We start from the raw sequence: 57,671 nt of genomic DNA, 5'->3' as shown, positions 1-57,671 counted from the left end.
CCAGAAGGGCGTAATCCTCGATGCGGGAGGCCATGGCACGCTCTCGAACGATTGGGGGGTGCCTTTGGGCAACGGCCGGTGACCGCTCCGGTTCCCTCTGGTCAAGACCCGACGCCGACGAAGGTCGATCATCCGGTTTGACGATTCTGGCAGGCGGACCCGCGTGGTAGCGTTTTCGCCCGCCGCCCCGTCACCGCAGGACGATGCATCGAGGCCACCATGGAATCCGGACGCGCCAAGTCCCGGCGGCATGCCCCCCGCCCTGCCCGCCTCGCGGCGGCGGTCCTCCTTCTTGCCGGCCTTCCGCTGACGGCGGCGGGAGTGGAACCTCCCACCGTCTCCCTGCGGCCCGGCGCCGACATCCAGGCGGCGGTGGACCGCCATCCCCCTGGCACGCGCTTCCGGCTGGAAGCCGGTGTCCACCGCCTGCACTCCATCGTGCCGAAGGACCGCAACCTGTTCGAGGGCGCCCCCGGCGCGGTGCTGAGCGGAGCGCGACGGCTCACCGCCTTCGTCCGACGCGGCCCCGTCTGGGTGGCCCGCGGGCAGACGCAGGAGGGCCGGGTCAACGCAGCGGAGTTCTGCCGCTCCGGCTTTCCCCGCTGCGCCCGCCCGGAGGATCTGTTCATCGACGACGCGCCGATGCTCCATGTCGGCAGCCGGTCCGCCGTCGGTCCAGGGCGCTGGTTCTTCGACTACGACGCCGACGAAATCGTGATCGGCGACGATCCCACCGGTCGGACCGTGGAAACCAGCGTCATCCCCCGCGCCTTCGGCGGCACGGCGTCGGGCGTCGTCATCCAGGCGCTGACCATCGAGAAATACGCCGCCCCCATCCAGGCCGCCGCCGTGGACGCGGAGTTCGGCCCTGGCTGGACCGTCCGGAACACCGTCCTGCGCCTGAACCATGGCGTCGGCGTCAACGCCGGCAACGGCAGCCGCATCCTCGACAACCGCATCCTCGACAACGGCCACGCCGGCTTTTCCGGGTCGGGGACGGATTTCCTGATCGCCGGCAACGAGATCGCCCGCAACGGCTACGCCGGCGTCGATTTCCATTGGGAGGGCGGCGGCGGCAAGGTCACCGAATCCGGAGGCGGCGGGATCATCCGCGGCAACTGCGTCCACGACAATGTGGGCGCCGGGATCTGGGCCGACATCGACGTGCACCGGCTGGTGATCGAGGACAATCTGGTCTTCGGCAACGCCGACAACGGCATCACCTACGAGATCAGCTACGACGGGGTGATCCGCAACAACCGGGTCGCCGACAACGGGCAGCGCGGCCAGGGCTGGTTCTGGGGCGCCCAGATCCTGATTTCCAGCGCCCAGGGCGTGAAGGTCTACGGCAACGACGTCGATGTGCCGGGCGGCTACGGCAACGCGGTGACGGTGGTGTCCCAGGACCGCGCGCCCTACACCCCCGCCGTCGGCAACGAGATCTTCGACAACCGCATCGTCATCCGCAACGCCAACGCGCGCGTCGGCGCCGTCACCGACGTCGACGCCGACAACGCGGTGGTCGCCGCCGGCAACCGGCTTTACGGCAACCGCTATCATCTGGCGGATCCGGGAGAGCGCGTCTGGTTCTGGAACGACGCGGAGGCCGACTGGAACGCCATCCGCGCCCAGGGACAGGAGACGGGAAGCGTCGTCCACCTCGGCATTCCCCAGAAGATGGCGCTGACCTGCCCCTCCGTGGTCCACACCGATACAACGCGATGAAACACCCTCCGTCCATTCCTCCCTGAGAATAGAGATCGCTTGTCCCGACAAGCAAAGGTTTCAAGATTACTGTTACAGCTTTGAAAAAATTACTAATTTGGGGGTACTTTGCGGATATCTGCGCACAGTATTACGTTCTTGTTTGCGATTGACGGTCAAAATTGGTTGCTATGTTATAGGCCCCAAGCGGTCGCACAGACCTCTTGCAGCATCGCCTTCCCGCTTGATCCGGTTCATTTGATCGAATAGGGCCAAAGTCTTCGCTCCGGTGATATCGGCGGCGACGTTGGCGGCGATCCCGGGCGGTTCCACGGGTGGGCGTGTCCATGGCGTGTGGCTGAGGGAGATTTTGTATGTTGCCGTGCAAAGACGGAGAGCGCCTGCCCAACGCCTTCCGCCACGCCCCATCGGCCACATCCTTCACGTCCAATCACATCCTGGCGGCCACTCGCTTGACCGCCGCCCCGATGAACGACCCCGGTTCGTTCGGGTCCTATTACCGGATGTCCGGGGGGGCGCGGCCCTTGGGGGAGGGTCAGATCGTCACGGCCATCCTGCACGACGAAACGCCGCTGACGCGGGAAAGCCTGTCCACCAGCCTGAACCTGTGCGGACGGGGGGTTCGGGTTTTGACGGCGGCATCCCTGGCCGACCTGGAAAGCGTGGTGCGACGGGACGATTCACCGGACGTCGCGCTGGCCAATTTCAGCGGGCGGCTCGCCTCCGATCCGGATTTCCGGCCGAGGCTGGCCGAGCTTCTGGATGTGCTGGACGGCATCCCGCTGATCATGCTGTCGGATTCCGACGAGACGGCGACCGCGCTGGAGGCCATCCGCCAGGGCGCGCACGGCTACATCTCCACGACCGTCGGCCTGGCCATGGCGCTGGAGGCGATCCGGCTGGTCGCCGCGGGCGGTATCTTCGTTCCGGCAACCATCCTGCACCGGTTGATCCTGGGCCAGGGCACGGTGACGGATCCGGCGCTGCACGCGGCGTTATCCGTCCCGGTGCCCGTGGTCAACGGCAAGCCACACCTGGCCCAACTGACCCCGCGCCAGCTCGCCGTCCTGGAATGCCTTCAGGAGGGCAAGCCGAACAAGGTCATCGCCCACGAGTTGGGCATGCGGGAAAGCACTGTCAAAGTGCATGTGCGGAACATCCTGCGGCGGCTCGGCGCCACCAACCGGACGGAAGCGGTGTGCCGCGTCATGCGTGAGGAGAATTGAGCGCAACGCGCAGGAACGGTGCGGGTGGGTCCCGCACCGTTCCGTCACGGCACTGATCGATCAGGGCTGGTTCGTCTCCAGCACCGCGCCACGGGACAGATGGGCGTGCGCCATGAAGGCGGCTTCCGTCCGGTTGGTGGCACCCAGCTTCTTCAGCACATTGCGCACATGGGCCTTGGCGGTGTTCTCGCACATGCCCAGCATGTAGGCGATGAGCTTGTTCGACTTGCCCTCGCGCATGCAGGTCAGCACGGCCATTTCCCGCGGAGTCAGTCCGCCGATCCGGTCGGTCACCGGCACGGCGGCGCCCGGCGGCGGGGTCTGCGGAACCGCAACGCCGCCCGGCGCCGGCGCGATCAGCGATTGCAGCGACGTGGCCGGCACGAACGTGCCGCCGGCGGCGACCAGCCGGATCGCCTCCAGCATGACCCCCAGCCCGAGGCTGGGCACGATGTAGCCGCGCACGCCGAGGCGCAGGCTCTCCAGGATCATCCCGCCATCGTCGCGGTCCGAGATGATCACCAGGGGCACCGGCAGACAGGCCGATACGGCGTCACGGATGGCCGCGCACAGCACGTCGTTCAGCCCCATCTGCGCACCGATGTTGCACAACACGACCTCCGTCCGCCCGTCCCGCGCCAGGATACCGGCGGCGTCCTTCAGCGAGGCCACCGACCGCACGGTCATGTCCTGGCACAGCGTGCCGAGGCCGAGCGAAAAGCAATCCCGAGTCAGGCTGTTCGGGTCCACCAGGACCACGTCGATCCCTGGGGCGATCCCTGAGGCGATCCCTGGGGCGATCCTTACTTTCTGCTTGATTTCCGTCGTCATCCGCTCCCCCTTTCGATCAAACACCAAGTCTTCTCACCTTGTCAGACCATGGCGGCGAGCCTTTGCCCGCCACCGCCGGTGAGAGAATTTTCAATTTTCGGGTGAGTGCGTCCGCTCGCGGATACTCGGAAGGATTTCACTTTCTTCATTTTCAGCGCCTTTCCCTGCCGACCACATGGATTGTTTGTGTTGGAAGATCATCAGGAATGCTTGCGCGGTTTGCATTTGATGTTTTCAACGTTACCAGAACAGCGCGCCCGGTAAATACGCACTTCGATGCAAGGTTGTAGCGGGTCGGCGTTTTGTTCCGTACCCATTCCGGCGCCCATCGGACCGTGTTTGGCCGACGCCGTACGCCTTTGTGAGGATGGACGCGGCCCTGAACGCCTGTTCCGCCTCATCCCACAGCCGGCACGGGCAAAGCCGCCGCGCACCGCCTTCTGCTTTGCGACCGAAAGAACAGCCCCAAATGGCACAAGTCAGGGATCGGTACGCCCTGACCAATGGTAAGACGACAAGGCCAAGACATTGCGCTTCCGGATGGCGATGACCGAGACCTCTCCGGAAGACACGGAACTCCAGCGGAAACACATCAAATAGGGGGTAAAGGCAAAGTCCGACATGGTTACTTCCACGCAGGATTGACGTTGACGGCCACATGTGTGCAGCGCAGCATCAGACTGGGAAAACGGGTCGGGAGACATCCTTCATGGCATCGAGCGGGAAGCCGGTTCCATCGCCCCGCGCCGCCGCACGCGGCCCGGAAGCGGTGAACGGGCGCCGGGGCATCGCAGCCCTTCTTCTGGATGAAACCCCGCTGACCCGCGAATGCCTGTCCGCCGGCCTCAGCCTGCGCGACCCGTCCCTGACCATGCGGACCGCGGCGTCGCTGGACGAGGCGAAGGCGATGCTCGCCGGAGGTCCCCCTCCCGCCGTCGTGCTGTGCAACGTCGTCAGCCTGACCCCGCCAAACGGCAGCGTCCTGGCGACGTTGCGCGACCTCGCCGGAGCCTTTGGCGGCACGCCGCTGGTCATCCTGTCCGACGGGGAGGAGGACCTGCCGCTGGAAGCCAGCCGGCTGGGCGTGCGAGGATGCCTGCCGACCAGCGTCGGCCTCGCCGTCGCCCAGGAGGCGGTCCGTCTGGTGGCTGGCGGCGGCACCTTCTTCCCCTCTCCCTTCCTCCACCGCCTGCTGCCGCGCCGCGAGGCCATGGAGGACGACCCGCCCATGACATCCGGCGGAGCGGCGCTGACCGCGCGTCAGCGTGGCGTGCTGCAACGGCTTCGCGAAGGGAAATCGAACCGCGTCATCGCGCAGGAGTTGGGAATCAGCGAGAACACGGCGAAGGTCCATGTCCGCGGCATCCTGCGGGCGCTGGGCGCCTCCAACCGCGCCGAGGCCGTGCGCAAGGCCTGGCAATCGGCCGAACCGGCCGGTCCGCAAGCGCTCAGCCGGGATCGGAGCCTGGAAAGGGGCCGGGATCGGGACTGACCGTACCGCCGCCGTGGATGAGCCGCAAGGCGGCGATCACCTCGGCCAGCGGCATCCGGCCGCTCAACACCCCGCGCAGGCCGAGGCGCGCCGCGGCGGCGGTCACCGCCGGACCGGGCCGGTCGGCCAGGACGGCGACGGGAGGATGGGGGCCGCCGCCCGACAGCGCGTCCAGAAGCTGGGCGATGCCGCCTTTCGCCGGGTCGGCGCGCCCAATGCTCACAAGAACCACATCGGTTCCGCGCAGAGCGGCGGGAAGGTCCGCCAGCGCCGTGGCGCTGCGCCGGTGGTTGACCGCCACGTCCGGCGCAAAAGCGTTGATGGCGGCGGCGAGGCTTTCGCCGAACAGCGAACGGTCGTCGATCAGCAGAACCGTGATCGGCGCCCGCCCGCCGGTCCGTCCGTCCGGATGGGGAGAACGGGCACCGCCCCGTGCGCCGGGGGGCACACGGGGCATGAGGTCTCGTCGGTTGCCGGCCAGCGCGTCCAAGCCAATCATGGCTGCGTCTTTCGGAATCGGGAGATCCCAGCCGGCCCCCACACCGGGCCATCACCGCCAAGCAGTCGCCGGGGCGGGGACGGCCCGTTCAGGACGCCGGTGCGTGACCGGGGTCCGCGGGCGTCGCGCCCGCGTCAGTCAGCCAAGTCTGAGGCGGCCGCCGCAAGCTGACCGGAGAAGGGCAGGACGCAGGAGTCCGCCGCGAAGCCATTGCTGAGGAGCATGGCCTCCGCCGCCTTGCGCCGCTTCGCCGCGTCGGGCCGCACGTCACGCCGTCCGACGGAGCAATAGTGGAATCCCGCCGCCGCCATGGCCGCCGGAGCGTAGACGTTGCGCAGATCGACCATCACCGGGCGGCGCATCAGGCTGCGGACGCGGCCCAGATCCAGCGCGCGGAACTCGTTCCATTCCGTCAGGATGGCGACGCAGTCGGCCTCCGCGAGCGGGGCGTAGGCGTCGTCATGCCAGACCACGCCGGGCAGCAGATGGCGCCCCTCGTCCATGCCGGCGGGGTCGTAGACATGGACCGTGGCGCCTGCCTCCTGAAGCAGCGGGATGATCTCCAGGCTCGCCGCCTCGCGCATGTCGTTGGTGTCGGGCTTGAAGGTGATGCCCAGCACGGCGATCCGCTTGCCCGCCGCTTCCGGCCCGCAGGCCTGAAGGATCCGCCCGGCCATCAGCCGCTTGCGCGCCCGGTTCACGTCCACCACCGTTTCGATCAGCCGGACCGGCGCGCCATGCTGCCGCCCGGTGCGCACCAGCGCCTCGGTGTCCTTGGGGAAGCAGGAGCCGCCGAAGCCCGGCCCGGCGTTCAGGAACGGGCGCCCGATGCGTCCGTCCATCCCCATGCCCTCCGCCACGTCCTGCACGTCGGCCCCCACCCGTTCGCACAGGTCGGCGACCTCGTTGATGAAGGTGATCTTGAAGGCCAGAAAGGCGTTCGCCGAGTATTTCGTCAGCTCAGCCGTCTCGATGCCGGTGCGCACGAAGGGCGTCCCGGCGCGGATCAGCGGCTGGTAGAGGGCGTCCATCACCGCCTGCGCCCGCTCGGAGTCGGCGCCGATCACCACGCGGTCGGGTTGCATGAAATCGCCGATGGCCGAGCCTTCGCGCAGGAATTCCGGGTTGGACACCACGTCGAACTCGGCGCGCGGGTTGATGTCGCGGACCAGCGCGGCGATCTGGCGCCCGGTGCCGACCGGTACCGTCGATTTTGTCACGATGACCGTGTAGCGGGACATGGTCCGCGCGATCTCCGCCGCCGCGGCGTGGACGTAGGTCAGGTCGGCCCCGCCGTCGCCGGGACGGGAGGGGGTGCCGACCGCGATCAGCACCACGTCGGCCCCCTCCATGGCGACCGCGAGGTCGGAGGTGAAGGACAGACGGTCCGCCGCCATGTTGCGCGCCACAAGGACGTCGAGGCCGGGCTCGTAGATGGGAATTTCGCCGCCCCTCAGGCGCCGAATTTTCGTTTCGTCCTTGTCCACACAGCACACGTCGATGCCGAATTCGGCAAAGCAGGCGCCGGACACGAGACCGACATAGCCGGTCCCCACAACAGCGATCCGCATCATTCCACTCCTGTTGCTTGATGGCGTTGCCGAAGCCATCCCTGGCCGGCTCGAAAGTTGGCCGGCTCGAAAAATGACCTTCAGGCCACGGCGCGCTCCGCCATGCCGTTCGCTTGCCCGCTCTCACGCAGAGCCCAGCGCACGGTTTCCGCCAGCCCCTGCTCCAGCCGCGTGCGCGGCGTCCAGCCGAGCACCGACCCGGCGTAGGTCACGTCCGCCTGCACGCTGCGCTGCTCGCCCGGACGTTCGGGGTGGTAGAGCACGGGATGGTCCGCCCGCGTCCGACCGAGCGCCCCCAGCGCGAGGTCGGCCAGTTCGCTGATGCTCGTCTGCCGCCCGCTGCCGAGGTTAAAGATCTTCCCGTGGCTGGCCGGGTTGTCGAGCGCGCCGACCCAGGCATCCACCACGTCGTCGATGAAGACGAAGTCGCGGGTCTGCTTGCCGTCGCCGTAAATGCGGATCGGCTCGCCGCGGATGATGTTGCCCAGGAAGATACCCAGCACCCCCTGATAGGGGTTGTCCACCGCCTGCCGCGGTCCGTAGACGTTGTACATGCGGAAGGAGGTGACGGCCAGACCGCCCGGCAGGTCGGGCCGCGCCGCCGTCAGATGGACGTAGCGCTCACCCGCGTACTTCGTCACCCCGTAGTAGGACACCGGGGAGCAGGGCGTGTCCTCCGGCGTCGGCACCACCGCGGCGTTGCCGTAGGCGCTCATCGAGCTGGCGTAGAGCAGGCGCTTCACCCCGCGCTCCACGCATTGCTGAAGGACATTCACCGTCCCTTCCACGTTGGTGCGCAGGTCGCCGACCGGGTTGCTGAAGGCGCGGATGATCGACACCTGCCCGGCGATGTGGATCACCGCGTCGGGCACCTCCTCGAACGCCGTGTCGAGATCGGCGGGGTTGGTGACGTCGCCGCGGATGTAGCGCACCTCCGCCGGCACGTTGGAGCGCAGCCCGGTGGATTCGTTGTCGATCACCGTCACCCGGTGGCCGAGCGACACGAGGCGGTGCGTGATGTGGGAGCCGATGAATCCGGCCCCGCCCGTTACAAGAACGTCCATTGGTTCCTCCACCGCACGGGAATGGGATTACGCGCTGAGGGCGATGCGGCCCGGTTCCAACTGGCTCTGGTCCGTGGGCAGGCCGTTCTGCGCGAGGTAGTGTTCCGCCCAGTCCCACAGGCGGCGGATGCCGGTGTCGCGGTCCACCTGCGGGCGCCAGCCGAGGACCTGCTCCGCCTTGCGGATGTCGCTGACGTAGCAGGGCTGGTCGCCGGGCCGCCAGTCGGAGAAGTCGGCCTCCACCGCCGCGCCGCGCAGGGTGGACAGCATCTCCCCGAACTCGCGCCAGACCGAGATGGTGTTCTCCGGCCCGCCGCCGATATTGAAGACCTGCCCGCGGCTGACCTCGATCTTCTCGGTGGCGAGGCGGAAGGCGCGCACGAGATCCTCGACGAACAGCACGTCGCGCACCTGCATGCCGTCGCCGTAGATGTGGATGGGCCGCCCGCTCAGCGCCGAGATGATGAAATGCGCGACCCAGCCCTGGTCCTCGTTGCCGAACTGGCGCGGGCCGTAGATGCAGCTCATCCGGAAGACGACGGTCGGCAGGTCGTAGATGCGGGCGTAGTCGCGCACATACTGGTCCGCCGCCCCCTTGGAGCAGCCGTAGGGCGAATGGAAGTCCAGCGGTTCCGCCTCCGAAACGCCGAGCGGGCGGTCGACGAAGCGGTAACGGCTGCCGGCCCGCTCCACCGCCACATGCTCCAACCCGCCATAGACCTTGTTGGTCGAGGTGAAGACCACCTTCGGCGGGTTCTTCATGCGGCGGGCCGCCTCCAGCACGTTGAAGGTGCCGAGCGCGTTGATGTCGAAGTCGGTGCGCGGATCGTCCAGCGACGAGGTCACCGCGACCTGTCCGGCGAGGTGATAAACCTCCTCCGCACCGGCCATGCAGGACTTGACGGCGGCGAAGTCGCGCACGTCGGCCTTCATGAAGGTCAGGCGGGAGCCGGCGTTGAGGGTTTGCAGCCACGCCGCGTTCCGCTCGCTGCCCGGCCGCAGCAGGGCGTCCAGGACGACGACGTCACGCCCGTCCTCCAGCAGGTTCTTGACCAGATTGCAGCCGACGAAGCCGGCCCCGCCGGTCACGAGCGTCTTGCCTTCCATAGATTTCTTCTCCATTGCTGCGGCTTTTTCCGGATGGGCAGGGGTTCAGGCGGCCTTGAGGACGGCGGCACCCGTCGGGCGGCGGATCACCGCGTCGTAGAGCCGGTGGGTGTCGGCGGCGGCGGCGGCCCAGTCGAAGCGCTGGGCGGCGCGCAGGCGGCCGTGGCGGCCCATCCGCGCCCGCCGCTCGGGATCGGCCGCCAGTTGCTCGACGGCGGCGCGCAGGGCCAGCGGGTCGCCCGGCTCGACGATCACCGCGCAGCCGTCGTCGACCTGATGCGGGATGCCGCCGACCCGGCTCGCCACCACCGGGACGCCGAAGGCCATCGCCTCCAGGATCACGTTGGGGAAGGTGTCGGCCAGGGTCGGGAAGACGAACAGGTCGGAGCGGCGGAACATGGCGGCGACCTCCGCCTCGGCCAGATTGCCGGTGAGATGGATGGTCTGGCCCGGCCCGCAACGGCGCTGGTACGCCTCGTAATCGACGAAATCCCGCTTCTCGCCGCCCACGATCAGCCGGAACGGCATCGACAGTCCCACGAAGGCGTCGAGCAGCACGCCCAGCCCCTTGTTGGCCGTGTGGTTGGCCAGGAAGAAGGCGGTGACGGGGCCGCCGTCCTCCCCCCGCTCCGGGATGCCGAATTTTCGGTGGATGTCCTGGTCCGCCGGGGTCGGCGCGCCCCAGTCGTTCGGGCGATCGACCCCGTAGGGAATGACGGCGATCTCGTCCCCCGTGAAGCCGAAGCCGCGGACGATCGGCAGATCGACCGGCGAGATCGCGCAGATCGCCGCGGCGTTGCGGACGACGTAGCGGACGGGGCGGTCGATCAGCAGGTCCCAGGCCAGCCGCCGCGCCGCGTCCATGCGCCGGAAGGCCGCCGGGTTGCCGATCTCCACGAAGCCGTGGGTGGACACCACATAGGGCACGCCCTTCGCCACGCAGGCGCGGGCCACCCGCATCATCTCCAGCGCCGGAATCGGGTTGTGGATGTGCACCAGATCGTAGGAGCCGTGGCGGATCAGCGCCGGGATGCTCGACTGGTAGAACAGGGTCTTCGCGCGGTTGGGCAGAATGGAATCGAGTCCGGCGAAGGGGCTCGAGGTGCGGACGTCGATCCGTTCGCCCGGCTTGGTGAGGTCCATGGGGACCCGGCTCGCCATGCCCATGTTCGCGATGTCAATGCGGTCGTGCGCCTGCAGCGCGACGCTCAGCTTCTCCGCCGCCTTGCTGGCGCCGCTGACCGCCAGATGCGGCGGCACGACGATCGCCGACAGGATCTTCAGGCTCATCGCAGGAATCCTCGACTGTCATGGAAGCGCAGACCGCATCGGTCGCGGTTCAAGGCGCTGCCCCCAGGTCGTTCAGGAAAATCCGCCGATGCAAGGCCGTTTCATTTTAAAAACGGCACAGAGGAAGGCAGCATCGGGCGGAGTTTCATTTTTAATAACGGCGCTTCTCTTTGGCAACCACCAAACAACCATCGCCGTCTAGCCAAATCGAAGCTCTCCTTTCGGACGCCGCGCCTGGCCACTGCGGACCAGCGGCATCTGCACCGCTTGGCAAGCCAGCAGGAACAGGAAGGCCGGATTCAGCATGACGTAGCGCCGCCACAGCCGCCGCGGTTCGGTGGACAGCCGGAACAGCCATTCCAGGCCGGCATTCTGCATCCACATCGGCGCCTGCGGTTGTTTCCCGGCGATGAAGTCGAAAGCGGCCCCGACCGCGATCAGCGGCATCGACAGCGCCGCCTTGTGCTCGTAGACCCAGGTCTCCTGGCGTGGGCAGCCGAGCCCGACGAAGACGATGCGGGCGCCGGACTCCAGGATCTCGCGGTCCACCGCCGCGCGCTCCTCGGCGCTCAGGGTGCGGAAGGCGGACGGGCGGGCGCCGGCGATGATCAGGCCGGGGAAGCGCTCCGTCAGCGCGGTGACCAGCGTGTCGAGCAGCCCCGCCGTGGCGCCGTAGAGGTAGATGGGAAGCCCCCTCGCCACCGCCGCCGCGCAGGTGCGCAGCATCAGGTTCGGGCCATAGACGCGGTCCGGCAGGGCGGCGCCGTGCAGCCGGTTCAGCGCCCAGCGCACCGGCTGGCCGTCCGGCGTCACGAGGTCGATGGCGTTCAGGCGGTAGCGGTGCTCGGGGTCAAGCGCCCCGGTCATCACCCCATGAACGGCGAGCGCGCTGACCGCGAAGGGCTTTTGCTGCTCCGCCGCGTCGATGATGGCGCGCACGCCGGCCTCGTAATCGACGGCGTTGACGTAGACGCCGAGCACTTCCTTTTTCCCATGGTCGATCATGCCACGGCCTCCACGCGCCAGCGGCGCCGATTGCTGTCGTGAATGTCGGTGAGGATGTTGCGCACGTCGTGCCGGATGTCCCAGGACGGGTAATGGGAGCGGAACCGGTCGAGCGAGCTGACCCACCAGATGTGGTCGCCGATGCGGTTGGCCTCCTTGAAGGCCAGGTTCATCGGGCGCCCGGTGATCTCCTCGCACAGCGCCACCGCCTCCAGGATGGAGCAGTTGCTCGCCCGTCCGCCGCCGATGTTGTAGACCTCGGCGCTGCGCGGCGCGTCGTAGAATGCCTGGAAGGCGGCGATCAGGTCGTTGCTGTGGATGTTGTCGCGGACCTGCTTGCCCTTGTAGCCGATCACGTCGTAGCGGGTGCCGGTGACGGCGCAGCGCATCAGATAGGCCAGGAAGCCGTGAAGCTGCGTCGGCGAATGGTTCGGCCCGGTCAGGCAGCCGCCGCGGAAGCACACCGTCTTCATGCCGAAATAGCGGCCATACTCCTGGACCAGCACGTCGGCGGCCACCTTGGAAGCGCCGAACAGGCTGTGCAGGGTGGCGTCGATCGACATGTCCTCGGCGATGCCGCCGGCGTAGCGGTGCGCCGGGTCGATCTCGTAGCGCGTCTCGGTCTCGACCAGCGGCAGGCGGTTCGGCGTGTCGCCGTAGACCTTGTTGGTCGAGGTGAAGATGAACACCGCGTCCGGGCAGTGCCGCCGCGCCGCCTCCAGCAGGTTCAGCGTGCCGTTGGCGTTCACCGAGAAATCCGTCTGCGGATCGCGCGCCGCCCAGTCGTGGGAGGGCTGGGCCGCCGTGTGGATGATCAGGGAGATGGCCGAGCCGTGCCGCTCGAACAGCGCGTCGATGGCCGCGGCGTCGCGGATGTCGATGGCGTGGTGGCGGTAGCGCTGGCGCAGCGTCTGTTCCAGGGTCTGGCGCTGCCACGCGGTCGAGGCCTCGTCGCCGAAGAAGGTGCGCCGCATGTCGTTGTCGATGCCGACGACGTCCATTCCCAGCGCACCGAAATGCAGGCAACTCTCCGACCCGATCAATCCGCAGGAACCGGTGACAAGGGCGACGGACATGACGTCTAACTCCTTCACTGTTGTTCGTTGCTCTTTCGGTGTCTTCGCCGGTCAATAGGCGTTGCGGTCCCAGAAAAGGAGGAGGGCGGTGCGCACCATGATCTCGGCGTCCAGCCCCAGGGACCAGTTGTCGACGTAGTAGAGGTCGTGCTCGACGCGGCGGGCGGCGGTGTGGAGGTTGTCGATCTCGCCGCGCAGCCCGTTCACCTGCGCCCAGCCGGTGATTCCGGGACGGACGCGGTGGCGGCAGGCGTAGTTCTCCACCGCCTCGTGGTACAGCACGTCCCCGGCCTTCATGGCGACGGGATGGGGCCGCGGCCCGACGATGGACATGTCGCCGCGCAGGACGTTGAAGAGCTGCGGAAGCTCGTCGATGCTCGTGCGGCGCAGAAAGCGCCCGACGCGCGTCACCCGCGGATCGTTGCGCACGGTCCGCTGCGCGCCCGACTGGTCGCCGCGGTCGGTGTGCATCGTGCGGAACTTCCAGATTTCGAATTCCTCGTTGTTGAAGCCGAAGCGCTTCTGGCGGAACAGCACCGGGCCGGGGCTTTCCAGCTTGATGGCCGCCGCGGCCAGCAGCAGAAGCGGCGCGAGCGCGGCCAGCGCCGCGCCGCCGATCAGCAGGTCCTCCGACCGCTTCAGCACGCCGCGCCAGCCGGCCAGCGGGTGATGGATGACGCCCAGCAGCGGAACGCCCGCCGTCGCATCGACCGACAGGCCCGCGGTGCGGGCGATCAGCCGGTGCGGCAGCAGACGGACGTCCACCGCGAGGACGCGCAGCCGCTCCAGGATATCGGTGATCTCGGCCTCGGCGCTCCAGGGCAGGGCCACCACCACGAGGTCGATGCGGTTCTTGCGCACCTGTTCGACCAGCCCGGCCACGCTTCCCAGCACCGGCACCCCGGCCAACCGGGCGGTGGCCAGGGGCGGAGCGTTCACGGAGGACGGCCGGTCCGCCGCGGTGGACACCGCGCCGACCACTTGGTAAGCCGCCCCTTCCGTGCGCTGGAGACGGTCCAGCCATTCGAGAGCCAGATCGTTGGTGCCGACCAGCAGCGTCCGCTGCCGCAAACCGCCGGCCAGATTCCAGTCGCGCGCCAGCCGGAGGAACAGGCTGCGCAGCGCGGTCAGCCCGAACAGGCCGAGCCCGTACCACAGCCACAGCGTCCCCGCCGCCGCCGTGTCCAGCCGCCGCAGGTCCCCCGTCACGCCGAGCATGAGGACGAGCACCAGGAAGGCCGCCGTCCAGGCCCCGAACAGCGGCCCGGCGTGCGACCCGATGGTCCGCCGCACCGCTTTTGGACGCAGGTTGCGGTAACAGCCCGCGCTGTAGAAACACATCAGCGACAGCACGGCCAGCGGGCCGACCGCGGCGTTGAAAACGCCCGCGAAACCATGAACGGCGTCTGTGAACAGGGCCGGGTCGGCGGGAGCGGCCCGCAACAAACGGGCGGCGATGCCCTCCGCCGCCAGCCCCGTCCCGACGACCACCAGCGCGTCCGCGGCCACCAGCCCGCACAGCAGGGCGGGGGCGGAGGCCGCCGCGGCGACCGGCGACGCGGACTCCGGGCGCGGGCCTTGGAAGGCCATCCCAACGCGCGCGCCGTAGTCCGGCTTCGCCGAGCTGTCTCGTGAAGGGAGTTCGAACATCCGCCGTTCCCTGTTGGCCCATTCCCTGCCGCCGCACCCCAGCGATGCGGCGGCGCTGCCGGCTGCGTCGCCGCGCTCAGAAATAGGTCTTGGCGAAATAGGCGATGGTGCGCTCCAGCCCCTCTTCGAGCGGCACGTGCGGCATCCATTTCAGGTAGGCGTGGGCCTTGGTGATGTCCGGCTTGCGCTGTCGCGGGTCATCCTGGGGCAACGGGTGCCGCTCGACCCGGGAGCGCGATCCGGTCATCCGGATGACGGTCTCCGCCAGCTCCAGAATGGTGAACTCGCCGGGGTTGCCGAGGTTGATCGGGCCGGTCACCGTCCCGTCCGTCTCCATCAGCCGGTGCAGCCCCTCGACCAGATCGTCGACGTAGCAGAAGGACCGCGTCTGCGACCCGTCGCCGTAGATCGTGATCGGATCGCCCTTGAGCGCCTGGACGATGAAGTTCGACACCACGCGCCCGTCGTTCGGATTCATGCGCGGCCCGTAGGTGTTGAAGATGCGCGCGACCTTGATCGGGACCTTGTGCTGCCGGTTGTAGTCGAAGAACAGCGTCTCGGCGCAGCGCTTGCCCTCGTCGTAGCAGGCGCGCGGACCGATGGGATTCACGTTGCCCCAATAGTCCTCACGCTGCGGATGGACGAAGGGATCGCCGTAGACCTCGCTGGTCGAGGCCTGGAGGATCGTCGCCTTCACCCGCTTGGCCAGCCCCAGCATGTTGATGGCGCCGTGCACCGACGTCTTGGTCGTCTGCACCGGATCGAACTGGTAATGCACCGGCGAGGCCGGGCAGGCGAGGTTGTAGATCTCGTCCACCTCGACGTAGAGGGGGAAGGTGATGTCGTGGCGCACCGCCTCGAACTTCGGGTTGTCCAGCAGATGCGCAATGTTCGAACGCGCGCCCGTGAAATAGTTGTCGACGCACAGGACCTCTTTCCCGGCGGCCAGAAGACGCTCGCACAGGTGGGATCCGATGAACCCGGCGCCACCTGTCACAAGAACGCGCTCAGTCGTGGACGTCATTGAGCCTCTCCATGGAGTTTGACCGGGGGATTCGACCGGGATGCGGCAGATCGCGGAGACGTCGCGCCAAACCGCTTCCGTGATTATTTTAAAATTCGCCGACGATCCACAGCACATCGCCATGCGATACGGACCATCGCTCGGCCCTTTAGGCGGGAATGCATGGTCATGTCTGGAATTGTGCGTCGTTTCGAAGCCTGAACCGGCCCCGCTGCACCCGGCAAACTGTGACCGGCGCGGAGTTGACCGTCAAACACGCGGACGGGGTATCGGATATGATTATTTATGACGGTCGCTGGCGTAAGCACAGAGACGGATGGGCCTTCTTTTTTTCAATTGTTGCGCGGCGCCATTCACGGTACTCGAAGTCTGTCCGGCAACGGTTTCAGCAGCGGAACATCACTGTCCATTTGGCGCGTCCATTCGGCCCCGGTCTTTAAAAGACACCCGAATTCTCGGTTATCTCCAAGGAAAACAAGAAGGCCGCAACGCGTCCTTCTGCAGCCACCCGCCACGCCGATCCCGGGCCGGACCGCCAGCCAGCAAGACGAAAGGGGCGATGACGTGAATTCTTCGATCGGCAAAGGCGGAACGCTTCCAGGCCACGAAGCGCACACCAGCGTCCTTCCGGACAGTCTTCTGCAATCGGCCGCCGGGGACTCCTCCGACGTCCGCGGCCGCCAGGAGGCGACCGTCTTCGCCACGCTGGCCGTGCTGTGGCGGCGCAAGCTGCTGCTGCTCGCCGTCATTCTGCTGGGGACGGGGACCATCACCTACGTCATGCAGTCGCTGAAGCCGATGTACCGCGCCACCGCGATGGTGCAGCTCGATTCCCGGCGGGTCGAGCTGGCGGAGTTCAAGTCGGTGGTGTCCAACCTGACGCCCGAGGCGCCGGCGGTGCGCAGCGAGGTCTCCATCGTCGGCTCGCGCGCCCTGGCGGAGCGGGTGGTGGAAAAGCTGGGCCTGCTCACCGACCCCGAATTCAACCCGACGCTCAAGGCGCCGGACGGCGCGGACGATCACTGGCTGAAACGGGTCACCAAGGCCGGTGTCGGCGCGCTGCCGCCGGAAGGCAACGACGTGCTGCGCCGGGTCGTGCAGCAGGCGACCGCCCTGTTCCGCGCCGATGAAAGCCCCATCGCCCGCGACCCGGATCAGGCCCGCCTGCTGACCATCGACACGCTGCTGCGCCGGATCGAGGCGCGCAACGACGACCGCTCCTTCACCATCATCATCGAGGCGTCGTCGGTCGATCCCGCCAAGGCCGCCGCCATCGCCAACGCCTTCGGCCAAGCCTATCTGGACTACCGGACGGAAATGAACCGCGGCATGACCGAGCGGGTCAACCAGTGGCTCGGCGGGCGGCTCATCGAGGCGCGCGAGGCGGTGCGCGGCGCCGAAGAGGCCATCCGCAGCTTCCGCAAGGAGAACAGCCTGCTGGAGCTGCCGCCCGACGGGCGCAACATGGTCCAGCAGCAGATGAACGAAATCGCCACCCAGCTGACCGCCGCGCAGGCGCAGAAGGCGGCGGCCGAGGCGCGCGTGCGCCAGGCCCGCGACCAGACCGCCGCCAACAACGCCGCGGCGATCCCGGAGGTGCTGGCCTCCCCGCTGATCCAGAAGCTGCGCGAGGCGGAGGCGATGCTGGAGCGCCGGCTGGCCGAACTCCAGCAGGTCTATGGCGACAAGCACCAGGACATCGTTAACCTCCGCCGCGGCATCGGCGAGCTGAAGGCGCGCATCCGCGACGAGGTCGGCAAGATCCAGAAGGGCCTGGACGCCGACCTGGAGGTCGCGCGCATCCGCGAGGCCACCTTGTTGAAGAGCATCGCCGACCTGCAGGAGCAGCAGAAGGGCATCGAGGCGACCGGCATCCAGCTCCGCGACCTGGAACGCTCCGCCGACGCGCACCGCACGCTCTATCGCAGCCTCGCCGAACGCTACGAGCAGACGATGGCGCTGAAAAATTCCGGCGCGTTGGATGCGCATCTCAGCGCTCCGGCCCTGCCGCCGATCCGCCCGGCCTTCCCGCAGCTGCGCATGTCGCTGGGCGTTGGGCTGGTCGGTTCCACGGCGCTGGCGGTGGCGCTGGTGCTGCTGCTGGAGCGGCTCAGCTCCGGCCTGCGCACGCCGACCCAGGTGGAGCGGGCGACCGGCGTGCCCTGCCTCGGCATGGTCCCGTCGCTTCCCCGCAACGAGGCGGCCTGGAACCTGCCCCTCCACCCCGACAGCCGCCGCGCCCGCGAGATCGGCGCCTTCCGCGAAGCGATCCAGACGGTGCGCACCATGGCCTGCATGCCGCGCAAGCGGGGAACGCCGCCCAAGGTGCTGCTCGTCACCTCCTCCATCCCGAAGGAAGGAAAGTCGGTGCTGGCGGCCAATCTGGCGCGGTCGCTGGCCGGTCTGGGGCTGAACACGCTGCTGATCGACGCGGACTTCCGCCGCCCCTCCATCGCGACGCTGCTGGGCTACCAGCCGCGGGGCAGCGTCGCCGACCTGCTGGACGGTCGCGTCGGCATCGACGACCTGATCCACCAGGAGTCCGCCAACCTCAGCGTTCTGGGAAACACCATCGGCACCCCCGACGCGCACGACCGCATCAGCTCCCAGGCGATGAGCGACCTGATCGCATGGGCGCGCCACAATTACGATGTGGTGGTGATCGACTCAGCCCCGGTGATGCTGTTCTCCGACGCGCTGGCCCTGTCCTTCCTGGCCGACAGCGTGATCTACGTCGTCCGCTGGCAGCACACCCCGCTGGACACCGTGATGGCCGGTTTCAACAAGCTGAAGTCGGTCGACAGCGCGGTCGGCGGCGTCGTGCTGTCGCGGGTCGTCGCGTCCAAGCACGTCAAGTACGGCCACAAGGACGACGCCTACTACTACGCCCTGCACGCGCCCGCGCGGCATTGACGGCGCCGACGGACGGCGCCCACGCGAAGGCAATCCCAAAAGTGAGGATTCCATGACCAACGCCGAGTTCCCGCGGCTTGCCATCATCGGCTGCGGCAGCATCGTGAGCCATCACCTGTTGCCGGCGCTGCTCCGCCTGGGCTGGCGGCCGAGCGTGCTCATCGATCCCTCGCCGGAGCGGCTGGAGGCGGTGCAGACCATGCTCGGCCGCAACCGCGCCCCCATCGCCGTGGCCGACTGGCGGGAGGCGGCGGACCGGTTCGACGCGGCGCTGGTGGCGGCCCCGCCGATGCTCCACGCGCCGGTCGGCCACAGCCTGCTGGAGGCCGGGAAGCACGTCTTCATGGAAAAGCCGCTGGCCGTCACGCTGGCCGACGCCGAACGCATGGTGCGGACGGCGGAGGAGCGTCGATTGGCACTCGCGGTCGGGCTGATGCGCCGCTACGTCAATGGCGTCCGCTGGCTGAAGGCGCTGGTGGACTCCGGCCAACTCGGCCGCGTCCTGCGCTTCGAGGCGCGGGAAGGCTTCGTCTACAACTGGGGCATCAGTTCGCCGGCCATGCTGCGCCGCGACGGGGCCGGCGGCGGCGTTCTGCTCGACACCGGGTCGCACACGCTGGATTTGCTGCTGTGGTGGTTCGGGGAGGCGGCGGAGGTCGACTACAGCGACGACAGCCACGGCGGGCTGGAGTCCGATTGCCGGCTGTCCCTGACCATGGCGTCCGGCGCCACCGGAACGCTGGAGCTGAGCCGCACCCGCGCCCTGCGCAACACCATCCGCGTCTACGGCACCAAGGGCAGCGTCGAAGTCCATCTCTACGAGAACCAGATCGCCTCGGACGTGCCGCAGATCCTCGACTTCGTCCATGACGGCTTCTCGGCCAACCACATCCCGCCGCAGATCTTCGGCGACCTGTTCCAGGCGGAGCTGAAGGATTTCGCAGCGGCCATCCGCGAAGGGCGCCCGGCCGCCGTCGGCGGGCGCGAGGCCCTGCCCTCCACCGAATTGATCGAGCGCTGCTACGCCAGCCGGAAGCCGCTGACCCTGCCCTGGGTGGAAGGAAACGCAGCGGCGTCGCCCCGCACCGCCGGCCCTGTCGCAGACGGCCCCACCGTGGTGGTGACCGGCGCTGCCGGCTTCATCGGCGGGCGGCTGGTCGAGAGGCTGTGCCTCGAGCATGGCGCCAAGGTCCGCTGCATCGTCCGCGACATCGCGCAGGCGGTGCGTCTGGCCCGTTTCCCGGTGGAGATCATCCGCGCCGACCTGCTGGATCGCGAGGCCATCGGCAAGGCGGTGGCCGGCGCCGACTGGGTCTTCCACTGCGCCTACGACGTGCGGTCGCGCCGCCAGAACATCGACGGGATGAACGCGCTGATCGACGCCAGCCTCGCCAACGGGGTGGAGAGCTTCGTCCATCTCAGCACCTTCTCGGTCTACGAGCCGCTGCCCGACGGCCCGCTGTCGGAGGAGACGCGCGACGGCGACCGGGCCTGGAGCTACGTCCAGAACAAGCTCGATCTGGAAAAAATGGTGCTCGACGCGGCGCGCACGCGCGGCCTGCCGGGGGTGGTGCTTCAGCCCTCCATCGTCTACGGCCCCTTCTGCAAGCCCTGGACGAACGCCCCCGCCGAGATGCTGCTGAGCGGCACGGTGGTGCTGCCGCAGGAAGGCGGGCTGTGCAACGCCGTCTACATCGACGATCTGGTGGACGCGATGATCGCGGCGACCCGCAGCCCGCAGGCCATCGGGGAGCGCTTCGTGATCTCCGGCCCCGACGCCCCGCCCTGGGCCGCCGTCTTCGGGCGCTTCCAGGAGGCGCTGGGCGTGGACAGCCTGCGCTTCCTGCCCGCCGAGGCCATCCGCAAGGAAATGAAGAGCCTGCGGCGCGACATCGCCATGGTGCTTCAGGACCCGAAGAAGATCATCCAGATCATCGTGCGCTGGCGTCCCGCCCGCCGGGTGCTCCAGGGCGGGTTCGACAGCCTGCCGCCGCGGCTGCGCCATCTCGTGATGGTCCATTACTTCCTGAAGAAGAAGGCGAGCCGCAACCAGCTCTGGCTGCCCGACGCGCAGAAGCTGGCGCTCTATCAGGCCAAGGCGCTCATCGACCTGACCAAGGCGCGCCGCCTGCTCGGCTACGAGCCGCGCTTCACCTTCGAGGACGGCATGGCGCTGACCGCGGACTATCTGCGCTGGGCCTACCGCGACGTGCCGCGCACCGCTCCCGTTGCCGCGCGGCCCGTCAACGATGACCGGCAACCTGCTTCCCTCCCCACCGAGACGACGCGGGTCGGCAGCGCATGACGATGATCCCGGCGTCACTCGTCCGCAGCTTCTGGACCCTCGCCGACCAGGGCGTGGTCAGCCTGGGCATGTTCGCCATCAACATCCAGCTCGCCCGGACCTTTTCGTCGGAGGAATATGGGACCTTCGTCTTCTTCCTCTCGGTGCTGCTGGCGCTCCAGGTCGTCAACGTCAGCCTGATCCAGTACCCGCTGTCGGTGGAAGGCGCGGTGCTGGACCCCGCCGAACGCCGGACGCTGGCGGGCCGCGCCGTCATCATGACCGCCGGATCGATCCTGCCGCTGTCCGGCATCGTGGCGCTGGTCGGGTATGGGCTTGGCATGCCGGAACTGGTCGGCCCCGCCGTGCTCTACTTCATCGTCTGGCAGGTGCAGGAGATCGGGCGGCGCGGGCTGATGTCCGGGCTGAAGCATGACAAGGCCCTGTGGGGCGACAGCGTCACCTATCTTGGCCAGATCGCCGTGCTGAACCTGATGGCGCTGGGCGGCCATCTGTCGCTGGAGCGGGTGTTCATCGCCATGACCGGTCCGGCGCTGGCCGGGGCGGTGGTCCATTTCGCGATCCTGCGCCCGCGCTTTGGCGGCCTGTCGGACCTGCCGACGGTCCTCCGCCGCTTCTGGTCGATCGGGCATTGGGCGCTCGCCAACAACCTGTTCCTGATGCTGCGGGTGCAGAGCCTCGTCTGGCTGATGGCGGCGATGGACGGCATGGCGTCGACCGCGGCGTTCCAGGCCGTGGTCAATCTGGTGAACATCGCCAACCCGATCATCATCGGTATGGGCAACCTCGTCCCCCAGATCGCCGCGCGCGGCCGCAGCACCCTGTCCGCAGGCGTCGGCGGGCTCCATCCGGACGAGCAGGCCTGGCTGGCGATCCGCGGCTACGTCGTCATCGGGGCGGCGCCGCTGCTGGTGTATTACAGCCTGGGTCTGCTGATCCCGCACCAGATGCTGAACGTCGTCTACGGCGCCATGTCGCCCTACGCCGACCAGGACTGGCCGCTGCGCCTGCTCTCCATCGGGGCGCTGGCCGGCTATCTGGCGGAAATGGTTTGCTCCTACTTCTACGGCGTGCAGCGCAGCCAGTTCGCGCTGGTGGTGAACGTCACCGGGACGCTGGCGGTGTTCGCGGTGGTCGGCCCGCTGGCGGCGATGTACGGCGTCGCCGGGGTGTGCATGGCCCTGCTGTTCTCCAGCCTGCTGCGCGTCGGCGCCGCCCACTACTACCTCTCCAAGACGAGGACCGCCCATGTCGCCCGCTGACGGCAGCGCCGCATTCCCCGTCGAGGAGTCCCGGCTGCGCCCGCTCGACCTCCGGCACGTCGTGATCCAGCCGGCCATCGCCCACCCCTCCTCGGCGAACGGGCTGCACAATGTGGTGCGCAGCCTGATCGCGGAGCAGCGCGCCATGGGCGATGACGCGCGGCTGTGCCTGTTCTCCGACGACCCGGACGCCCTGACCGGCATCCCGGCGGACTGCCCGGCGCAGCGCTTCCCCCTCGGCGGGCTGCGGCTGTCCGGGCGGTCGCTGACCATCGCGGACGCGACTCTCGACCGCATGCTGGAGGGCGCCGGGCCGGACACGGTGGTGCACATCCATGGCGCGGTGAAGCCGCTGTTCGCGGCGCTCTCCCGCGGGCTGCACCGGCGCGGCGTCGCCTATGGCGTGACGCTGCACGGCCAGTGCTCCCATGTCTACGACATCACGGGCCGGGTGCGCCGCCGCCTGCCCGCCGCGTGGCTGCGCCTCTTCGACGGCCCGGCCTTCGCCCGCGCCCGCTTCGTCCATGCCATCACGGAGGAGGAGGCCGCCATCGTCCGTCGCGTGGCCCCCACCGCCGCCGTCCGCCTGCTGCCCAACACCGCCTGGTCGGCGCGGCGCGGCGGCCTTCCCGCCGCCGTTCCGCGCGCCGCGCCGGACGGCAATCGGCTGACCTTCGGCTATTGCGCACGCTACGAGATCGACCACAAGGGCGTGGACCTGCTGATCGACGGCTTCGCCGCCTACCGCCGCGCCGGCGGGCACGGGGTGCTGGAACTGGCGGGGTCCGGCCCCGCCCGCGCCGATCTGGAACGGCGGGCGAATGCCCACGGCCTCGACACCCTCATCCGCATCCACGGCCCGGTCTTCGGGGCGGAGAAGGCGGCGATGATGGCGGGCTGGCATTACTTCGCACTGACCTCGCGCTACGACGTGATGCCGACCGGCTGCCTAGAGGCCGCCCTGTCCGGCCTGCCGCTGATCGTGACGCGGGAGACCGGCCTCGTCCCCTATGTGGAGGGCCACGGCGCCGGCTTCGGCGTGTCGGCCCTGACGGCGGAGGCGGTGGCCGACGCGCTGGCGCGGGCCGAGCGGACCGGACCCGGCGCCTGGCAGAGCATGGCGGCCAACGCCCACCGCATGGTGGTGGCGATCGGCGATTGGGGTCGGATCGCCGCCCGGCTGCGCGCCGCCGCCTATGGACGCCCGTCATGAGCGCCGTCCTCTCCACCCCCAAGCGCAGCCGGACCCGCGCCGCGGATCACTACCTGACCTTCCTGATGGTCGTTCTGCTGGGCTATTCCCTGGCCGGGCGCGGCTTCGCCTACATCGGGGCGCCGCCGCTGTTCATCGGCGAGGTGCTGCTGCTCTCCGGCCTGCTGGTCATGCTGCGCACCGGCGGAGTCTTCGCCACCGTGTCCAGCCTGCCGGGAACGCTGCTGGCGATCCTGATCGTCTGGGTGCTGGCGAGGACGCTGCCCTACTTCGGCACCTACAGCTTCGACGCGCTGCGCGACAGCGTGATCGTGATGTACGGGCTGCTCGCCTTCGTCGTCATCGCCCTGCTGTACGACGAGCCGGAACGACTGCGCCGCCTCGTGCTGGCCTATAGCGGCTTCGCGGTGTTCTTCGTCACGGTCATGCCGGTCGTCTACCCGCTGTTCCAGCTTCTGCACGCGCAGATCCCCACCTGGCCGCGCTACGGAGTCCCCTTCATCAGCCTGCGCCCCGGCGAGGTCGGCGTGCATTTCGCCGGCGTCGCCCTGTTCGTGCTGCTGGGCTTCCGCCGCCTGAACCCGCTGCAACTGGCGATGCTGGTGTTCGGCATGGCCCTGGTCGCCGCCCACAGCCGCGGCGGGATGCTCGCCATCGTCGTGCCGCTGGCCATCGCGCTGGCCCTGGTGCCGCGCAGCCGGCAGCTCGCCCCGCTGCTGGGCATCGCCGCGGTCACCGTCATCGTGGCGCTGGTGCTGAACCTGGAGATCGAGGTCTCGTCGCGGAAGCTGTCGGTCGACCAGCTCGTCACCAACGTGATGAGCATCATGGGGACCACCGACACCGCCACGCTCGACGGCACCAAGCAATGGCGCATCATGTGGTGGGATAAGATCATCGGCTACACCGTGCAGGGCGACCATTTCTGGGACGGTAAGGGCTTCGGCATCAATCTGGCCGACGACGACGGCTTCCAGGTGGTCGACGCCGAGGACGGGCAGGTGCTGCGCAGCCCGCACAACGCCCACATGACGATCCTCGCCCGCGCCGGGGTGCCCGGCTTCGTCCTGTGGGCGGCGCTGTTGGGAAGCTGGTCGGTCTTCATGATGCGCGCTTTCCTGCTGGCCCGCCGCAACGGCGACCGCGCCTGGGCGCGGCTGTTCGTCTTCCTCTTCTGCTACTGGCTGTCCATCGTCATCAACGCCTCCTTCGACGTGACGCTGGAGGGGCCGATGCTGGGCATCTGGTTCTGGGTCCTGTTCGGCGTCGGCATCGCCGCCGGCCTGATCCACCGCCACGAACTCGAAAACCGGTCCCCGCTGCCGCATTCATGAGGGAGGATGAACGATGAGCGAACCGTTCGCCGGCGAATCCGCCAATGCCGGAAAGTCGATTCTTCTGGTGGCCTTCGCCTTCGAGCCGGACAGCGGGTCGGAATCCGCCAACGGCTGGAACTGGGGCGAGGGGCTGAAGCGGTCGGGCTGTCGCGTGAAAGTGGTGACGCAGGGGCGCCTGCGCCCGAAGATCCTGGGCAAGATCGCGCGCGGCGAAACCGCCTTCGAACCGGACGACTTCGTGTTCATCGACCGCCCCGACACCATGGCGCACCACGACAGCAAGACGCGGTTCCAGCTCTCCTACATCGCGTGGCAATGGCGCTGCCGGGCGGTGGTGAAGGAACTGGTGCGCCGGCAGCCCTTCGACGTCATCCACAACGTGACCATCGGCGGCATCCGCTTCCCCGCCTTCTGCGGCGGGCTGGCGCCCCTGTCGGTGATCGGCCCGGTCGGCGGCGGCGAGCGGGCACCCTGGCCGCTGATCCGCCCGCTGGGCTGGAGGGCCATCGCGACGGAGCTGGTCCGCAACGCCGCCATCGCCATGACACGCATCGACCCCTTCCTGCGCCTGACCTACCGCCGCTACAACATGATCTACGTGAAGACCCATGAGAGCCGGCACGTCCTTCCCGCCGGCGACCGCCACAAGGCCCGCCAGCATTTCGGCTGCTCCCTCCTGCCCGACCGCTTCGCGCCCCCGAAGGCGGAGATGAAGGCGGAAACCGGCGGCGATTCCGGGGCGCCGCTGAAGCTGCTGTTCTCCGGCCGTTTCCTCTATTGGAAGGGCGGCTACTACGCGCTGACGGCGCTGGCCCGGGCGCTGGAGAAGGGCGCGCGGGCGCGGCTCCAGATGATCGGCAGCGGGCCGCAGTCGGAGGAGTGGAAGAACCTCGCCGACCGGCTGGGCATCGCGGAGCATGTCGATTTCATCGAATGGCTGTCGCAGCCCGACTATCTGGCCACGCTGCGCAGCGCCGACGCGCTGCTGTTCCCCAGCCTTCACGACTCCGCCGCCAACGTCATCATGGAGGCGCTGGCCAACGCGCAGCCGGTGATCTGCCTCGATCTCGGCGGTTCGGGGATCATGATCGATTCCTCCTGCGGCTTCGCCGTTCCCTGCCGTGGGCGCGCGGCGGCGGAGGTGATCGACGGGCTGGCCGACGCCATCGTGACCCTGGACCGCGACCGCCCCCGCCTGCGCGCCATGAGCCGCGCCGCCCACGCGCGCGCCCAGGATTTCGCGAGCTGCCGGATCACGCCGGACATCTACGCACCAGCGACGGCGTAGGAGCAGCGTTCGGACAGGATCAATGCCGAGGCGATTGGCTCCCGCGCACGATGCGGCGCAGCGCCCGGCCGCGCAACATGTGGTCGTGAACGAAGTCCAGTAGGTCCACGACGCCATCCTCGGCGATGCGGAACACGACCGCGTGTCGCGGATCATGGACCCGTTCCGCCGGATCGGGATCATGATCCCGGCTGTGCCAGGCGTGGTACAGGCCGACGGACTGTTTCAAGGTCCGAACCCACTCGACGCCCTCCCGCCGCGGGTCGTCGGCCAAGTCCTGCATCGCCTGGACGAGGAGGGCCGCGTAACGCATGCGGCCGACCGCGTGGAATCGCTCCTCGCTCCAGTCCAGGATCGCGTCGAGGTCTGCTTCCGCCGGTGCGGACAGGCGGAATTTACCCACGGTCAGCCCTTCCGGGCCGCGGCACGCTCCGACGCCCGGCGGTTCAGGTCGGCGAGCAGCGCGCGCCGATCCTCCTCGCCGTCCACCAGCCGATAGTCTCCGCGCTCGATGGCTGTCGTTCCACGTTCGGCAATGGCCTCGATGGCGGCGAGGCTGGCGCGCTCTGCGTCCAAATCGTCCTGATAGCGACGCAGCGCCTCGCGAACGACCTCGCTGGCATTCTGGTGCCGCCCGTCCTCGACCTGCCGGTCGATGAACGCGCTCAACCGCTCCGTCAGGCTGAAATTCCGACCACTCATGCCGTGTCTCCAGGCGTAGTATCAAAGATTGATACCGGCTGGGATCGCCGTCAAGCCCGCAAAGGCCATGCGGTTTCGACATCCGACAAAGGGCGGTCCAGTGTCGGTTGGACCGCCCTTCGCCGTTCCGGCCGCGTTACGCCGCGTGGCTCAGCAGCGACGGGTCGATGTGGTCGAACAGCGGGTCATAGCCGGCCTCGACCGGCATGGCCCCGTACAAGCTGTTCGCCAACGCCGCCGCGTCGGCCGCGGCAACCGGAGCGGCGGCCGCCTGCTGGGCTGCGACGTGGCTCCACACGCTGTCCGTCCCGGCGTCGAGCGCCAGCGCCGTGGCCTCGCCGACCGGGGTGGCCGAGGGGAAGAAGCCCTTGTCGGCGTCGACGACCAGCGTGCCGTTCCACCACAGGCCGGCTTGGCCCTTGACCACGTCCTTGCCGTCCAGCGCGCCCTTGTCGTAGGTGACGATGCCGTCGGTGGGCGCGACCGCCTTGCCGTTGATCGTGATCTTGTTGACGATCAGCGAGCGGTCCTGCCCGTTCACCATGGCGTCGTTGTCGTACTGGATCTGCACCTTGTGCGCCTGATCGGCGGACAGGCTGGTGGTGAAGCTGTAGTCCTTGGCCGAGGTGCCGGCCACGCCCTCCCCGACCTTCTGGCCGTCCACCAGCAGGTTGAAATGGGCGTTCACCCCGCCGGCCGCCGCACCGGAGGCGTTGACGGTGATCGTCGTGGTGCTGGGACCGCTCTGCGGCAGCGTGCCGCCCGCGGGGAACTCCTTGGCGGGGGCGTCGACGACCAGCGTGCCGTTCCACCACAGGCCGGCTTGGCCCTTGACCACGTCCTTGCCGTCCAGCGCACCCTTGTCGTAGCTGACGATCCCGTCGGTCGGGTTGTGGGCGGTGCCGTTGATGGTGATCTTGTTGACGAACAGGTTGCGGTCCTGCCCGTTGACGAAGCCGTCGTTGTCGTACTGGATCTGCACCTTGTGCGGCTGCCCGGCGGTCAACGCGGTGGTGAAGCTGTAGTCCTTCGCCGCCGTGCCGACCGTGGCGTCGCCGATGGCCTTGCCGTCCACCAGCACCTTGAAATGCGCGTTCACCCCGCCCGCTGCGGCGCCGGAGGCGTTGACCTTGATCGTCGTGACGCTGGCCGTCGGCGTCGTCGGGACGGTCGGTGCGGTCGTCGTGGTGTCCACCGCGAAGCCGGCGGAGGCTCCCGCCTTGCCCGCGTTGCCGGCGAGATCGGTGTAGCTGCTGGCCTTCACCGCGACATTAGCATCGGTGATCTTCGTGTTGGTCGAGGGCGTGAAGACGGCGGTGTAGGTGGAGGCGTCCACCGTCTTGAAGCCGCTCAGCGCGCCGCCCTTCACCGTGGTGTCGGCCAGCGCGAAGCCCTTCACCGCCTCGCTGAAGGCGAAGGTGACGAGCGGCGCCTCACCCTTGGTCACGTTGCTGTCGGCGATGCTCACCTTGACGGTGGGCGGCGTGGTGTCGGCCGGGGTGGGGGCCGGCGGTGCGGTGGGTGTGACCGTCGTCCAGCCGGCGGTCGAGGGATAGGCCTGGGACAGGGTCGAATGCTCGTCCTGCGTGGTCGCGTTCATGTAGGCGGACCAGCTGTCGCCTTCCGGAAAGTCGCCCCAGCGCCAGCGGTCGCCGTCCGGCATGTAGTAGGTGTTGTTGTCCCACACGTTGCCACCGTTCAACATGCCGGCTTCGTTGTGGTCGGCCACGCCGCCCGACTGGCCGTTGCCGTCCTTCGAGACGATGATGTTGTCGTGGACCTTGTTGTTGGTCGTGGTCCAGGTCCCGAATTCCCCGGCGCCGCGGTCCTGCTGGATCATCACGATGCCGTTGGCGCCCTTGACCCCGGTGATGTCGATCTTGTTGCCGTAGGCCTCGACGTTCTGCGAGTTCTGGATCTGGATCGACCCGCCCCACAACCATCCCTCGGCCTGCGGCTTGGCGCCGTTGCCGACCATCACGTTGTTGCGGATGACGGCGTCGTAGCTGATCTCGTGGGTGATGCCGCCGCCGCTGTTGTTCACGAGGACGTTGTTCTCGTACAGCGTCCCGACATTGTCGATGTCGGTCCACAGGCCGAAGCCGGTGTTGTCGTGGGAGTAATTGCCGCGGACCACCAGATCGGTGGTGTAGGCGAACTTGGTGCCGCCGCCCTCCCAGAACACGTCGATGCCCGACCAGGCGCCGTTGCGCGCGATCTCGTTGCCTTCGACCAGGATCTTGGTCCCGGCGCCGCCCAGCCCCATCTCGCCGTTGTCGTGGACGTAGTTGCCGATGAACTTGCTGCCGTCCTGCGCCGTGGCGCCGACCGCGTAGTTCAGCCGCAGCTCGTTGTCCTGGATGGTCCAGTTGACGTCGCCCTGGATGGCGCCTTCCTGGGCCGGCGGGGTGTATTTCTCGATGACGAGGTTCTTGACCGTCACGCCGTCCGCGGTGCCGCCGAAGGCACGGGCGGTGGTCCCGGCCTCCACCTTGTGCCCCGCCGGGTTGTCGCCCAGATAGATCTTGTCGGCGTTGTAGTCGAAGTAGAAGGTTCCCGCCTTCAGCTTCGACAGGGCGTCAACGGGGGTCAGCGGCTTGTCGTCGACATAGACGGTTTCCGGATAGCCGGCGCGCATCGCGCCGGGCGTCGCCTCGTCCGTCGCGCGGCGCTCGCCCTGCTGGGTCTGGCCGCCGACCGCCCAGCGCCCGGCGCTGTCCTGGGTGAAGCCGGTCAGCAGCTTCGACCCGTTCAGCACGGCGCCCTCGGCACCGATGAAGGTCTGGTTGTCCTTGGGGGTGATCGACTGGAGACGGTACTCGCCCGGCTGCAACCAGAAGGTCGCGCCAGCGGGAGCGCCATTGACGATGGATTGGATGTTGGCGCCCGGTGCTATGACGATCGCACCAGCGGGGGCCGTCAGCGTCTTCGGTCCGTACAGGTTAGCCATATGTCAATGCTCTCTTAAGATGTTGTCTTCTGGTATGAGTTCTTAGGCGATTTCGCCCTTTGGCATATGCATCTACTACCAATTCGATGACGGCGGGCGGCGGGGCATTTTTGTGAGATTCCCGGGATCCTTTGCGAAGACTCCAGGAAGTCTCTGTTTTGCAAAAAGGAATCTTCCGCTTATCAAAGAGCGGGGAAGAGAATGGGAATTTTTGCTTGCGGCCTCTTGCCGGCGCGCAAACGCAGCGCCGCGTCACCCACTGGATGACGGCGCACACCCCTTAGGGCATCGGAAACGGGACAGCAAAAACGCGGAAGGATCAGTCGCCGCCGAACTGGCGGTCGATCCACTCGCTCACCGCCGCCGGATCGAAACGCAGGTCGAGCGGGATGCCGGCGATGGCGGCGCGGCAATGCTCGATGAAGGCGCGCTCCGCCCGGTTCATCTTGGAGGCGGGATTCCACAGCAGATGGATGTCCACCGGCGCCACCCCCTCCTCCGGCGGCAGGGGCCAGAGCAGCCCGTCGCGCACGTCACGCTCCGCCACATGGCGCGGCAGCGGCCCGATCCCCAGCCCGACGGAGATCATGCGACGCACCTCGTCCAGATTGACCGAGGCGCCGACGATCCGGCTCTCGATCCCCTCCTGCGCGCGGAAGACGGCCAGCGGCGACAGCACCCCACCGATCTGGTCGGAGGTGAAGGAGACGAAGCCCTCGCTGCGCAGATCGCTCAGCGTCAGGCCGGTGCGGCCGAACAGATGGTGCCGCGGCCCGCAATAGAGGCGGTAGATCTGGCGGGCGAACAGCGCGTGCTCGACCAGCGGCGGCGGCTCCCGCATCAGGCAGAGGCCGAGCGAGCCGGTCTTCTGCTGGATCGCCATGTGGACGTCGGCGCTCGCCATCACGTCCAGCCGGAAGGTCACCTGGGGATGGGTGGCGTGGAAGCGCTCCAGCAAGGCGTCGAACAGCAGCGACTGAATTCGGCTGGCCAGCAGGATACGGATGTGGCCGGAAATCTCCTCGCGGATGTCGCGCATCAGGACGGCGAAGCGGGAGATGTTGCCGTAGATCTCCAGCACCTCGGCGTAGATGATCTCGCCCGCCTCGGTCACGCGGAAACGGCCCTGCCCGCGCTCGATCAGGCTGCGGCCGATCTGGTCCTCCAGCCGTTTCAGGGCCTGGGACACCGCCGGCTGGGTCAGCCCGAGACGCTGCGCCGCGCGGGTCAGCCCCTGCTCCTGCACGATCACCATGAAGGTGCGCAGCAGGTTCCAGTCGAGCTGGTGGCCGAGCCGCTCCAGATCGCGCGCCGTCATCGGGGGGAAACCCATCGCCATAAATCCTGCTTATGTCGGCAATGAGGATTATCGATTTGGCGGAGGATGAGAAGCTGAATTGTAATACGCCTGTCGTCAGCGGTCGATCCCCGGCTTCGCCCAACCGGGCAAAATCAGGGTCATAGTCCGAAAGTCGAAATCGCCCCGGTTTCTTCCCGGCGATTTGCCGACCCACACGGACGACTGCGCGGTGGAGTGGTAAGAACGGAGTCGTCATGCCCGCATCCCACGAGGGTGGGCGGAGCATTGCAGCCGTGGACCGGGATGCGATCCTGGGCGCGGTGGCGAAGCTGCGCGAGGACGGAGTGAGCCTGCTGTCCGATCTGGTCCGGAGCCCCAGCCTTCTGGGGCAGGAAGGCCCGGCGCAGGATCTGATGGAACGGATCTTCCGGGATATGGGCCTGGAGGTGGACCGCTTCGCCATCGACGAGGAGGCGCTGAAGGCCCAGCCCGGCTGGTCCCCCTCCCTGATCTCCTATGAAGGGCGCGAGAACGTCGTCGGCGTCCACAAGCCCCGGCGCGCGACCGGCAAGTCGCTGATCCTGAACGGCCACATCGACGTGGTGCCGACCGGTCCGGAAGAGCTGTGGTCCGCCCCGCCCTTCGAGCCGGTGGTCCGCGACGGGCGCCTCTACGGGCGCGGCGCCGGCGACATGAAGGCGGGCATCGCCGCCTACGTCATGGCCTTCAAGGCGCTGCGGAGCCTGGGCGTCCAGCCCGCCGCGCCGGTCTATCTCCAGTCGGTGGTCGAGGAGGAATGCACCGGCAACGGCGCGCTCGCCTGCGTCGCCCGCGGCTACAAGGCCGACGCCGCGGTGATCCCGGAACCCTTCAACCACACGCTCCAGATCGCCCAGGTCGGCGTGATCCGCTGCGAGCTGGAGGTGACCGGCCGTCCCGCCCATGTGCTGGACACCGGCGCCGGGCTGAACGCCATCGAGGCGGCCTTCCGCGTGCTGAAGCATCTGAAGGCGCTGGAATCGGCCTGGAACCACCCCGACGGGCGGCATCCGGCCTATGCGCACCATCACCATCCCTACAACCTGAATGTCGGGCACATCGACGGCGGCGAATGGGCGTCCTCCGTCCCCACCCGCTGCCGGATGGAGCTGCGCTTCGGCTTCCCGCCGGGCCGCGCCGCCGCCGAGGTCAGCGCCGAGATCGAGCGCGCGGTGGCCGAGGCCTGCCGCGGCGACTCCGACCTCAAGGGGATCGACGCCCGCGTCATCTTCCGCGGCTTCCAGGCCGAGGGCTGCACGCTGGACCCCGATCACCCAATGCTGGAGGCGCTGGACGCCGCGCACCGGTCGATCTTCGGGGCTCCGGCCCCGAAGCTGGCCCAGACCTGCACCACCGACGTCCGCAACTTCGTCCTGTACGGCGACACGCCGGCCACCTGCTACGGCCCGGAGGCGGAGCGCATCCACGGCATCGACGAGTCCGTCTCGCTCGACAGCGTGGCGAAGGTCACCGCCGTGCTGGCCCTGTTCATGGCCGACTGGTGCGGCCTGGAATCCATCGATCCATAACGGTCGCGTGAAGAGAACCAAACAATAAGGGGGCTTCAGACATGAGCAATCGTTTGCGTCACTTTCGTCAAACCCTGACCGCCGCGGCGCTGGCCGCAGCATTGGCGGCGCCGCTGGCGCTGACCGTGCCCGGCGTCGCCGCGGCGCAGGAGCGCGGCGGCACGATGAACATCATCGTCCAGCCGGAACCGCCGATCCTGGTGCTGGGCCTCAACCAGCAGGGTCCGACGCAGACGGTCGCCGGCAAGATCTACCAGGGACTGCTGACCTTCAGCTTCGACCTGAAGCCGCAGCCGGAACTGGCGGAGAGCTGGGAGGTTTCGCCCGACGGCAAGGTCTACACCTTCAAGCTGGTGAAGAACGCCAAGTGGCACGACGGCAAGCCCTTCACCGCCCACGACGTGGTCTTCTCCACCTCCAAGTTCCTGATGGAGACCCACCCGCGCGCCCGCGCCACCTTCTCCAAGTGCGAGAAGATCGAGGCGCTGGACGACTACACCGTCCAGTTCACGCTGAAGGAGCCGTTCGGACCGTTCCTTCAGGCTTTCGAGGTGTCGTCGGCCCCGATGATGCCGAAGCACATCTATGAAGGCACCGACTTCAAGGCCAACCCGGCCAACGCCACCCCGATCGGCACCGGCCCCTTCAAGTTCAAGGAGTGGAACAAGGGCTCCTACATCCATCTCGTCCGCAACGACGAGTATTGGAAGGCCGGAAAGCCCTATCTGGACGACATCTATTTCCGCGTGATCCCCGACGCCGCCTCGCGCGCCGTCGCCGTGGAGCAGGGCACCGTCCAGCAGACCCAGTTCAACGACATCGAGACCTTCGACGTCCCGCGCCTGAAGGGTCTGCCCAACGTCGAGATGACGACCAAGGGCTACGAGTTCTTCGCGCCGCTGTCCTGGATCGAGATCAACACGCGCAACAAGCCGCTGGACGACAAGCGCTTCCGGCAGGCGATGATGCACGCCATCGACCGCAAGTTCATCCGCGACAAGATCTGGTTCGGCCTCGGCCGCCCGGCGACCGGCCCGGTGAACTCGGTCACCCGCTTCCACGAGCCGAACGTCCGCAAGTACGACTACGACCCGAAGAAGGCCGAGGCGCTGCTTGAGGAGGCCGGCTACAAGAAGGGCGCCGACGGCACGCGCGCCAAGGTCCGCCTGCTCGTCATGCCCTACGGCGAGACCTGGACCCGTCTCGGCGAGTATGTGAAGCAGGCGATGAAGCGCGTCGGCGTCGACGTGACGCTGGAGACCACCGACGCCGCCGGCTGGGTCAACCGCGTGTCCAACTGGGACTACGACCTGAGCTTCAACTTCGTCTACCAGTACGGCGACCCGGCGCTCGGCGTGTCGCGCACCTACATCTCGGACAACATCCGCAAGGGCGTGATGTTCTCCAACACCATGGGCTACGCCAACCCCGAGGTGGACAAGCTGTTCGCCCAGGCCGCCCAGACCAACAAGGACGAGGAGCGCCAGCAGCTCTACTCCGCCGCCCAGAAGATCCTGGTCGAGGACGTGCCCGTCGCCTGGCTGCTGGAGATGGAGTTCCCGACCTTCGTGGACAAGCGCTTCAAGAACGCCGTCACGACCGCCATCGGCGTGAACGAAAGCTACGACAGCGTCTACATGGTCAAGAAGTAAGAAAAGGGAGCGGTTGCCCCCACCCTTCCCGCGGCTCGCGCCGCGGGCCCCTTCCCTCCCCCGCCTCCGGCAAGGGAGGGAGTCAATCCCCTCCCCTGCGACAGCGGGGGAGGGTTAGGGAGGGGGCAGCACGCACCCGGGAGTGACAACATGCCCCGCATCGCCCTATTCATCTCACAGAGGCTGGTGAAGGCGGTCTTCGTCGTTCTGGCGATCGCCGTGTTCAACTTCTTCCTGGTCCACGCAGCGCCCGGCGACCCCGCCGCGGTGATGGCGGGCGAGGCCGGGGCCGCCGATGCCAAGTTCGTCGAACAGCTCCGCCAGCAGTTCGGCCTCGACCGGCCCCTGTACGAGCAGCTCGGCACCTACATGGCCAAGGTGGTGCAGGCCGACCTCGGCTATTCCTACCGCCAGCAGCGTCCCGTCTTCGACCTGCTGATGGACCGCCTGCCCGTCACCCTGTCGCTGACGCTGACCGCCTTCGTGCTGGCCCTGCTGGGCGGCGTGGCGCTGGGCACGCTGGCGGCGATGCGCGCCGGCACCTGGTCGGACACCGCCATCACCGTGGTCGGCCTGACCGCCTACGCGACCCCGATCTTCTGGATCGGGCTGATGCTGATCCTTCTCTTCTCGGTCAATCTCGGCTGGCTGCCCGCCTTCGGCACGGAAACCATCGGCGCCGGCTACACCGGCTGGGAGGCCTTCGTCGACAAGGCCCGGCACCTCGTGCTGCCGGTGACCACGCTCGGCCTCTTCTACATGGCCGTCTACACCCGGCTGACCCGCGCCTCGATCCTGGAGGTGCGCGACATGGATTTCGTCAAGACGGCGCGAGCCAAGGGCCTGCCGGAATGGCGCATCGTGTCGGTGCACATCCTGCGCAACGCCATCCTGCCCGTCATCACAGTGGCGGGGTTCCAGGCGGGCCACCTGATCGGCGGTTCCATCCTGATCGAGACCGTCTTCGCGCTCCCCGGCATCGGGCGCCTCGCCTTCGAGGCCGTGTTGCAGCGCGACTATCAGGTGCTGCTCGGCATCTTCCTTCTGACCTCGGTGGTGGTGGTGGTGTTCAACCTGCTGACCGACCTGATCTATTCCCTCGTCGATCCGCGCATCGAGGTGGCGCCATGACCGCCGCGGCCATCACGCCTTCCCGCAAGGGCTCGGGCTTTTGGGGCGCCTTCGCCCGCAACAAGGGCGCGGTGATCGGGCTGGCCTTCCTGACCCTGATCATCCTGATGGCGGCCTTCGCCGACGTGCTGTACCCGGACAGCCCATGGGACATGACCGCGATGCCCTTCCAGCCGCCGCTGTCGGAGGACGCGCTGCTCGGCTCCGACACGCTGGGCCGCGACATCGCGGCGGGCATCGCCCACGGGGCGCGGGTGTCGCTGCTGATCGGGCTGACCTCGACCGCTGTCGCCGTGCTGATCGGCGTGTTCCTGGGGGCCGTCTCCGGCTTCTACGGCGGGCGCGTCGACGATCTGGTGATGCGCTTCACCGAGCTGTTCCAGACCATCCCGAACTTCGTTCTGGCCGTCGTGCTGGTGGCGATCTTCACGCCCTCGCTGACCTCCATCGTGCTGGCCATCGCCATCGTCTCCTGGCCGCCGCTGGCGCGGCTGGCGCGCGGTGAGTTCATGAGCCTGCGGAGCCGCGAGTTCGTGCACGCCGCGGTGACCACCGGCCAATCGAACATGACGATCATCTGGCGCCAGATCCTGCCCAACAGCCTGTCCCCGATCATCGTGTCGGCCTCGCTGATGGTGGCGACGGCGATCCTGCTGGAAAGCTCCCTCTCCTTCCTCGGGCTCGGCGATCCGAACCTGATGAGCTGGGGCTACATGGTGGGCGCCGCCCGCACGGTGATCCGTCAGGCCTGGTGGATGAGCTTCTTCCCCGGCATCGCGATCCTTCTGACCGTGCTCGCCCTCAACCTCGTGGGTGAGGGGCTGAACGACGCGCTGAATCCCAAGCTGGCGCGAAAGGGCCGTTCCTGATGACCGAGACGCCTCTCCTCGACGTCCGCAACCTGACCATCGCCCTGCCGCGCGGCGCCGACCGCCCGCACGCGGTCGAGGACCTGACCTTCACGCTGGAGCCCGGGGAAATCCTCTGCGTGGTCGGCGAGTCCGGATCGGGCAAGTCGATGACCGCGCACGCCGTGATGGGCCTGCTGCCCAAGGCGGTGACGGTGTCGTCCGGCGAGATCCGCCACCAGGGCACCAACGTGTTCAGCCTGCCGGAGCGCGACCAGCGCGCGCTTCGCGGCGGCCGCATCGCCATGATCTTCCAGGAGCCGATGACGGCGCTGAACCCGCTGATGCGGGTCGGCGACCAGATCGACGAGGTGCTGCGCTACCACACCACGCTCGACCGCGCCGCCCGCCGGGCCCGCGTCGTTGAGCTTCTCGCCTCGGTCGGCCTGCCGGAGCCGGACCATCTGCGCCGCAGCTACCCGTTCCGCCTGTCGGGCGGCCAGCGCCAGCGCGTGATGATCGCCATGGCGCTGGCGGTCGAGCCGGACATCCTGATCGCCGACGAGCCGACGACCGCGCTCGACGTCACCACCCAGAAGCAGATCCTGGAGCTGATCCAGGACATCCAAGCCAAGCGCCATATGGGCGTGATGTTCATCACCCACGACTTCGGCGTGGTGGCGGAGATCGCCCACCGCGTGGCGGTGATGCAGCGCGGCCGGATCGTCGAGATCGGCACCGCCGAAGAGGTCCTGAACCACCCGCGGCACCCCTACACCCGCCAGCTCATCGCCGCCGTCCCGCACCTGATCGAGCACCGCGAGGACATCACCCACGCCCGCCAGCCGGTGCTGACGGCCGAGAAGGTGTGCAAGACCTTCCACCTCGGCGGCGGCTTCTTCACGCCGGGGCGCAAGGTGGTGGCGGGTGACGACCTGTCGCTGACCATCCACCAGGGCGAGACGGTCGGGCTGGTCGGTGAATCGGGCTCCGGCAAATCGACGCTGGGGCGCTCCATCGTCGGCCTCATCAAGCCGGATTCGGGGAAGATCCTGTTCGAGGGGGTCGATCTTCTGTCGCTGTCGCGCCCGGCCTTCCGGCCCTACCGGCGGCATGTGCAGATGGTTTTCCAGGACCCCTACGCCTCGCTGAACCCGCGCCACACCGTGGGCGACATCATCACCCAGGGGCCGGTGGCCTTCGGCGAGGACCGCCGCAAGGCGCTCGACAAGGCCAAGGCACTGTTGAAGCTCGTCGGGCTCGACGCCTCGGCGGCGGAGCGTTTCCCGCACGAGTTCTCCGGCGGGCAGCGCCAGCGCATCTCCATCGCCCGCGCCCTGGCGCTGGAACCGAAGCTGCTGGTCGCCGACGAGCCGGTGTCGGCGCTCGACGTGTCGGTGCAGGCGCAGGTGCTGGACCTGCTGGAGGATCTGCGGCACCGGCTGAACCTGTCGATGCTGTTCATCACCCACGACCTGCGCATCGCCGCCCAGATCTGCGACACCATCGCGGTCATGCAGAAGGGCCGCATCGTCGAGATCGGCCCGGCGAAGGAGGTGTTCGGCAACCCGCAGCACGCTTACACGCGCACTCTGCTGGACGCCATCCCCGGCAAGGGCTGGACCATCCCGGAGGACGTGATTCCGGTGACGCGGCGGTCGGCCGCCCTGCGCAACAGCGCCTGACGGGGCGGGCATGAAGGTCGCCGTCATCGGGGCCGGGGCGGTCGGCGGGCTGATCGCCGCGCGGCTGACCGCCGCCGGGCTGCCGGCCTCGCTGGTCGCCCGGCGGCGGACGCTCGACACGCTGCGGCGCGACGGGCTGACGGTCGAAGGACCCTCGGGCCGTCCGGTGACGGTGCGGCCCGAGGTAACCGACGACACGCTGGCGCTCGGCCCGCAGGACGTGGTGGTGCTGGCGGTGCCCGCCCCCCTGCTGACCGACGTGCTGGACCTGCTTCTTCCCCTGCTGGGGCCGAAGACGCGGTTGGTGCCGATGGTCGGCGGCGTCCCCTGGTGGTACCCGGCGGACGGGTCTCTCGGAGGCCCCCTGAAGGCGATCGATCCGAAGGGGCTGCTGTCGGACGCCATCCCGGCGGACCGCATCGTCGGCGCCGTCGCCCGCGTGGCGGTGGAGCGGCGGACGCCCGGCTACCTGCGGCATCTGGGCGGGCTGCGGCTGGCCCTCGGCCCGGTGGCGGGACAGGAGGACGTCAAGGATCTGGCGGCCCTGTTCGGAGCGGGCGGCTTCAACGCGCTGGCCGTGCCGGACATCCGGGCGGAGGTGTGGACGGCGCTGCTGGCGCCCTTCGCCTTCGGCCTGCTGGGCCTCGCCACCGGGAAGACGGCGCAGGAGATCGCCCACGACGACGCGCTCCAGCCCAGCTTCGCCGCGGTGGTGGAGGAACTGCTGGCCCTGTCGGCGGCGCTCGGCCATCCGGCGACGGCGAAGGTCGAGGACGTCTGGACCATGGCCCAGCATCCAGGCCGCATCCGTCCGGCGCTGCGCGCCGACGTGGTGGCGGGCCGTCGGGCGGAGATCGAGGCGGTGCTGGATGCGCCGCTGGAATTGGCAAAAAGGGTGGGGCTGAGCCTGCCCACGGCGACCGGGCTGCTGACCGCGGTTCGCGCTGAGACTCAACAATAATTCGAAATTGGGATCGGGATAGCGACCATGTCTGACCTGCGCATCGACGGCGACCGCCTGTGGCGGACCCTGATGGACCTCGCGACGATCGGCGCGACGCCGAAGGGCGGCCTGTGCCGGCTGGCGCTGACCGACCTCGACAAGGAAGGCCGCGACCTCTTCGTGCGCTGGTGCGAGGAGGCCGGCTGCACCGTGACGGTGGACGAGGTGGGCAACATCTTCGCCCGCCGTCCGGGCCGCAACCCCGACCGTCCCGCCGTCTGCATGGGCAGCCATCTGGACACCCAGCCGACCGGCGGCCGCTTCGACGGCATCTACGGCGTGCTGGCCGGGCTGGAGGTCATCCGCAGCTTCAACGACCAGGGCATCGAGACGGACGCCCCCATCGACCTGATCGTCTGGACCAACGAGGAGGGCGCGCGCTTCTCCCCGCCGATGCTCGGGTCCGGCGTGGCGATGGGCGTCTTCACGCTCGACCATGTGCTGGACATCCGCGACACCGACGGCGTCCGCCTGGGCGACGAGCTGGCGCGCATCGGCTACAAGGGCGAGGTCCCGGTCACCGGCCACGCCATGGGCGCCTATTTCGAGGCGCACATCGAGCAGGGCCCGGTGCTGGAGGCCGAGGACGTCGAGATCGGCGTGGTGACCGGCGCGCAGGGCCAGCGCTGGTACGAGGCGACGGTGACCGGCCGTGAATCCCACGCCGGGCCGACGCCCATGCGCCTGCGCCGCGACGCGCTGGCCGGTGCCGCCGTGATGATGGAGGCGGTGGAGGCCATCGCGCTGGAGGTCGGCGGCGACGCCTGCTCGACCATAGGGCGCGTCCAGGTCCACCCGGACTCCCGCAACGTCATTCCCGGCCGCGTCTGGTTCACCATCGACCTGCGCAACCCGGACCCCGACGCTCTGGCCCGCATGGACGCGCTGCTGCGCGAGCGGCTGGCCGCCATCGCGGACAAGCGCGGCCTGACGCTGGAGCTGACCGACTTCTGGGCCTTCCCCACCACGCCCTTCGCGCCGGAGCTGGTCGGCCATGTCCGCCGCTCGGTGGAGCGGCGCGGCCTCAGCCACCGCGACATCGTATCCGGGGCCGGCCATGACGCGGTCTATGTCGCGCGCAAGGTGCCGACGGCGATGATCTTCATCCCCTGCGAGAACGGCCTCAGCCACAACGAGGCGGAGAACATCAAGCCCGAACACGCCGCCTCCGGCTGCGCGGTGCTGGCCGACGCGGTTCTGGCGACCGCCGGGTAACATCCATCTCTCCCTCTCCCGTCCCGGGAGAGGGTGCCCGCGACAGCGGGCGGGTGAGGGTACCGCCGAGAATCAGCGCCTTGATCCTCGGACGACCCTCACCCGGCGCCTTGCGGCGCCACCCTCTCCCCAGAGGGGAGAGGGAATTCATTCATTCCGGGAGCCTTTCCAATGCGCTACGTCTTTGCCGAGGCCCAGTTGCGCCATCGTCCGCCGACCTTCCTGGTGCGCGGCCAGCCGAAGCCCTCGCCGGAGAAGGCGGAACGGGCGGAGGCGCTCGTCGGCTCCCTGCGGGCGCGCGGCGTGACGGTGGAGGAGCCGCCGTCCTACGGCGCCGGCCCGCGCGCGGCGGTCCATTCCGCCGACTATCTGCGCTTCCTGGAAACCGCCTACGCCCGCTGGTCGGCCCTGCCCGACGCGTCGGAGGTCATCGTTCCCAACGTCCACCGCAACACCGACATGGCCGAATACCCCACGGGCATCGTCGGGCAGGCCGGCTGGCACATGGCGGACACCGCCTGCCCCATCGGCGCCGGCACCTGGGAGGCGGTCTGCGGCGGCGCCGACACGGCGGTCCACGCGGCGCTGATGGTGGCGAGCGGTCAGGAGCGCGCGGCCTACGCCCTGTGCCGTCCGCCGGGACACCACGCGTCCCGCGACATGGCCGGGGGCTTCTGCTACATCAACAACGCCGCCGTCGCCGCCCAGGCGATGCTGCCGGTGCTGGCCCAGCGGGGCCGCGCGCCGCGCGTCGCCGTCTTCGACGTGGATGTCCATCACGGCAACGGCACGCAGGCGATCTTCTACGAGCGCGACGACGTGCTGGTCGTGTCGATCCACGGCGACCCCAACAACTTCTACCCCTGGTTCGCCGGCTACGCGCACGAGCGCGGCAAGGGCCGCGGCCTGGGCAGCAACCTGAACATCCCCCTGCCCATGGGCACCGAGGAGTCCACCTTCCTCGACGCGGTGGACGGGGCGCTGACCCACATCGCCGCCTTCGGGCCGGAGGCGCTGGTGCTGTCGCTGGGCTTCGACACCTACGTCGGCGACCCGCTGGCCTTCTTCAAGGTGACGACGCCGGGCTTCGCCACGCTCGGGCGCAAGATCGCCGGCGCCGGCCTGCCGACCGTGGTCGTGCAAGAGGGCGGTTACGATTGCGACGCGCTGGCGGTGAATCTCGCCAGCTTCCTGGACGGTTTCGAGGGCGGACTCACGGAGGCGGCACGATGACCAGCGGAGAAATTTTGGGCGCGGAAATCCCAGGCGCAGAAATCCTGGTCCGGACGCTGGTGGCGAACGGAGTCGACACCTGCTTCGCCAACCCCGGCACGTCGGAGCTGCACGCGCTGGCCGCCTTCGACAGCATGCCCGGCGCGCGCTGCGTGCCCACGCTGTTCGAAGGCGTGGCGACGGGCGCGGCGGACGGCTACGCCCGCATGACCGACCGTCCGGCGGCGACGCTGCTGCATCTCGGGCCGGGGCTGGCGAACGGGCTGGCCAATCTGCACAACGCCCGGCGCGCCTGCGTGCCGATGGTCAACATCGTCGGCGACCACGCGACGTGGCACCGCGGCGTCGACGCGCCGCTGACCTCCGACGTCGAAGGCTTGGCGAAGCCCATGTCGGCCTGGGTGCGCACGGTGCCGGACGCCGCCTCGGTCGCCGCCGACACGGCGGAGGCTATCCGCGCCGCCCTGACCCCGCCCTGCGGCGTGTCCACCCTGATCCTGCCGTCGGACTCCTCCTGGGACGACACAGCGGCGGCGGATCCGACCATCGTCGCGCCGCCGGCCCCCACCGCCCCGGACGCCGACGCCCTGCGCGCCGCCGCCGACGCCCTGCGGAGCGGGGAGCGGGTGGTCGTCCTGCTGAACGGCCGCGCCACGCGGGCGGAGGGGCTTGCCCTGGCCGGTCGGATCGCCGCCGCGACCGGCGCCAAACTCTACGCCCACACCGGCGCCACCCGCATCGAGCGCGGGGCGGGCCGGGTGACGGTGGAGCGCTTCCCCTACCCCATCGACCTTGGCATCGCCGCGCTGGCCGGGGCGAAGCACGTCGTCCTGATCGGCTCGGGCGAGCCGGTCGGCTTCTTCGGCTATCCGGACAAGCCCAGCCGTCTGGCGCCGGAGGATTGCCGCATCCACACCGTCGCCCCGCCGGGCGCGGACGCCCTCGCCGCCCTGCGCTGGCTGGTCGAGGCGGTGGGCGCCGCCGGCACACCGGTTCCGGTGCAGCCGCTCGCCCCGCCCGAACCGGCGACCGGCACGCTGACCGCCGACAGCGTCGGGCAGTCCCTGGCGGCCCTGCTTCCGGAGGGGGCCATCGTGGTGGACGAGGGGATTTCCTCCAGCCCGATGGTCTACGCGGCCTGCGCCGGGGCGCGCCCGCACGACTGGCTGACCATCACCGGCGGGGCCATCGGCATCGGCATGCCGCTGGCGCTCGGTGCCGCCATCGCCTGCCCCGACCGCAAGGTGGTGACGCTCCAGGCGGACGGAAGCGGTATGTACACGCTCCAGGCCCTGTGGAGCCAGGCGCGCGAGCGGGCCGACGTGGTGACCATCATCTTCGCCAACCGCCGCTACGGCATCCTGCAATGGGAGCTGGGCAACCTCGGCTTCCGGGACATGGGGCCGAACGCCCGCAACTGCACGGAGCTGGGCCGCCCGGACCTCGACTGGGTGGCGCTCGCCCGCGGCATGGGGGTGGAGGGCGGACAGGCCAGCGACGCGGAGAGCTTCAACCGCCTGCTGACGACCGCCTTTTCCCGCAAGGGTCCCTTCCTGATCGAAGCGGTGATCTGAACAGGCCCTCTCCCGTCCCGGGAGAGGGAGGGGTCCCATGGCGCAGCCATGGGGAGGGTGAGGGTCCGGCACGAAGACGACACTGATTCTTGGATTGACCCTCACCCGCCCGCTAACGCGGGCACCCTCTCCCGGGACGGGAGAGGGGATCGGGGAGAGGAAGAAACAACAGGGAGGACAGCATGACCATGCCCAAGAAGAGCGCGCGCAAAGTCATCATCACCTGCGCGGTCACCGGTTCCATCCACACGCCCAGCATGTCGCCGCACCTGCCAGTGACGCCGGACCAGATCGCGGCGGAGGCCATCGACGCGGTGGAGGCCGGGGCGGCCATCGTCCACCTGCACGCCCGCGACCCGGAAACCGGCCGCCCGACCCAGGACCCGGATCTGTTCCAACGCTTCCTGCCGCGCATCAAGCAGGCGACGAAGGCCGTGGTGAACATCACCACCGGCGGCAGCGCCGCCATGACGGTGGAGGACCGGCTGCGCCCCGCCGCGCAGTTCCAGCCGGAGGTCGCGTCGCTCAACATGGGCTCGATGAATTTCGGCCTGTTCCCCATGCTGAACCGCTTCAGCGCGTTCCAGCACGATTGGGAGCGCACCTATCTGGAGAACAGCCGCGACCTCGTCTTCAAGAACACCTTCAAGGACATCGAGCACATCCTGAAGACCTGCTCCGGCAACGGGACGCGCTTCGAGTTCGAGTGCTACGACGTTTCCCACCTCTACACGCTGGCCCATTTCCTCGACCGCAAGCTGGTGACGCCGCCGCTGTTCGTGCAGTCGGTGTTCGGCATCCTGGGCGGCATCGGTCCGCATCCGGAGGACGTGATGCACATGAAACGCACCGCCGACCGGCTGTTCGGCGACCAGTATGTGTGGTCGGTGCTGGGCGCCGGGCGCAACCAGATGCCCATCGCCACGCAGTCGCTGGCCCTGGGCGGCAACGTGCGCGTCGGGCTGGAGGACAATCTGTGGGCCGGTCCGGGCCGCCTCGCCACCTCCAACGCCGAGCAGGTCGCCATGGTCCGCAAGCTGATCGAGGGGCTGGCCCTGGAGGTCGCGACGCCGGACGAGGCCCGCGCCATGCTGTCCCTGAAGGGCGGCGACGCGGTGACGTTCTGACCGGGAATAACCCTCTCCCCGGAGGGGAGAGGGGATTTCAAGATACGACCACCCCACACCCGGAATCCCATGCCATGATAAGCCGCGCTCGGGCGCTGGATCTGTCGCTGGTGGGTCTCATCAGCGTCTGCTGGGGCCTGAACTGGCCCGCCGTCAAGATCATCCTCACCCAGATCCAGCCCTGGACGCTGCGCAGCCTGGGCTTCGCCGTGGGAGCGGCGGTGCTGTTCGCCTACGCGCGGTCGCGCGGGGAATCGCTGGCCGTGCCGCGCGGGCAGCGCTGGCCACTGGCCGCCGTCGCGCTGCTCAACATGGCGGGCTTCAACATCTGCTCCGCCTTCGGGCAGATGAACATGGCGACCTCGGGCGCGGCCATCATCGCCTACACCATGCCGGCCTGGGCGACGCTGCTGGCCATTCCGATCCTGGGCGAGCGTCCGGGGCCGCGCCAGTGGATGGGGCTGGCCTGCGGGCTGACGGGCTTGGCCGTTCTGCTCGGCCCCGATCTGCTGCGGCTGGGCGCCCTGCCGCTCGGCCCCGCCTTCATGCTGACCGGCGCGCTGAGCTGGGCGCTGGGCAACGTCCTGATCAAGCGGACGGCCTGGACCATGGGGCCGAACGCCATCACCGGCTGGCAGTTCGCCATTTCCCTGCCGGTGGTGCTGCCATTCGCGTTGGCGCTCGACCCCGCCCCGACGCTGGCGCTGGAGCCCCGCGTGCTGGTCGCGCTGGTCTTCCACATCCTGGTGGCGATGGTCGGCGGCTACCTGCTGTGGTTTGCCATCGTGCGGCGGCTGAGCGTCGCGCAGGCGTCGGTCAGCTCGCTGATCGTGCCGGTGATTGGCGTGACCGGCGCCATCGTCGTTTTGGGGGAGACGCCGCCGCTGCGCACCTACGCCGCGCTGGCGCTGATCCTCTGCGCCGTCCTGCTGGTCGTGATGGTGCGCGACAAGCGGCCCGCGCCCACCCCGGCGCCGGTCACGGCGGAGCCGCGGGGGGCAGGTTCTCCCTGAAGATGACCTCGATGCGCGGCGGTTCCACGCCGTGCATCGCCTCCCGGCCCACGCGCAGATTGGCGAAGACGGCGGCACAGCTCATCAGGGCGCTGCGCGGGTCCTGGGTGATCACCGCCTCCATCGTGCCGTCGATCAGCAGCGCGCGCGTCTCCGGCGTGAAGCCGTGGCCGATGAAGACGACCTCGCGCTCCCGCCGCGCCTCCTTCAGCGCGCGGGCCACGCCCTCCGCCCCGCCGCCGATGGTGTAGATGCCGGCGAGGTCGGGGTGGTGGCTGAGCAGCGTCCGCGTCTGCCGGTAGCTCTTGGCCTCGTCGTCGTGGGCCTCGCGCAGCCCCACCACCTCGATGGCCGGGGCCATCTCCTTCAGGACGTTGAGGAAGCCCAGCTCGCGGTCCTCGTGCGCGCGGTAGCTGAGACTGCCGGCGATCATCGCGACCTTGCCCGCCCGCCCGCCGAGGAAGCGCGCGAACAGGTAGCCCGCCGTCCGCCCCGCCGCCCGGTTGTCGAGCCCGACATAGGCGGCCCGCCGGCAGTTCTGCACGTCGGAAATCAGCGTCACCGTCGGCACGTTGCGCGCCGCCAGTTCGTTCACCGCCTCGCGCACCGCCGGATGCTCCAGCGCCATGAAGGCGACCCCGTCCACCTTGCGCCAGTGCTGGAGCAGGCTGCGCGCCAGCAGGTCGGGGTTGAAGCTCTTGATGAATTCCACATGCGCGCGGATGCCCAGCGGGGCCAGCGCCGCCTCCGACTGGCGGATGAGCTGGCCGAGCCGCGTCAGGTAGCGGTTCGTCCCGTCCGGCAGCAGGAAGGCCAGCCGCAGCGGCTTGGGTCCCAGCGCCGCACCGATGTCCGATTCCGGGATGTAGTCCAGCTCCGCCGCCGCCTTCATCACGCGCTGCACCGTCGCCGGGCGCACGCCGGGGCGGTGGTTCAGCACGCGGTCCACGGTGGCCGTGGAGACGCCGGACAGCCGCGCGATGTCGGCGATCCGCGGCAGTCCACGGGCATTCTCGGGCCTCGTCTCGAAGGGTGCGGCGACGGCGTCCGCATCATCCTGCATCACGGTTCAAAACCCTCCTATCCCATCAAATCACATCATCATTCGCGTTTGACACCGGCCATTCGCGCACATACCGTCCAACCAACAATCACCGTCAAACATCAAACTACATCAACGTTTCCTGGGAGGAAAGCATGAACCCGCTCTCGCGCCGCACGATGCTCAAGGGGTTGGCCGCCACTCCGGCGATCGGAATGGCTGCCGGGTTGGCCGCGGGGGCCGGCACCGCCACGCTGATCGGCGCGCCGCGCATCGCCCGCGCCGCCGAGTTCGACTTCAAGTACGGCAACAACCTGCCGCTGACCCATCCGCTGAACGTCCGCTCGCACGAGGCGGCGGAGCGCATCCGCCGCGAGACGAACGGCCGCGTCGATATCCAGATCTTCCCGAACAACCAGCTCGGCGGCGACACCGACATGCTGTCGCAGGTGCGCAGCGGCGGCATCACCTTCTTCACGCCCTCGGCGCTGGTCATCGCCACGCTGGTCCCGGTGGCCGCCATCAACGCCGTCGGCTTCGCCTTCGCCGACTACGGGCAGGTCTGGTCCGCCATGGACGGCAAGCTGGGCGAGCATGTGCGCGGCGCCATCTCCAAGGTCGGCCTGCACGCCTTCGAGAAGATGTGGGACAACGGCTTCCGCCAGATGACCAGCGGGGCCAAGCCGATCCAGACCGCCGCCGACATGGACGGGCTGAAGATCCGCGTGCCGGTCAGCCCGCTCAGCATCGCCATGTTCAAGTCGCTGTCCGCCGCCCCGGCCAGCCTGCAGTTCTCGGAGGTCTATTCCTCGCTCCAGACGCGCATCGTCGACGCGCAGGAGAACCCGCTGCCGATCATCCAGGTCGCCAAGCTGTACGAGGTGCAGAAGTACTGCGCCCTGTCCAACCACATCTGGGACGGCTTCTGGTTCATCGCCAACGGGCGCGCGTGGCGCGGCCTGCCCCCCGACCTGCAGAAGATCGTCTCCACCGCGATCAACGACGCCGGCGTGCAGCAGCGCGAGGACATCAAGGCGCTGAACCAGTCGGTGCAGGCCGACCTCCAGTCCAAGGGCCTGGCCTTCAACCAGCCGTCGCCCGACAGCTTCCGCGCCAAGCTCCGCGACAGCGGCTTCTACGGTGAATGGAAGGGCCGCTTCGGCGACGAGGCCTGGGCGCTGCTGGAAGGCGCCGTCGGTAAGCTCGCCTGACGAACGAACGGCAGTGGACAACACGGGAAGGGAGGGTGCGGCTTTGTCTCACCACGCGACGGCGCTCGACGAGGGCGGCGCCATGCCAGGGGCCGCGTCCGGCGGTTCCTGGACCGATCGGCTGGACCGCGGCCTCGCCGCGACGGTGGAGGGTGCCGCCGCCCTCATCGTTCTGGCCGAGATCGCCATCCTGCTGGCCGGGGTGACGGCGCGCTACGTCTTCCATGCGCCGCTGGTGTGGTCGGACGAGCTGGCCTCGATCCTCTTCCTGTGGCTGTCCATGCTGGGCGCCGTGGTGGCGCTGCGCCGCGGCGAGCATATGCGGATGACCGGTCTGGTCAGCCGGGTCGGCCCGACCACGCGCGCCCTTCTGGAGACGCTGGCGATCACGGCCCCCATCGCCTTCCTGGCGATGATCCTGCACCCCGCCCTGGACTACGCCATGGAGGAGCAGTTCATCGTCACCCCGGCGCTGGAGATCAGCAACGCTTGGCGCGCGGCGGCCCTGCCGACCGGGCTGGGGCTGATGGCGGTGGTGGCGCTGATCCGGCTGATGCGGATGCGCAACCTCCGGATCACGCTCGCGGCGGTCGCGCTGACCGCGGCGGTGACCGTGGCCTTCTGGCTGGCCGGCCCGCTGCTGAAGCCGCTGGGGCAGGCCAACCTCGTCATCTTCTTCGTCGGCGTGGTCGCCGCCTGCGTGTTCGGCGGCGTCCCCATCGCCTTCTCCTTCGCGCTGGCCACCTTCGGCTATCTGGCGCTGACCACCTCGACCCCGCTGCTCGTCATGGTCGGGCGGCTGGACGAGGGCATGTCGCACCTGATCCTGCTGGCGGTGCCGCTGTTCGTCTTCCTCGGCCTGCTGATCGAGATGACCGGCATGGCCCGCGCCATGATCCAGTTCCTCGCCAGCCTGCTCGGCCATGTGCGCGGCGGCCTGTCCTACGTGCTGATCGGGGCGATGTATCTGGTATCGGGCATCTCCGGCTCGAAGATCGCCGACATGGCGGCCATCGCGCCGGTGCTGTTCCCGGAGATGAAGAAGCGCGGCGCCCCTCCCGGCGACCTCGTCGCCCTGCTGTCGGCGACCGGCGCGCAGACCGAGACCATCCCGCCCTCCATCGTCCTCATCACCATCGGCTCGGTCACCGGCGTGTCCATCGCGGCGCTGTTCGCGGGCGGCCTGCTGCCGGCGGTGGTGCTGGGTGCCGCCCTCTGCGCCGTCGTCTGGTGGCGCTACCGGCATGAGGATCTGAGCCACATCCGCCGCCCGCCGGCGTCGGAGATCGCCCGTCTGGCCGTGGCCGCCCTGCCGGCCATCCTGCTGCCCTTCGTCATCCGGGCCGCGGTGGTGGAAGGTGTCGCGACGGCGACCGAGGTGTCGACCATCGGCATCGCCTACTCCACCCTCATGGGCCTGCTGGTCTACCGCCAGTTCGACTGGGCGCGGCTGAAGCCGATGCTGATCGAGACGGCGTCGCTGACCGGGGCGATCATCTTCATCGTCGGCTGCGCCACCGCCATGGCCTGGGGCCTGACGCAGTCCGGCTTCTCCCGCGCGCTGGCCCTGTGGATGGCCGACATCCCCGGCGGTGGCTACGGCTTCCTCGCCATCTCCATCGTCGCCTTCATCATCCTGGGCAGCGTGCTGGAGGGCATCCCCGCCATCGTCCTGTTCGGCCCGCTGCTGTTCCCCATCGCCCGCGACGCCGGGGTGCACGAGGTGCATTACGCGATGGTGGTGATCTTCGCCATGGGCATCGGCCTGTTCGCCCCGCCCTTCGGCGTTGGCTACTACGGCGCCTGCGCCATCAGCAAGGTCAGCCCGGACGAAGGACTGAAGCACATCTGGGGCTACGTCGCCGCCCTTCTCGTGGGCCTGATCGTGGTCGCCGCCATTCCGTGGATTTCCACCGGCTTCCTTCCCTACTGAGGCCCAGCCTTTCCGACCGATAGCCACGTTCCTCTTCGTCACCCCCGCGAAGGCGGGGGTCCAGGAAACTCCGCACTCAAGCACTTGAACGGACTGGATTCCCGCCTTCGCGGGAATGACGGGTGAGAGAAGCGGCAGGAGGTCAGGCGACCAAAGCAACGGCCGACGTCAGCGCTTTCGCGCCGGTCCCCCACAACGATAAATTCAGGAGTTCCTTCATGAGCCGATTTTTCGGCCAGATCCGGCAGGCTGGCTACGTCGTCGACGACATCGAGGCCGCCATGGACTACTGGAGCCGCACCTTGGGCATCGGCCCGTGGTTCTACAACGAGCGGGTTCCGATCAAGAACTACACCTACCGCGGGGAGCGGTACGAGGTTCACAACTCGGTGGCGCTCGCCAACTCCGGTCCGCTCCAGATGGAGCTGATCCAGACCCGCAACGACGCGCCGTCCATGTACCGCGACTTCTTGAAGGCGGGCCGCACCGGGCTCCAGCACGTCGCCTACTGGACCGAGAATTACGACGCCGACTTGGAGCGGCTGACCGGCCAGGGCTTCAAGCCGGTGATGAGCGGCGAGGTCGGCGAAAAGGGCCGCTTCGTCTATTTCGACACCGAGTACCACCCCGGCACTGTGATCGAGCTGTCGGAGGTCGCCGGGCCGAAGGGCAAGATGTTCGACCTGATCCGCAACGCCTCCCTCGACTGGGACGGCCGCGATCCGGTCCGGCCCTTCCCCGACCTCAGCCGCCTGTGAGCACCGCCATGCGCTCCGACCGCTTCGAGGCGACCTATCTGATCGAAACCCCGCTGGACCCCGCCAAGGTGGCGGAGGTCATGGCGGGGGAGCAGTCCTGCGGCACCTTCACCCGCGTCCACGGCGAGACGGACGACCTGCGCGCCCGCGCCCGCGCCGTGGTGGAGCGGGTGGAGGAGCTGGAACCCGCCGCCTCCCCCAGCCTGCCGAACACATGGCTGGAGCGGCAGAAGCGGCCCGGACCGTGGCGGCGCGCCCGCGTCACCATCAGCTTTCCCACCGGCAACGTCGGCGCCAACCTGCCGACGCTGGCCGCCACCGTTGCCGGCAACCTGTTCGACCTGGGCGAGGTCACCGGCCTGCGGCTCGACTCCGTGCGCCTGCCCGCCGCGTACCGCAAGGGCTTCGACGCGCCGCGGCACGGCGTGGCCGGCACCCGGCGGCTGACCGGGGTGGAGCGCGGGGCGCTGGTCGGCTCCATCATCAAGCCGAACCTCGGCCTGTCGGCTGAGGAGACCGGCGAGTTGGTCGGTACGCTCTGCGCCGCCGGGCTGGACTTCATCAAGGATGACGAGATCTGCGCCGATCCGGTCCACGCCCCGCTGGCCCAGCGCGTGCCGGCGGTGATGGACCGGGTGCGCCGCCACCAGGACCGCACCGGCAAGCACGTGATGGTCGCCTTCAACATCAGCGACGAGACGGACGCCATGCGCCGCCACGCCGATCTGGTGGAGCGCGAGGGCGGAAGCTGCGTGATGGTCAGCCTGAACTGGTGCGGCTTCTCCGCCGTGCAGACCCTGCGCCGTCACAGCGGCTTGGTGCTGCACGGGCACCGCAACGGCTTCGGCGCCCTGTCGCGCCACCCCAGCCTGGGCATTGGTTTCGACGCCTACCAGACGCTGTGGCGGCTGGCCGGGGTGGACCACATGCACGTCCACGGCCTCCAGGGCAAGTTCGCCCAGCCCGACGCGGAGGTCATCGACGGCGCCAAGTCCTGCCTCGCCCCGCTGGCCGAAGGCTGCGACGACGCGGTGATGCCGGCCTTCTCCTCCGGCCAGTGGGCGGGGACCGTGCCCGTCACCTGGGACGCGGTGGGGACGGACGACCTGCTGTTCATGTCCGGCGGCGGCATCATGGCCCACCCGGACGGCCCCGCCGCCGGCGTGACGAGCATCCGCCAGGCCTGGGAGGCGGTGCGCGAGGGCGTCGCCCTGCCCGACGCCGCTGCGACCCGGCCGGAGTTGAAGCGCGCCCTGGAGTTCTTCGGAGCCTCCAAGTGACGAGCCATCCGCCGCCCCGGCCCGGCCCCCGTCTGGGCTGGTATGGGGACGACTTCACCGGGGCCACCGACACGCTGGCCACCTTGGCGAAGGCCGGGCAGCGGGCGCTGCTGCTGCTGGAGATCCCCGACGCGGAGCGGCTGGCCGGCCTCGGCCCGCTGGACGCGCTGGGGATCGCCGGGGCGTCGCGGACCATGGAGCCGGAGGCCCTGCGGGCGGAGCTGGTGCCGGTGGGGCGCTTCTTCGCCGGGCTCGGCGTGCCGGTGATGCACTACAAGTGCTGCTCGACCTTCGACAGCGCGCCGCAGGTCGGCAGCATCGGGGCGGCGGTGGCGGCCCTGCGGCCCTTCTTCCCCAACCCCTTCCTGCCGGTGGTGGGAGGCCAGCCGAACATCGGACGCTATTGCCTGTTCAGCACGCTGTTCGCCGCGGCGGGCACCGGCGGGACGGTCTACCGCATCGACCGCCACCCGACGATGAAGGCCCATCCGGTGACCCCGATGACGGAGGCCGACCTGCGCCTCCATCTCGCCGCGCAGGGGTTGGAGGGGATGGGCGCCCTGCACTACCCGGATTACGGACTGGACACCGGGGCGCTGGACGAAAAGCTCGACCGGATTGTGGCGGCCGGTGCTCCCGCCGTCCTGCTGGACATCGCCCAACCGGCCGATCTGGCGCCCGCCGGGCGGCTGATCTGGGAACGGGCACAGCGCTCGCCCCTCCTGGCGGTCGGGCCGAGCGGCGTGGTCCAGGCGCTGGCCACCCAGTGGGAGCGCGACGGGGCGATCGGCGACGCGCCGCTGGCCGCCGCGGCGGGGCCGGTCTTCGTGCTGGCCGGCAGCCTGTCGCCGGTCACCCGCCGGCAGATCGCCGCGGCGAACTCCTTCCACCGGATGCCGGCGGACGCCGCCGCCCTGTGCCGCGACCCCTCCTACCGCGAGCGGTTGCGGAGCGAGATCGCCGGCCTGCTGGGCCAGGGACGGAACGTGCTGGTGTGGACCGCTCCGGCGGAGGGCGAGACGCCCGACACCGCCCAGTCCGCCGCCATCGCCGACGCCACCGCGGACTTTGTCGCCTCGGTCGCCCGCGCGGTGCCGCTGCGCCGCATGGGCATCGCCGGGGGCGACACCTCCAGCAAGGCGGTGAAGGCGCTGGGTCTGTGGGGCCTGTCCTACCGGACGGCGCTCAGCCCCGGCGTGACGGTCAGCCTGACCCACAGCGCGCACCCGCCCACCGACGGCGTCGAGCTGATGCTCAAGGGCGGGCAGATGGGGTCGGAGGACCTGTTCGAACGGCTGGTCCACGGGGGGTGAGCATCCCTGCTCCCCCTCCGCCCCCCAAGCGTCCGCAATGCCCCCTAGGTAGTCTTACGTACGCAAAGCCCCTTAGGTACAAGACCGAACTGCACAGGGTACCCCGCAGCGCATAACTTCGGCTCATCGAGCGGTTGCCCCACAGGGACGGGCCGCTTCCACGAACGCCGAGGGCCCCGACATGCACGCTCACACCGCCATCGCCGCCCAGCCGACGCGTGTTCCGCACGGCCATCAGGCCGCCGTGATGGCGATGCCGCGTGTCGCCCCCTCCCGTCCCGCCGCCGGCTTCGCCGCCAACGACATCGACCCGCTGGCCGCCATCGCCCAGTTCCGGGTGTTCGACCGCGAGCAGTCCATCTTCGCCGAGGGCGAGGCCGCCGACGCCGTCTTCCGGGTGGTGGATGGCATGATCCGCCTCTACAAGCTGCTGCCGGACGGTCGCCGCCAGATCATCGGCTTCCTCCAGGCCGGCGACATGGTCGGGCTGGCCTTCGCCGACCGCTACCTCTACTCCGCCGAGGCGATCACCGCCTCCACCGTCCAGCGCATCCCGCGCTGCCAGCTCGACGCCCTGCTGGACTCCCAGCCCGCCCTGGCCCGCCGGCTGCTGTCGGTCACCACCTCCGAGCTGGTGGCGGCGCAGGACCAGATGCTGCTGCTGGGCCGCAAGTCGGCGCTGGAGAAGCTGGCCAGCTTCCTGCTGGCGCTGAGCCGCCGGGCCGGTGCCGGCCGGGCCATCGCTCTGCCGATGAGCCGCTGCGACATCGCCGACCATCTCGGCCTGACCACGGAAACCGTGTCGCGCGGCTTCACCAAGCTGAAGACCTCGCGCCTGATCCGCATCCTGGACGGCGGCAGGGTCGAGCTGCTGGACGCCGAGGCCCTGGCCGATCTGGCCGAATGCGCCTGAAACCAAGCACGCTGATCACCCTCCGCAATCAAGGGAAATCCATTCGGCCGGCCGCAACGTACCCCTTACTCCCTTTGCGTTGCATTGTCAGGCCGAACCATGGAGTCCGTTCCCCACATCCTCGTGGCCGAGGATGAACGCCTCGAAGCCCTGGCCCTTGCCGACACGCTGGAAGGCCAGGGGCTGCGCGTCACGCTGACCCACAACGGGTTGGAAGCCATCACCGCCCTGGAAAGCGGCCCGGCGTCGCTGCTGATGACCGACCTGCGCATGCCGGTGATGGATGGCAACGAGCTGATTCGCCGGACGCGGGCGCGGCGGCCCGCCCTGCCGGTGATCGTCATGACCGCCGACAGCGGCGCGCTCCGGCACCCGGAATCGGACCGGCTGCGCGTCCTGCACAAGCCCTTCAGCTTCCAGGCGGCGATCGGCGCCGTCCGCGCCATGCTCGACCACGCCCGGTCCTTCGGGTAGAGCCCGGGTTCAGTCGTCGTCCTTGGGGGCGGCGTTGCGGGGCGGCGGCTCGATCACCGGACCGACCTTCACGCTGCGGGCGGGCAGCGGCACGATGTCGCCGATCGGCATGTAGGAGCCATCGCCCAGTTGTTGCGCCGGCTCCCACCGTCCCTCGACCTTGATCCAGCGGTAGACGTTGTTGCTGCTCATGTCGTCACCAAGAAATTTGGAAAGACGAAAGGGGCGGCGTTGCCGCCGCCCCTTCATCCAATACAAGGATCGTCCTTGCGGAAGGCTTACTCGGCCTTGCCGTTGACGGCGTCCTTGAGGGCCTTGCCGGCGGAGAACTTCGGCGCCTTGGAGGCGGCGATCTTGATCTCCGCACCGGTCTGCGGGTTGCGGCCCGTGCGCTCGCCGCGCTCGGCGATCTCGAACTGGCCGAAGCCCGGCAGCTTGACCGTCTCCCCCTTGACCAGCGCGTCCTGCAGGCTCTCCAGAACCGCGTCCAGCGCCTTGCCGGCGTCGGCCTTGGTGCCGCCCAGCTTGCCGGCGATCGCGTCGATGAGATCGGCCTTCGTCATTCCCTACTCCCCTTGTTCATGGAGGAACCCCAGCATTCTCCAGGGCTCCAGGCGCTTCTGACCTACTCCGCCCCGCGTCCGCGCGCAAGCCAATCCCGTGGCGATTTTTTCCCCCGGAGCGGATTAAGCCACGGCATGATCCGTATGCCGAGTGTGAAGAACCAATCCGGGACGGTGATGAAAGACGAGCTGGGACAGCATCTGGACGTTCTGCGGCGCTACGCCCTGGTCCTGATGCGCGACCCCGACCAGGCGGAGGACCTCGTCCAGGAGGCGCTCGTCAAAGCCATCGAGGGGGCGTCGTCCTTCACGGACGGGCGCGACCTGCGCAAGTGGCTGCTCGCCATCGTCCACAACACCTTCGTGGACCGCTGGCGGCGCCAGCAGGCCGAACGCCAGGCGACCGGCGAGCTCAGCTCGATGGTGGAGGAAGGCTCCCCGCCCGCGCAGTTGAGCCACGTCCATCTGGGCCAGACCATCGCGGCCCTGATGACCCTGCCGGTCGAACAGCGGGAGGCCCTGGTGCTCGTGGCGCTCGACGGCATGTCCTACCGGGACGCCGCCGAATGCCTGGGCATCCCCGTGGGCACCCTGATGTCCCGCCTGGGCCGTGCGCGCGACGCGCTGCGGGCCAAGACGGGCGGCGGGCGCCAGCCGGCGTCAGACCAGTCCGACCGCAACCCATCAGACCGGGTCCAGCGCCCCCCGTTGCGCGTGGTGAAATGACGATGAACGAACCGATCAGCGACATCGACCTGAACGCCTATGTGGACGGCGAACTCGACGCGCAGCGCCGCATCGAGGTGGAAGCCTACCTGGAGGCCAATCCGGAGGAGGCCGCCCGCGTCATGCACGACATGCGGGTGCGCGACGAGATCCGCCTGTTCATAGCCGGACCGGCCATTGAGAAGGCGGCGGCCGAAATGGTCGCCCCCGAACCCGCCGCCGACCCCACCGCCGAACCGCCTTCCACCCCGGCCCAGCCGGCGGTCGGTGCCGGCGCGCCGCTGCCGCGGCGCAAGCAGTGGGGAGCGCTATGGCGCCGCCCGGCGGCGGAGCTGATGAACCGGGCGCGGGCCACCAAGGGCTCGGGCCGCGGGCGGCGGGCGGTGGCGGCTCTGTGCCTCGTCGGGCTCGGCTGGACGGCGCACAGCGCGGTGTCGTCGCTCTCGGTCAATCCTGTCGCCACGGCCCACGCGGCCACCCACTACATCACCATCGCCGCCCAGACCCACCAGCAGGCGCTGCACAGCGGGATCGACTTCAAGCCCTTCGCCGACGCTGCCAATTCCCTGGTGAACCGGCTTGCCTCCGTCAACCCGGAGGTCGCGGTGCCGATCCCGCAGCTCGACATCGGGCAGGCGCCGGACGGGCTGCGCACGGTGGCCTGGGACGGCGGGGTGGCGGTGCAGGCGGCCTACCGCCACGGCGGGTCCGAGCTGATCACACTGTTCGCCAGCGAGGTCGACCGCTTCGCCGTCACCGAACCCCAGGCGGAGCGGATCGGCAACGTCTCGGTCGCCTACTGGCAGGTCGGGACGACGGTCTACGCGCTGTGCGGCGAACAGCCGGAAAAGGAGATCCTGGCCCACGCCCGCGACGCCCGCATGGCGTGGTTCTGAACCACGGTCCCGAGCCAGGCGCGCCAAACGACAAGCATCCGAACGACAAGCATCCGAAGGACATGGTGAGACAATGAGCGGACCCTTCTACGGCAACCAATTCGGCAGCGCGGCGCCGGCCTACGGCGCGGCGTTCGACGAGGGCCTGCGCAAGCACATGCTGCGGGTCTACAACTTCATGATGCTCGGTCTGGCCGTGACGGGCCTGGTGGCCCTGTTCGTGGCGAGCACGCCGGCGCTGTACGTGCCGATCTTCACGACCCCGCTGAAGTGGGTGGTGATGCTGGCGCCGCTGGCCTTCATCATGGTGCTGTCCTTCCGCTTCCACGCGATGTCGGCGAGCGCGCTGCAGGGGCTGTTCTGGGCCTTCTGCGCGGTGATGGGCGTCTCGATGGCGTCAATCTTCCTGGTCTTCACCGGGGCCAGCGTGGCGCGGGTGTTCTTCATCACCGCGGCGATGTTCGCGGCGATGAGCCTGTGGGGCTACACCACCAAGGCCGACCTGTCGAAGATGGGCTCGTTCCTGATGATGGGCCTGATCGGCATCGTCATCGCCAGCCTCGTCAACATCTTCGTCGGCTCCAGCGCGCTGCAGTTCGCCATCTCGGTGATCGGCGTGGTCATCTTCACCGGCCTGACCGCCTACGACACCCAGCGCATCAAGGAGGAGTACGCCGAGGGCTACGGCCACGAGGGCAACACCAAGCTCGCCGTCATGGGCGCCCTCTCGCTCTACCTCAACTTCATCAACCTCTTCCAGATGCTGATGCAGCTCATGGGACAGCGCGAGGAGTAAGGCGGCGCTTCCATCCGGCGCACCGCCTGCCGAGAAGGGCCGGCCGCTTCCCGCGGCCGGCCCTTTTCCTTTTTTATGGTTTAACGGTCGCCGGAGCGGCGTCCGGCTTGGGCGGATACTCCACCGACACGATGTGCAGGGAGTTGTTCGGGAAGGAGCAGGCCGCCTCCGGCGCCGCCTGGGACGCCGGATCGAAGGCGTAGGGACGGGGGGAGCGGCCGGCCGCCGCCCCCGCCCCAGCCGTCTGGACACCCGGCCCGGTCACCCGCGACGTCCAGGGTGCTCCGGTGAAGACGCCCGGCGTCGATTCCTCCGCCCACAGCCACAGCACGCGGGTGCCCACCGGCTGCGGCTGCGTGAAGGAATGCAGCACCCGCTCGCAAGTCTGCCGGTCCATGTTGTGGATCGCCCGTTCGACCACCGTGTTTTCCGTCCTGGGCGTCCATCGCGACAGCAGCAGCGAGCCGAGGGCCAAGCTGACCGCCACCCCGCCCAACGAGCAGGCGAGCACCAGCCGGAAACTGCCGTCGTCCTTTGCCATGCCCTGCCTCCGCCGTCGATTGCCCATGCCCCCCGCCGACATGCTCCACCCTCCTGTCCCGTTCCGCAAGGCCGCCCGGAACGCCGAAAAGGGGGCCACGCGCGTGGCCCCCTTTCGGTCGGTCCGCCGAAGCGGAGGTTACGGGCTGGCTGCCGCCGTGACCGGACCCGTACCCTGCCGGGCGGCGAGTTCGGCGTTTCGGGCATGGTGCTTGCGCAACATTGGCCGCAGGACCGCGATGGCGCAGAAGGCCGCGATGAGGTCCATGGTGGCGCAGATGTAGAGCACGGTCGCCCAGGTGCCGGTGGCTTCCATCAGCAGGTTGCCCAGCGGGACCAGGAGGGCC

49 protein-coding genes and 1 pseudogene (1 of these 50 running past the window's edge) are annotated in these 57,671 nt (G+C 68.9%); 30 read left to right on the top strand and 20 right to left on the bottom strand.

The genetic code is table 11. From position 1 onward, the window contains the following. Positions 1–34, bottom strand: partial view of a glycoside hydrolase family 15 protein gene (locus DS837_RS25225; RefSeq protein WP_149167247.1) — the start only. Its footprint begins 1,763 nt before the window's first position; the window shows 34 of its 1,797 coding nt (coding positions 1–34); the start codon lies at positions 32–34; the stop codon falls past the left edge of the window. Positions 35–219: 185 nt separating this feature from the next. Here DS837_RS25225 and DS837_RS25220 point away from each other — a divergent pair, with 185 nt between their 5' ends. Together DS837_RS25220 and DS837_RS25215 are read left to right on the top strand one after the other, a co-directional pair. After that, positions 220–1,725: a right-handed parallel beta-helix repeat-containing protein gene (locus DS837_RS25220; protein ID WP_247890127.1), complete on the top strand. Its 1,506-nt coding sequence runs from the start codon at positions 220–222 to the stop codon at positions 1,723–1,725. Positions 1,726–2,078: 353 nt separating this feature from the next. Continuing rightward, positions 2,079–2,951 carry a response regulator transcription factor gene (locus DS837_RS25215; protein WP_149167246.1) on the top strand — a complete coding sequence of 291 codons (873 nt, stop codon included), beginning with the start codon at positions 2,079–2,081 and terminating at the stop codon, positions 2,949–2,951. Positions 2,952–3,011: 60 nt separating this feature from the next. Here the strand turns inward: DS837_RS25215 and DS837_RS25210 are convergent, their stop codons facing one another. Further along, entirely contained in the window at positions 3,012–3,782 is a 771-nt protein-coding gene (locus DS837_RS25210; RefSeq protein WP_149167245.1) for a response regulator transcription factor, read from the bottom strand. A gap of 709 nt (positions 3,783–4,491) precedes the next feature. Here DS837_RS25210 and DS837_RS25205 point away from each other — a divergent pair. Beyond that, on the top strand, positions 4,492–5,274 hold the full coding sequence (locus DS837_RS25205) for a response regulator transcription factor (protein WP_149167244.1): 783 nt from the start codon (positions 4,492–4,494) through the stop codon (positions 5,272–5,274). On the opposite strand, the gene DS837_RS25200 is transcribed toward DS837_RS25205, so the two are convergent. The 9 genes from DS837_RS25200 to DS837_RS25160 form a co-directional block, all read right to left on the bottom strand. After that, complete coding sequence (locus tag DS837_RS25200; RefSeq protein ID WP_247890126.1) at positions 5,231–5,731, bottom strand: helix-turn-helix domain-containing protein; 501 nt, start codon at positions 5,729–5,731, stop codon at positions 5,231–5,233. The two genes, DS837_RS25205 and DS837_RS25200, sit on opposite strands and share 44 nt — an antisense overlap. Positions 5,732–5,907: 176 nt before the next feature. Then, complete coding sequence (locus tag DS837_RS25195) at positions 5,908–7,344, bottom strand: UDP-glucose dehydrogenase family protein (RefSeq protein WP_149167296.1); 1,437 nt, start codon at positions 7,342–7,344, stop codon at positions 5,908–5,910. 80 nt (positions 7,345–7,424) lie between these two features. Continuing rightward, positions 7,425–8,408, bottom strand: coding sequence for an NAD-dependent epimerase/dehydratase family protein (locus DS837_RS25190; RefSeq protein ID WP_149167242.1), 984 nt, complete (start codon positions 8,406–8,408; stop codon positions 7,425–7,427). 27 nt (positions 8,409–8,435) lie between these two features. After that, positions 8,436–9,515, bottom strand: a complete 1,080-nt coding sequence (locus DS837_RS25185; RefSeq protein ID WP_149167241.1) for a GDP-mannose 4,6-dehydratase — start codon at positions 9,513–9,515, stop codon at positions 8,436–8,438. A 45-nt stretch (positions 9,516–9,560) separates the two neighbouring features. After that, complete coding sequence (locus tag DS837_RS25180) at positions 9,561–10,805, bottom strand: glycosyltransferase family 4 protein (protein ID WP_149167240.1); 1,245 nt, start codon at positions 10,803–10,805, stop codon at positions 9,561–9,563. 198 nt (positions 10,806–11,003) lie between these two features. Then, on the bottom strand, positions 11,004–11,810 hold the full coding sequence (locus DS837_RS25175; RefSeq protein ID WP_149167239.1) for a WecB/TagA/CpsF family glycosyltransferase: 807 nt from the start codon (positions 11,808–11,810) through the stop codon (positions 11,004–11,006). Next, the gene (locus tag DS837_RS25170) at positions 11,807–12,886 is read right to left on the bottom strand and encodes an NAD-dependent epimerase/dehydratase family protein (protein ID WP_149167238.1); all 1,080 of its coding nucleotides are present in this window, start codon (positions 12,884–12,886) and stop codon (positions 11,807–11,809) included. Before DS837_RS25170 ends, DS837_RS25175 begins: the two co-directional genes overlap by 4 nt. Before the next feature lie 51 nt (positions 12,887–12,937). Further along, complete coding sequence (locus DS837_RS25165) at positions 12,938–14,536, bottom strand: undecaprenyl-phosphate glucose phosphotransferase (RefSeq protein ID WP_149167237.1); 1,599 nt, start codon at positions 14,534–14,536, stop codon at positions 12,938–12,940. 76 nt (positions 14,537–14,612) lie between these two features. Further along, a complete protein-coding gene (locus DS837_RS25160) occupies positions 14,613–15,560 on the bottom strand; it encodes a UDP-glucuronic acid decarboxylase family protein (protein WP_035679710.1) in 948 nt (315 codons plus the stop codon). Between the two features lie 564 nt (positions 15,561–16,124). Here DS837_RS25160 and DS837_RS25155 point away from each other — a divergent pair. The 6 genes from DS837_RS25155 to DS837_RS25130 are packed head-to-tail and all read left to right on the top strand — an operon-like array spanning position 16,125 to position 25,878. Then, positions 16,125–18,473 carry a GumC family protein gene (locus tag DS837_RS25155; protein ID WP_170295971.1) on the top strand — a complete coding sequence of 783 codons (2,349 nt, stop codon included), beginning with the start codon at positions 16,125–16,127 and terminating at the stop codon, positions 18,471–18,473. Positions 18,474–18,525: 52 nt separating this feature from the next. Beyond that, on the top strand, positions 18,526–20,778 hold the full coding sequence (locus DS837_RS25150) for an NAD-dependent epimerase/dehydratase family protein (RefSeq protein WP_149167235.1): 2,253 nt from the start codon (positions 18,526–18,528) through the stop codon (positions 20,776–20,778). After that, a complete protein-coding gene (locus DS837_RS25145; RefSeq protein ID WP_149167234.1) occupies positions 20,775–22,040 on the top strand; it encodes a lipopolysaccharide biosynthesis protein in 1,266 nt (421 codons plus the stop codon). The genes DS837_RS25150 and DS837_RS25145 overlap by 4 nt, the downstream gene beginning before the upstream one ends. Next, the gene (locus DS837_RS25140; protein ID WP_149167233.1) at positions 22,027–23,253 is read left to right on the top strand and encodes a glycosyltransferase family 4 protein; all 1,227 of its coding nucleotides are present in this window, start codon (positions 22,027–22,029) and stop codon (positions 23,251–23,253) included. The genes DS837_RS25145 and DS837_RS25140 overlap by 14 nt, the downstream gene beginning before the upstream one ends. Beyond that, complete coding sequence (locus DS837_RS25135; protein ID WP_149167232.1) at positions 23,250–24,587, top strand: O-antigen ligase family protein; 1,338 nt, start codon at positions 23,250–23,252, stop codon at positions 24,585–24,587. The genes DS837_RS25140 and DS837_RS25135 overlap by 4 nt, the downstream gene beginning before the upstream one ends. A gap of 13 nt (positions 24,588–24,600) precedes the next feature. Beyond that, positions 24,601–25,878 carry a glycosyltransferase family 4 protein gene (locus DS837_RS25130; protein ID WP_149167231.1) on the top strand — a complete coding sequence of 426 codons (1,278 nt, stop codon included), beginning with the start codon at positions 24,601–24,603 and terminating at the stop codon, positions 25,876–25,878. Between the two features lie 19 nt (positions 25,879–25,897). Here DS837_RS25130 and DS837_RS25125 read toward each other — a convergent pair whose 3' ends face one another. The 4 genes from DS837_RS25125 to DS837_RS25110 all read right to left on the bottom strand — a co-directional run bounded on the left by DS837_RS25125 (position 25,898) and on the right by DS837_RS25110 (position 30,863). Further along, a complete protein-coding gene (locus DS837_RS25125; protein WP_170295970.1) occupies positions 25,898–26,281 on the bottom strand; it encodes a type II toxin-antitoxin system RelE/ParE family toxin in 384 nt (127 codons plus the stop codon). A gap of 2 nt (positions 26,282–26,283) precedes the next feature. Then, entirely contained in the window at positions 26,284–26,580 is a 297-nt protein-coding gene (locus DS837_RS25120; protein ID WP_149167230.1) for a type II toxin-antitoxin system ParD family antitoxin, read from the bottom strand. Positions 26,581–26,716: 136 nt separating this feature from the next. Further along, positions 26,717–29,530, bottom strand: coding sequence for a carbohydrate-binding domain-containing protein (locus DS837_RS25115; RefSeq protein WP_149167229.1), 2,814 nt, complete (start codon positions 29,528–29,530; stop codon positions 26,717–26,719). Between the two features lie 319 nt (positions 29,531–29,849). After that, a complete protein-coding gene (locus DS837_RS25110) occupies positions 29,850–30,863 on the bottom strand; it encodes a LysR family transcriptional regulator (protein WP_247890125.1) in 1,014 nt (337 codons plus the stop codon). A gap of 221 nt (positions 30,864–31,084) precedes the next feature. Here DS837_RS25110 and DS837_RS25105 point away from each other — a divergent pair, with 221 nt between their 5' ends. The 11 genes from DS837_RS25105 (at position 31,085) to DS837_RS25055 (ending at position 44,879) form a co-directional block, all read left to right on the top strand. Then, positions 31,085–32,398, top strand: coding sequence for a M20 family metallopeptidase (locus DS837_RS25105; RefSeq protein WP_247890124.1), 1,314 nt, complete (start codon positions 31,085–31,087; stop codon positions 32,396–32,398). A gap of 41 nt (positions 32,399–32,439) precedes the next feature. Then, on the top strand, positions 32,440–34,050 hold the full coding sequence (locus DS837_RS25100; protein ID WP_149167228.1) for an ABC transporter substrate-binding protein: 1,611 nt from the start codon (positions 32,440–32,442) through the stop codon (positions 34,048–34,050). A gap of 150 nt (positions 34,051–34,200) precedes the next feature. Continuing rightward, on the top strand, positions 34,201–35,181 hold the full coding sequence (locus DS837_RS25095; protein ID WP_149167227.1) for an ABC transporter permease: 981 nt from the start codon (positions 34,201–34,203) through the stop codon (positions 35,179–35,181). Continuing rightward, the gene (locus DS837_RS25090; RefSeq protein WP_149167226.1) at positions 35,178–36,050 is read left to right on the top strand and encodes an ABC transporter permease; all 873 of its coding nucleotides are present in this window, start codon (positions 35,178–35,180) and stop codon (positions 36,048–36,050) included. The genes DS837_RS25095 and DS837_RS25090 overlap by 4 nt, the downstream gene beginning before the upstream one ends. Then, entirely contained in the window at positions 36,050–37,714 is a 1,665-nt protein-coding gene (locus tag DS837_RS25085; RefSeq protein ID WP_149167225.1) for an ABC transporter ATP-binding protein, read from the top strand. The genes DS837_RS25090 and DS837_RS25085 overlap by 1 nt, the downstream gene beginning before the upstream one ends. Before the next feature lie 10 nt (positions 37,715–37,724). Then, entirely contained in the window at positions 37,725–38,675 is a 951-nt protein-coding gene (locus tag DS837_RS25080; RefSeq protein ID WP_149167224.1) for a ketopantoate reductase family protein, read from the top strand. A 27-nt stretch (positions 38,676–38,702) separates the two neighbouring features. Beyond that, a complete protein-coding gene (locus tag DS837_RS25075; RefSeq protein WP_149167223.1) occupies positions 38,703–39,932 on the top strand; it encodes a Zn-dependent hydrolase in 1,230 nt (409 codons plus the stop codon). A 171-nt stretch (positions 39,933–40,103) separates the two neighbouring features. Continuing rightward, on the top strand, positions 40,104–41,165 hold the full coding sequence (locus DS837_RS25070; protein ID WP_149167222.1) for a histone deacetylase family protein: 1,062 nt from the start codon (positions 40,104–40,106) through the stop codon (positions 41,163–41,165). Continuing rightward, complete coding sequence (locus DS837_RS25065) at positions 41,162–42,739, top strand: acetolactate synthase large subunit (RefSeq protein WP_149167221.1); 1,578 nt, start codon at positions 41,162–41,164, stop codon at positions 42,737–42,739. The genes DS837_RS25070 and DS837_RS25065 overlap by 4 nt, the downstream gene beginning before the upstream one ends. Positions 42,740–42,921: 182 nt before the next feature. Continuing rightward, on the top strand, positions 42,922–43,866 hold the full coding sequence (gene kce / locus DS837_RS25060; protein WP_149167220.1) for a 3,5-dioxohexanoate:acetyl-CoA acetone transferase: 945 nt from the start codon (positions 42,922–42,924) through the stop codon (positions 43,864–43,866). Between the two features lie 74 nt (positions 43,867–43,940). Further along, a complete protein-coding gene (locus tag DS837_RS25055) occupies positions 43,941–44,879 on the top strand; it encodes a DMT family transporter (RefSeq protein WP_149167219.1) in 939 nt (312 codons plus the stop codon). On the opposite strand, the gene DS837_RS25050 is transcribed toward DS837_RS25055, so the two are convergent. Then, on the bottom strand, positions 44,845–45,942 hold the full coding sequence (locus tag DS837_RS25050; protein ID WP_211102411.1) for a LacI family DNA-binding transcriptional regulator: 1,098 nt from the start codon (positions 45,940–45,942) through the stop codon (positions 44,845–44,847). The genes DS837_RS25055 and DS837_RS25050 overlap by 35 nt on opposite strands. A 134-nt stretch (positions 45,943–46,076) precedes the next feature. On the opposite strand from DS837_RS25050, the gene DS837_RS25045 reads away from it, so the two are divergent. From DS837_RS25045 to DS837_RS25010, 7 genes are all read left to right on the top strand, one after another. Next, on the top strand, positions 46,077–47,132 hold the full coding sequence (locus DS837_RS25045; RefSeq protein ID WP_149167218.1) for a TRAP transporter substrate-binding protein: 1,056 nt from the start codon (positions 46,077–46,079) through the stop codon (positions 47,130–47,132). Between the two features lie 43 nt (positions 47,133–47,175). Continuing rightward, positions 47,176–49,065: a TRAP transporter large permease gene (locus DS837_RS25040; RefSeq protein ID WP_247890123.1), complete on the top strand. Its 1,890-nt coding sequence runs from the start codon at positions 47,176–47,178 to the stop codon at positions 49,063–49,065. Between the two features lie 218 nt (positions 49,066–49,283). Next, positions 49,284–49,823, top strand: coding sequence for a VOC family protein (locus DS837_RS25030; RefSeq protein WP_035679790.1), 540 nt, complete (start codon positions 49,284–49,286; stop codon positions 49,821–49,823). A gap of 8 nt (positions 49,824–49,831) precedes the next feature. Beyond that, a complete protein-coding gene (locus DS837_RS25025; protein ID WP_149167217.1) occupies positions 49,832–51,103 on the top strand; it encodes a ribulose-bisphosphate carboxylase large subunit family protein in 1,272 nt (423 codons plus the stop codon). Next, complete coding sequence (locus tag DS837_RS25020) at positions 51,100–52,416, top strand: four-carbon acid sugar kinase family protein (protein ID WP_149167216.1); 1,317 nt, start codon at positions 51,100–51,102, stop codon at positions 52,414–52,416. Before DS837_RS25025 ends, DS837_RS25020 begins: the two co-directional genes overlap by 4 nt. A gap of 181 nt (positions 52,417–52,597) precedes the next feature. Further along, the gene (locus DS837_RS25015) at positions 52,598–53,329 is read left to right on the top strand and encodes a helix-turn-helix domain-containing protein (protein ID WP_114857017.1); all 732 of its coding nucleotides are present in this window, start codon (positions 52,598–52,600) and stop codon (positions 53,327–53,329) included. A 99-nt stretch (positions 53,330–53,428) separates the two neighbouring features. Next, positions 53,429–53,803, top strand: a complete 375-nt coding sequence (locus DS837_RS25010; RefSeq protein WP_149167215.1) for a response regulator — start codon at positions 53,429–53,431, stop codon at positions 53,801–53,803. A gap of 9 nt (positions 53,804–53,812) precedes the next feature. Here the strand turns inward: DS837_RS25010 and DS837_RS25005 are convergent, their stop codons facing one another. After that, entirely contained in the window at positions 53,813–53,995 is a 183-nt protein-coding gene (locus tag DS837_RS25005; RefSeq protein WP_149167214.1) for a hypothetical protein, read from the bottom strand. Positions 53,996–54,081: 86 nt separating this feature from the next. Next, complete coding sequence (locus DS837_RS25000) at positions 54,082–54,366, bottom strand: HU family DNA-binding protein (protein WP_014241890.1); 285 nt, start codon at positions 54,364–54,366, stop codon at positions 54,082–54,084. A gap of 177 nt (positions 54,367–54,543) precedes the next feature. Here DS837_RS25000 and DS837_RS24995 point away from each other — a divergent pair, with 177 nt between their 5' ends. From DS837_RS24995 to DS837_RS24985, 3 genes are all read left to right on the top strand, one after another. After that, on the top strand, positions 54,544–55,092 hold the full coding sequence (locus DS837_RS24995) for a sigma-70 family RNA polymerase sigma factor (protein ID WP_149167213.1): 549 nt from the start codon (positions 54,544–54,546) through the stop codon (positions 55,090–55,092). Positions 55,093–55,094: 2 nt separating this feature from the next. Then, positions 55,095–55,988, top strand: a complete 894-nt coding sequence (locus DS837_RS24990) for an anti-sigma factor (RefSeq protein WP_149167212.1) — start codon at positions 55,095–55,097, stop codon at positions 55,986–55,988. Positions 55,989–56,061: 73 nt separating this feature from the next. Then, entirely contained in the window at positions 56,062–56,784 is a 723-nt protein-coding gene (locus DS837_RS24985) for a Bax inhibitor-1/YccA family protein (protein WP_149167211.1), read from the top strand. A gap of 73 nt (positions 56,785–56,857) precedes the next feature. On the opposite strand, the gene DS837_RS24980 is transcribed toward DS837_RS24985, so the two are convergent. Together DS837_RS24980 and DS837_RS24975 are read right to left on the bottom strand one after the other, a co-directional pair. After that, positions 56,858–57,325, bottom strand: coding sequence for a hypothetical protein (locus DS837_RS24980; protein ID WP_149167210.1), 468 nt, complete (start codon positions 57,323–57,325; stop codon positions 56,858–56,860). 138 nt (positions 57,326–57,463) lie between these two features. Further along, positions 57,464–57,671, bottom strand: a pseudogene (locus DS837_RS24975) (oxalate/formate MFS antiporter); the annotation flags it as partial.

It is taken from the genome of Azospirillum brasilense (assembly GCF_008365405.1).
GTDB classification, from domain to species: domain Bacteria; phylum Pseudomonadota; class Alphaproteobacteria; order Azospirillales; family Azospirillaceae; genus Azospirillum; species Azospirillum brasilense_D.
The sequence above is the reverse complement of the archived record's forward strand: the minus strand, read 5'-3'. Positions and strand labels throughout refer to the sequence as shown.

Bases quoted from the DNA above. Each gene is read 5' to 3' on its own strand.
- DS837_RS24980 (WP_149167210.1), bottom strand. From the start codon at position 57,325: ATGGCAAAGGACGACGGCAGTTTCCGGCTGGTGCTCGCCTGCTCGTTG.
- DS837_RS25045 (WP_149167218.1), top strand. From the start codon at position 46,077: ATGAACCCGCTCTCGCGCCGCACGATGCTCAAGGGGTTGGCCGCCACT.
- DS837_RS25220 (WP_247890127.1), top strand. From the start codon at position 220: ATGGAATCCGGACGCGCCAAGTCCCGGCGGCATGCCCCCCGCCCTGCC.
- DS837_RS24990 (WP_149167212.1), top strand. From the start codon at position 55,095: ATGAACGAACCGATCAGCGACATCGACCTGAACGCCTATGTGGACGGC.
- DS837_RS25135 (WP_149167232.1), top strand. From the start codon at position 23,250: ATGAGCGCCGTCCTCTCCACCCCCAAGCGCAGCCGGACCCGCGCCGCG.
- DS837_RS25165 (WP_149167237.1), bottom strand. From the start codon at position 14,536: ATGTTCGAACTCCCTTCACGAGACAGCTCGGCGAAGCCGGACTACGGC.
- DS837_RS25015 (WP_114857017.1), top strand. From the start codon at position 52,598: ATGCACGCTCACACCGCCATCGCCGCCCAGCCGACGCGTGTTCCGCAC.
- DS837_RS24985 (WP_149167211.1), top strand. From the start codon at position 56,062: ATGAGCGGACCCTTCTACGGCAACCAATTCGGCAGCGCGGCGCCGGCC.
- DS837_RS25000 (WP_014241890.1), bottom strand. From the start codon at position 54,366: ATGACGAAGGCCGATCTCATCGACGCGATCGCCGGCAAGCTGGGCGGC.
- DS837_RS25200 (WP_247890126.1), bottom strand. From the start codon at position 5,731: ATGCCCCGTGTGCCCCCCGGCGCACGGGGCGGTGCCCGTTCTCCCCAT.
- DS837_RS25180 (WP_149167240.1), bottom strand. From the start codon at position 10,805: ATGAGCCTGAAGATCCTGTCGGCGATCGTCGTGCCGCCGCATCTGGCG.
- DS837_RS25195 (WP_149167296.1), bottom strand. From the start codon at position 7,344: ATGCGGATCGCTGTTGTGGGGACCGGCTATGTCGGTCTCGTGTCCGGC.
- DS837_RS25120 (WP_149167230.1), bottom strand. From the start codon at position 26,580: ATGAGTGGTCGGAATTTCAGCCTGACGGAGCGGTTGAGCGCGTTCATC.
- DS837_RS25080 (WP_149167224.1), top strand. From the start codon at position 37,725: ATGAAGGTCGCCGTCATCGGGGCCGGGGCGGTCGGCGGGCTGATCGCC.
- DS837_RS25055 (WP_149167219.1), top strand. From the start codon at position 43,941: ATGATAAGCCGCGCTCGGGCGCTGGATCTGTCGCTGGTGGGTCTCATC.
- DS837_RS25030 (WP_035679790.1), top strand. From the start codon at position 49,284: ATGAGCCGATTTTTCGGCCAGATCCGGCAGGCTGGCTACGTCGTCGAC.
- DS837_RS25090 (WP_149167226.1), top strand. From the start codon at position 35,178: ATGACCGCCGCGGCCATCACGCCTTCCCGCAAGGGCTCGGGCTTTTGG.
- DS837_RS25150 (WP_149167235.1), top strand. From the start codon at position 18,526: ATGACCAACGCCGAGTTCCCGCGGCTTGCCATCATCGGCTGCGGCAGC.
- DS837_RS25190 (WP_149167242.1), bottom strand. From the start codon at position 8,408: ATGGACGTTCTTGTAACGGGCGGGGCCGGATTCATCGGCTCCCACATC.
- DS837_RS25185 (WP_149167241.1), bottom strand. From the start codon at position 9,515: ATGGAAGGCAAGACGCTCGTGACCGGCGGGGCCGGCTTCGTCGGCTGC.
- DS837_RS24995 (WP_149167213.1), top strand. From the start codon at position 54,544: ATGAAAGACGAGCTGGGACAGCATCTGGACGTTCTGCGGCGCTACGCC.
- DS837_RS25130 (WP_149167231.1), top strand. From the start codon at position 24,601: ATGAGCGAACCGTTCGCCGGCGAATCCGCCAATGCCGGAAAGTCGATT.
- DS837_RS25205 (WP_149167244.1), top strand. From the start codon at position 4,492: ATGGCATCGAGCGGGAAGCCGGTTCCATCGCCCCGCGCCGCCGCACGC.
- DS837_RS25010 (WP_149167215.1), top strand. From the start codon at position 53,429: ATGGAGTCCGTTCCCCACATCCTCGTGGCCGAGGATGAACGCCTCGAA.
- DS837_RS25210 (WP_149167245.1), bottom strand. From the start codon at position 3,782: ATGACGACGGAAATCAAGCAGAAAGTAAGGATCGCCCCAGGGATCGCC.
- DS837_RS25145 (WP_149167234.1), top strand. From the start codon at position 20,775: ATGACGATGATCCCGGCGTCACTCGTCCGCAGCTTCTGGACCCTCGCC.
- DS837_RS25110 (WP_247890125.1), bottom strand. From the start codon at position 30,863: ATGGGTTTCCCCCCGATGACGGCGCGCGATCTGGAGCGGCTCGGCCAC.
- DS837_RS25115 (WP_149167229.1), bottom strand. From the start codon at position 29,530: ATGGCTAACCTGTACGGACCGAAGACGCTGACGGCCCCCGCTGGTGCG.
- DS837_RS25005 (WP_149167214.1), bottom strand. From the start codon at position 53,995: ATGAGCAGCAACAACGTCTACCGCTGGATCAAGGTCGAGGGACGGTGG.
- DS837_RS25095 (WP_149167227.1), top strand. From the start codon at position 34,201: ATGCCCCGCATCGCCCTATTCATCTCACAGAGGCTGGTGAAGGCGGTC.
- DS837_RS25070 (WP_149167222.1), top strand. From the start codon at position 40,104: ATGCGCTACGTCTTTGCCGAGGCCCAGTTGCGCCATCGTCCGCCGACC.
- kce (WP_149167220.1), top strand. From the start codon at position 42,922: ATGACCATGCCCAAGAAGAGCGCGCGCAAAGTCATCATCACCTGCGCG.
- DS837_RS25140 (WP_149167233.1), top strand. From the start codon at position 22,027: ATGTCGCCCGCTGACGGCAGCGCCGCATTCCCCGTCGAGGAGTCCCGG.
- DS837_RS25215 (WP_149167246.1), top strand. From the start codon at position 2,079: ATGTTGCCGTGCAAAGACGGAGAGCGCCTGCCCAACGCCTTCCGCCAC.
- DS837_RS25105 (WP_247890124.1), top strand. From the start codon at position 31,085: ATGCCCGCATCCCACGAGGGTGGGCGGAGCATTGCAGCCGTGGACCGG.
- DS837_RS25075 (WP_149167223.1), top strand. From the start codon at position 38,703: ATGTCTGACCTGCGCATCGACGGCGACCGCCTGTGGCGGACCCTGATG.
- DS837_RS25175 (WP_149167239.1), bottom strand. From the start codon at position 11,810: ATGATCGACCATGGGAAAAAGGAAGTGCTCGGCGTCTACGTCAACGCC.
- DS837_RS25160 (WP_035679710.1), bottom strand. From the start codon at position 15,560: ATGACGTCCACGACTGAGCGCGTTCTTGTGACAGGTGGCGCCGGGTTC.
- DS837_RS25065 (WP_149167221.1), top strand. From the start codon at position 41,162: ATGACCAGCGGAGAAATTTTGGGCGCGGAAATCCCAGGCGCAGAAATC.
- DS837_RS25100 (WP_149167228.1), top strand. From the start codon at position 32,440: ATGAGCAATCGTTTGCGTCACTTTCGTCAAACCCTGACCGCCGCGGCG.
- DS837_RS25170 (WP_149167238.1), bottom strand. From the start codon at position 12,886: ATGTCCGTCGCCCTTGTCACCGGTTCCTGCGGATTGATCGGGTCGGAG.
- DS837_RS25025 (WP_149167217.1), top strand. From the start codon at position 49,832: ATGCGCTCCGACCGCTTCGAGGCGACCTATCTGATCGAAACCCCGCTG.
- DS837_RS25050 (WP_211102411.1), bottom strand. From the start codon at position 45,942: ATGCAGGATGATGCGGACGCCGTCGCCGCACCCTTCGAGACGAGGCCC.
- DS837_RS25085 (WP_149167225.1), top strand. From the start codon at position 36,050: ATGACCGAGACGCCTCTCCTCGACGTCCGCAACCTGACCATCGCCCTG.